This window comes from Amycolatopsis sp. NPDC003865, from assembly GCF_053605345.1.
This window is the reverse complement of record NZ_JBSGJA010000020.1, coordinates 171,356-228,267: the sequence shown is the minus strand read 5'-3', so window position 1 is coordinate 228,267 and position 56,912 is coordinate 171,356. Positions and strand designations below refer to the sequence as shown.

Genomic DNA, 56,912 nt, shown 5'->3' with positions numbered 1-56,912 from the left:
TGCAGGAACCGCTTTCCCGAGGAGGAGAATCGTGAAGAGACCCAGGCTTCTCGCCGCGGCCATGGCCGTCCCGCTGTTCGGGGCGATCTCGGCCGTCGCGGTCCCGGTCGCGTCGGCGCAGCCCGCGCTGTCCGGCCCGGCGACCGAGTTCACCGTGCTCGCCAAGGACACGCAGAGCATCGCCACCGCCCAGCAGGCGATCAAGGCCGCCGGCGGCACCGTGCTGGAGACCAACACCGCCGTCGGCCTCATCAAGGCCAGCGCACCGGCCACCGGGTTCACCGAGCGCGTCTCGGCGAACCGGGCCGTGTTCGGCGCGGCCAAGTCCCAGGTCATCGGCTCGCTGCCGAAGAACGGCAAGAAGGCCAAGAGCGACAACGCGGAGAAGGAAGGCCGCGGCACGGCGTCTTCGTCGAAGAAGGCCGCCGCGAACAAGGCCGTCGGGATGGACCCGCTGGACGACCAGCTCTGGGGCCTCAAGTCCGTCCGCTCGGACCTTTCGCGCACCAAGCAGGCGGGCAGCAAGCAGGTCAAGGTCGGCGTCATCGACACCGGCATCGACGGCACGCACCCGGACATCGCGCCGAACTTCGACGCGGCCGACTCGCGCAACTTCACCAAGGACATCCCGTTCGACGTCAACGGCGTCGAGGTCGACGGGCCCTGTGAGTTCCGCGGCTGCGTCGACCCGGCCAACCACGACGACGGCGGCCACGGCACGCACGTCGCCGGCACCATCGCCGCCGCGGCCAACGGCTTCGGCGTCTCGGGCGTCGCGCCGAACGTGACGCTGGTGAACATCCGCGCCGGCCAGGACTCGGGGTACTTCTTCCTGCAGCCGACCGTCGACGCGCTGACCTACGCCGGCGACGCGGGCATCGACGTGGTCAACATGTCGTTCTACACCGACCCCTGGCTGTACAACTGCACGGCGAACCCGGCGGACTCGCCCGCCGAGCAGGCCGAGCAGCGCACGATCATCGAGGCGACCCAGCGCGCGCTGAACTACGCGCACCGCAAGGGCGTCACGATGGTGGTCGCGCTGGGCAACCAGCACACCGACCTCGGCGCGCCGCAGCCGGACACCACCAGCCCGGACTACCCGGCCAACTCGACGCACCCGCGCACGGTCGACAACAGCTCGTGCCTCAACCTGCCGGTCGAGGGCAACCACACGATCGGCGTCGGCGCGTTCGGCCCGTCGCAGGCGAAGGCGGACTACTCGAACTACGGCACCGAGCAGATCTCGGTTTCCGCGCCGGGCGGCTACTTCCGCGACGGCTTCGGCACGCCGTGGTTCCGCACGGTCGAGAACGAGATCCTCTCGACGTACCCGAAGAACGTGGGTGTGGCCGAGGGCACCATCGACGCCGACGGCAACATCACGCCGGACGGTCTCGCCGCGGGCATCCAGAAGGCGACGGCGGCCGACGGCCGGGTCGGCTACTACCAGTGGCTGCAGGGCACGTCGATGGCGACGCCGCACGCGACCGGCGTCTCGGCGCTGATCATCTCGCAGTACGGCAAGAAGTCCCACGGCGAGTTCGGCATGGACCCGGACAAGGTCCAGCGCGTGCTCGAGGGAACGGCGACCGAGGTCGCCTGCCCGACCCCGCGGACGGTGGACTACCTGAAGGAAGGCCGCGACGCCACGTTCACGGCGACCTGCGTGGGTGACCCGTCGTTCAACGGCTTCTACGGCCACGGCGCGGTCGACGCCTACGCGGCGGTGACGCGCGGAGCGCAGTACCTGAAGTAGGGATTCGGCGTGGACGGCCCACCTCCCGTCGGGGGGTGGGCCGTTCCGCGTTCCGGGGGCAACCTTTTCCGGGGGCCGCGCGTGTCCATCTGGACAAGGGGGAGGTTTCGGGTGGAAGTGCGTGAACCGGCGTTGCCGGTCGGCCCGTGGTTGCCGGGTGAGCCGACGCTCGGGGAGGTGGCTGCCGCCCGGGCGTGGCTGGCCCGGCGCGGTGTCGGCGTGTGGCTGCCGACCCGGCTGCTCTCGCTGCGGCTCGGCTCCCGGGAGTGGGCCGCCCGCACGGTGTCGCCGTGGTTCGGGGCCGTCTACGTGCTCGTGCTCGTCTCGGGAACCTTCCTGGAGGACGTGCCCGGCCGGCTGGGGCTGCTCTTCGTCGTGTTCGCTCTCCTGCTGGTGGTCCGCCCGCGGGAGATCCGCCGCCGCGAAGACGTCGCCGATCGCTGGGCCGGCACCGGCAGCCCACCGGCGCTGCGGGACGCCGCCCGGCAGGTCGGCGGGTGGTACCTGGTCACCACCGCGATCACCTTCACCGGGGGAGCGGCCATGTGCGCGGCGATGATCGTGGTCGATCCGACCTTCGACGCGTTCGCCCAGACCGTCGCGCTGGCCGTGGGTGCCGGGGCGACCGTCGCGGTCGTCGGCCGGATCCTGCGTGCCCCGGTCATCGCGGAGGATGCCACCTCGCGGGCGGTCGACGCCCTGCTCCGGGCCCAGGACGCCTACCGCTACGCACCGTCGGCGGTGTTCGCGCTCGCGGCGCTGCCGGTGACGATGGCCGCCGGGCGGCTGCCCGGCTGGCTGGAGTGGACGGCGGTCGCGTTCGCCGTGGGGGTGGTGGGCGCGCAGCTGACCGGCTTCCTGGTGACCCGCCGCCGCAAGCTGCCGCCGGGCTTCTACGGCCGGTAAACCGTCCCGGCGCTTCGGGCGTGTACGGCGGGACAAGGGGAGGTCCGATGGTCGTGCTGACGGCGGAGGAACGAGCGGCGGCGAAGTGGCTGGGCCGGCACGGCGTGAGCGTGGCCGAGCCGGCGACGCTGCTGACGGCGCGGCTGAGCCCGCGCGGCGGCAAGGGCGTTCCGGAGGCGGTCGCCCCGGTCGCCGCCGTGGCCGCGGTGAGCTGCGGCGCCCTCTTGGGCTACCCGTTGCTGCGGCTCCTTCCCGAAGTGGAGGGAGCCGACCTGCCGGCCGGCTGGGTCACGACGTTCATGGCCGCGCTCGTGCTGACGACCATGTGGCTCCACCGACGCGCCGGCGACCGCCGGGCGGCGGTGCAGTTGGGGACCCGGCGCCTGGACCGGCCGCGGCCGCCGTGGCACGAGGTGGTCGGCGGCTGGTACGTGACGTCGCTGGTGGTCACCTTCGGCGGGGGCGCCGCCCTCGGCGTCGCGCTGGTGGCCGCCGGTGCGCTGTGGGGTGTCTTCTGGCTCGGCCTGCTGGCGGTCGGCGCCGTAGTGGACGCGGTGATCCTGACCGGGGTGATCCGCCGGCCCGTCCTCGCCGAGGACGAAGGTTCGCTGGCGGTCGACGTCGTGACGCGGCTGGAGGACGTCCACCTGGCCATGCCGTCGTTGTTCGCGGTGCCGGTGGTCGTCGACGTCGTCTTCGAGAACCCGCCGGGCAGGCCGTGGCTCGCCGGTTACGTCGTGCTGGCGGTTGCCACGCACGCCGTCGCGTTGTTCGCCCAGCGCCGCCGGGTTCCGGCGTTGCCCGCGGCAGGCCACTACGGAGAGCCGGCATGAGGGCGGCCGAGCGTGCGGCGGCGCTGCGCTGGCCGGCGATCCGGACCCAGCCGTGGCCGGGTGCCGCCGGCCGCCCCGGCGCCGGCCTTCGCGACCGGCCGGCTGATCCTGCTCGGGGTCTACGCGCTCGGCGGCGCGGCGATCGTCACGAGCTTCCTGCGGGCCCCGGTGCTCGCCGTGGACGAGGCGTCGCTCGCGGTGTACCGCGGGCTGCGGGCGGAGAACGTCCACGCGGCGTCCCCGGCCCTGGTGGCGGTGCCGCCGCACTACGGCGACCCGGTGCCGCGGGGGTCCGAGGTCGGCTGGTCGCCGCCGGACCCCCGCTGATCAGCGGTTCGACGCCTTCTTGACGAACTTCGCGAGGTCCTTCGACTGCTGCACCCGCGTCGGCTCGTGGACGTACATCATGTGCCCGGCCGGGTAGTACGCCGTGTCGATGTTGTCGCGCAGCTCCTCCGGGATCTGCAGGTGAGCCAGCACGTGCTCGGCCGCGTAGTAGGCCGTCGCGCCGTCGTAGTGGCCGAACGCCACGTGGACCCGCAGGTGCGGGTTCGCGCGCATCGCCGCGCTCACCGAGTCCACCACCGACACCGAGCGGCCCTCGAAGTCCGAGTACGACCAGGCCTTGAACGTGTCCTCGTGGATGAGCTCGTACGGCAGGTCGCTGGCGTACCCGAGCTCGGCCCGCACGTAGTGGTTGAACGCCGCCGCGTACGCGCCGATCACGCGGGAGATCGACGGGTCGTCGCTCATGTGCTCGCGGCCGCCGTCCGGCTCCCACGTCGTGAAGCGGCCGTCCATCCGGCCGACCGTCAGGCCGCGGTCGCGCAGCAGCTCGGTGAAGAACCGGACGTGCTCGATCCGCAGGTTCACCCGGTCCACATAGGACTCGGTGAGGCCGGTCAGCGACGCCAGCGTGGCCACCGCCTCCGCCCGGTCCTGTGTGGACAGCCGCGCGCCGCGCGAAAGCACGTACGGCAGCTCCTTCGCGGCGAAGTCCTCGGCGTCGGCGAGGACGTCGTCGAGCGGGCGCTCGCCGTGCAGGCCGTGGTAGTGCGCGATCGCCGCGTACGTCGGCACGTACAGCGAGTACGGCAGGTCGTTGCCCTCGGTGAACCGCAGCGTGCCGAGGTCGAGCACCGACGAGATCAGCAGCAGGCCGTTGAGGTAGAGCCCGTGCCGCTCCTGCAGGTGCGCGGCCAGCCCGGCGGCGCGCAGCGTGCCGTAGGACTCGCCGGCCAGGAACTTCGGCGACAGCCAGCGCTGGTGGCGCGACACCCAGAGCCGGATGACCTCGCCGACCGACTCGATGTCGCCCTTGAAGCTGTGGAAGTCCTTCGTCTCCTCGCCACCCGAAACCCGCGAGTAGCCGGTCGACACCGGGTCGATGAACACCAGGTCGCTGTGCGCGAGCAGCGTCTCGGGGTTGTCGGCCAGCCCGTACGGCGGCGGCACCAGGTCGTCGACGTCGCCGGAGAGCACCCGGCGCGGGCCCAGCAGGCCCATGTGGAGCCAGATGCTCGACGAACCGGGGCCACCGTTGAAGGCGAACGTCACCGGCCGCGTGCCCGGGTCGGCGTCGTCGAGCGTGTAGGAGGTGAGGAACACCTCCGCCTTCGCCTTGAACCCCTCGGACTTGCCGTCCTTGACGATCTCCTTGCGGAGCACGATCCGGCCCGCCTTCGCCGTGTACGCGAGCTTCTTGCGCTTCACGGTGAGCGTGTGCTGGGTCGTGACGATGTCGTCGGTCGGCTCGGCCGGGATCTCGGTGGTGTCCGATGGAGATCCAGTCTTCTTCTCGGGGGCCTCTTCGGGGGTCGTGTCCGCCATGGCCCCAACCTAGTTGTGGCAGGGTGACCTGGTGCACACCGGGGACTGGCCGTCGACGGTCGAGGAGGCGCTGGCCGTGCAGGAACGGCTGCGCGGCCTGGTGGACCCGGCCGACGACCTCCCGGAGCTGCCGCCGACGGTGACCGGCCTCGACGTCGCCTACGACGACACCGGCGCGATCGCCGCGGCCGTCGTCACGCTGGAGACGGCCGGGCTGACGGTCGTCGAGGAGCGGACGCACCGCGCCCGCGCCGTCTTCCCGTACGAGCCGGGCCTGTTCGCCTTCCGCGAGTTGCCGCCGCTGCTGGCCGCGCTCGAGCGGCTGGACCACGAGCCGGACGTCCTGGTCTGCGACGGCCACGGCCTCGCCCACCCGCGGCGCTTCGGCCTGGCCTGTCACCTCGGCGTGCTGACCGGGTGGCCCGCGTTCGGCGTCGGCAAGACGCGCTTCATCGGCTCCTACGTCGCCCCGGCGCGGTCGCGCGGCTCGTCGGAGCCGCTGGTCGACGCCGGGGAAGAGGTGGGCGCGGTGCTGCGGACCCAGGACGGCGTCAAACCGGTGTTCGTCTCGGCGGGCCACCGCGTCGACCTCGCGCACGCCTGCCGGCTCACCCTGGCGCTGACCCCGCGCCACCGCCTGCCCGAGACGACGCGGCGGGCCGACCGGCTGTCCCGGGCGGCGCTGCGATGAGGTCGCTTCCCCAGCTGGACGCGGCCGTCGCGGGGTGCCGCGCCTGCCCGCGGCTGGTGACCTGGCGCGAAGGCGTCGCGGGCACCAAAGCGGCGTTCCGCGGTGAGGAGTACTGGGCGCGCCCGGTGCCGGGCTTCGGCCCGCCGGACGCCTCCCTCGCGGTGGTCGGCCTGGCGCCGTCGGCGCACGGCGCGAACCGCACCGGCCGGATGTTCACCGGTGACCCGTCGGGGGACTTCCTCTTCCGGGTGCTGCACGAGGTCGGGCTCGCGTCCCAGCCGACGTCCGAGCGCATCGGCGACGGCCTCGAGCTGTACGGCACGCGGCTCGTCTCGCCGGTGCGCTGCGCCCCGCCGGAGAACAAGCCGACGCCGGCCGAGCGCGACACGTGCCGTCCGTGGCTCGCGGAGGAGCTGAGGCTGTTACGTCCGACACTGCGCTCGATCGTGGTCCTCGGGGCGTTCGGCTGGCAGGCGTTACTGCCCGTGCTCGCCGAGGCGGGCTGGCCGGTGCCGCAGCCGCGGCCGGCGTTCGCGCACGGCGCCGTCGTGGAGCTGGGCGACCTGCGGCTTTTCGGCTGTTATCACGTGTCGCCGCGGAATGTCCAGACTCGCCGCGTGACCCACGCCATGGTGGCGGACGTGTTCCGCGCCGCGACCTCGGTGACAGGGCCGGACTGAATCGTTACGGAAACCACAGCGACGCTGGTCACAGCCGGATGGGGCCCCCGAGCGAGGTCGCGGCGAAGGTGTCACCATGAGGACATGGCTGCTGCGAAGTCGAAGTCGGAACCGACTCGGATCCTCGTCCTCGGTGGTGGGTACGTCGGGCTCTACACGGCGTACGGCCTCCAGAAGATGCTCCGGGCCAACGAGGCCTCCGTGACCGTCGTTGACCCGCAGCCCCACATGACCTACGCGCCGTTCCTCCCGGAGGCCGCGGCCGGCGCGATCGAGCCCCGGCACGTGGTCGTGCCGCTGCGCCGGGTGCTCAAGCGCTGCCACGTGCTGACCGCGCGCGTCACCAAGATCGAGAACGAGAAGAAGTCGGTCACGGTCGAGGCGGCCGACGGCCACATCGAGCAGCTGGGCTACGACATTCTGGTCGTCGCGCTCGGCGCCGTCGCGCGCATCCTGCCGATCCCGGGCCTGGTCGAGGAGGGCATCGCCTTCAAGACCATCGGCGAGGCGATCTACCTGCGCAACCACATCATGACCAAGCTCGACGAGGCGGCCAGCACGCTCGACCCCGAGCTGCGCAAGCGCCTGCTGACGTTCACCGTCGTCGGCGGCGGGTTCGCCGGCATCGAGGCGCTGGCCGAGCTCGAAGACATGACCCGGTTCGCGGTGGAGAACTACTACCCGAACATCAAGACCTCCGACATCCGCTGGGTGCTCGTCGAGGCGGCCGGCCGGATCCTGCCCGAGGTCCGCGAGACCCTCGGGGTGTACACGGTCGAGCAGCTGGAGAAGCGCGGCATCGAGGTGTACCTGTCGACGGCGGCGAAGTCGTTCGAGAACGGCCACGTCGTGCTGTCGGACGGCACGGAGTTCGACACGGACACGATCATCTGGACGGCCGGCGTGAAGGCCAACCCGGTGCTGGCCAACTCGGACCTGCCGCTGGACAAGCGCGGCCGCCTCGAGGCGACGGCCGCGATGCAGGTCGTGGGTCACCCGGAGGTGTGGACCGCGGGCGACAACGCGGCGATCCCGGACCTGTCGCGCACGGAAGAGGACCCGACGGCGACGTGCCCGCCGAACGCGCAGCACGCGGTCCGCCAGGCGACGCTGCTGGCGAAGAACATCATCAAGGTCCTGCGCGGCGGCAAGCCCAAGGACTATTACCACAAGAACCTCGGCGCCGTGGCCAGCCTGGGTCTGCACAAGGGTGTCGCGGACGCGCTGAACCTGAAGATCAAGGGCTTCCCGGCGTGGCTCTTCCACCGCGCGTACCACCTCAAGGCGATGCCGACGTGGAACCGCCGCATCCGGATCCTGTTCGACTGGATCCTCGGCGGGCTGTTCCGGCGTGAGGTGATTTCGCTGGGGCAGATCAACAACCCGAAGGACGAGTTCGCGCGCGTCTCGAAGTCCTGACGCCGCTTTCGAGAGCCCCCGGCCGCTTTGGCGGCTGGGGGTTTTCGTCGTTTTCGGGGCTATTGCAGGGAAATGCCCGGCTGTGTGCCGGTGAGCGACATGGTCTGGACAACTGGGCCGGTGAGCGGGTAAACCCTTTCTTTACAACGCGGAATAAGTCCGCTCCGGCTCCCTCCCCACGGTCCCCTCCTTGGAGCTCGCATGCGCGTTTCCCGTGCCCTCGCCGCGGCTTTGCCCGCGGTCGTGAGTGCCGCCGTCCTCGCCGCCACCCCGTCCACCGCCGCCGCGGCCGGCGGCGCCTTCCCCGCCCACTACGCGGCGCCGTACCTGCAGATCAGCGACGCCGACGCCGGCCAGATGGCCGCCGACATGAACGCGACCGGCACGAAGTTCTACACGCTGGCGTTCCTGACCCCGCAGTCCGGCTGCACGCCGGTGTGGGAGGCGAACGGCACCGGCGTCGGCTCGTTCAAGTCGCAGATCAGCGCGCTGCAGGCGGCGGGCGGCAACGTGATCCCGTCGTTCGGCGGCGCCGAAGGCGGCGAGCTGGCCCAGACGTGCACGAACACGGCCAGCCTGACCGCGGCCTACGCCAACGTCGTCAACACCTACGGCACCCCGCGCCTGGACTTCGACATCGAAGGCGGCACGCTCGGCGACACGGCGTCCAACCAGCGCCGCAATTCGGCGCTGGCGGCGCTGCAGCAGCAGAACAGCGCGGTCCAGGTCGATTACACGCTGGCAGTCGACCCGACGGGCATCCCGTCGAACGAGCTCGACCTCCTGCGCGACGCGAAGAGCAAGGGCGTCAAGGTCAGCGTGGTCAATTTGATGGTGATGGACTTCTACGACGGCCAGCCGGTGCTGGGCGACGCCCTGTCGGCGGCCCGGGCATCGGCAACGCAGCTGGCGAGCCTGTACGGCATTTCGACATCGGCGGCGTACGCGATGATGGGCTTGACGCCGATCGCGGGCCGCAACGACGACGGCGCCCAGTTCAGCCAGTCGGACGCCCAGCAGCTGGAGACGTTCGCGGCCCAGAACGGAGTGGCGGAGCTGTCGTTCTGGGAGCTCCAGGACTACGACCGGGCAACGGGGTATGCGTACTCGAGGATCTTCAACGCGATCACGGGCGGCACGACCACCCCGCCGCCTTCGTCGGCCGGAACGATCACGGGCTACGGCGGAAAGTGCGTGGACGTGGCCGGCGCTTCTTCGGCCAACGGGACAACGGTCGACCTGTACACGTGCAACGGGACGAACGCCCAGCAGTGGACGTCGACGGCGGGAACGTTGCGAGCGCTGGGCAAGTGCCTGGACGTGAACGCGGCGGGCACGGCGAACGGGACGCGGGTACAGCTGTACGACTGCAATGGGACGGGTGCCCAGCAGTGGACCCACTCGTCGTCGAACCAGCTGGTGAACCCGGCATCGGGCAAGTGCCTGGACGCGACGGGCCCGAGCTCGGCGGACGGCACGCCGTTGCAGATCTGGACGTGCACGGGCACGGCGAACCAGTCCTGGACGCTCAACTGAGGCGATCGCCTAGAGTGTGCGGTGCCCCCGTAGCCCAATCGGCAGAGGCAGTCGACTTAAAATCGATTCAGTGCGGGTTCGAGTCCCGTCGGGGGCACGTACGCAATCCGCACGTTCGTCGTCTGTCCTGGCCAGCCCGCCGGCCGCGTCCGCGACGTCGGCCAGCCGGTCGGCAGGCAGGTGGATGCTGATCGTTGCGCGGCCGCCCGCGCCGTGGAGCCGGACCTGCAGCCGGGTGACCTCGAAGAGCGGTCGCAGGAGGTCTTCTGGGGCTTCCAGCAGGTGAGCAGCCAGGTAGGGCAGTGCGTCGAGCAGTTCCAAGTTCTCCGGCGTGGGCCGGTCGGTCTTAGCGGTCTTCGTGTTGGCGGCCAGCGCCGCCTCGGTGGCTGACTTCTCAGCGTCGAGCTCGTTGTAGGTGGCGCGCAGAGCCCTGGTGAAGGGGTCGTCCGGGTCTCCGTCCATGGCTTGGCGCAGGACGGCGGTTTGGCGGCGTTCGATGTTCGCCACGGTCCGCTTCAAGCGATCTTCGTCAGCTTGCTGCTGACGATCGGCAGTATCGTCAACACTGCTGAGCTCGGCAGCCAGGGCCTCGCGACGGTGTTCGCCGAAGATTCGCTCGGCGAAGAAGCTGGTTACCGCGTCCAGGATGCCGTCTTCGCGGACGTAGATGCTGTGGCTGGTCTGCGCCTTGTTGTTCTTGTCCGGTTTGCACTGGTAGTACGAAGTGGTGCCGCGGCGTCGGCAGCCGAACATGCGGCGGCCGCAGCCGCAGACCACCATTCCGCGGAGCAGGTACTTCCTGCGGGTCTGGGGGTGCTTGCTCAGTCGATGGCCGACCTCGATGGCGCGTCGCCGCGGCCGGCGGCCAGCGGCGATCTCGTCGTACATCCACTTCGGGATCAGAGGCTCGTGGACCGGTTCGGGTGACCAGACCCAGAGCATGGGGTCATTGACCTTGCCGTGCCGTGAGCGGCTGGCCCGGCGGTTGAACACTTGGTATCCGGTGTACTTCGGGTTGCACAGGATCTCGTAGACGCTGGTCTTGCCCCAATGCCCCCGGGCGCGGTCTGGGTTCGGTGGTGTCGGTGGCGGGTACTTCTCGAGGTCTTTATTCAGCCGGTCCGCGATGGTGTTGTAGCCGAGGCCCTCGTGGTGGCGCCACGCTGCGATCTGGGTGACGGTCTCGCCGCATCGTCCGTCCGGTTCGAGCCGCGTCTTGGTCTGTCCTTTGGCAGCCTTGGTCGGGTTGGGATGCCGGTAGGTTTTGGCGCGGTAGCCGTAGGGCGGTTTGCCGATGTTCCAGCCGTCGCGGACGTGGGTGCACAATCCGCCCCAGGACTGTTCCAGGGTGTTGAGGACCTCGTACTCGGCGACGGATTGGTTGATGCGCCGCTGCAGGATCCGCTGGGCGCGGCTGCCGGAGAGTGTGATCGGCTCGTTGGAGGCGAAGAGCGGAACGTCTGCTTGTTCGAGGGCTCGTTCGATTGACAGGCCTTCGAAGGCGCGCCGTGCGACGCGGGAGATGCTCTCGCAGATGACCACGTCGAATCGGCGGTCCTGCCTTCTGCTTTCGGTCAGGAGGTCGGCGATGCCGCCGTTGCGGGCGATCGGGATGTCGAAGCGTTCATAGCCGGAGCCGTGACCTCGGCGGTCGAGTTCCATGCGGCCTGACTCGACGTCGTAGAAGTGAGCGACGATGACCCAGGACGGCGGAATGGTGGTTTTGCAGTTACCGAGCTGACGTATCAAGGACTGGCGTGGGTCCTGCTGGTCCTCAGTGGAGGTTCGCCCCAGGAACGCAACTCGTACTTCGCCGCGCAGGAGAGCAGTCGGCATCCCGAGCGGTGATACCGCGTAGTCCGAGAGGCCGGATGGACCTGAAGTGAAAGAAGAGTCCCCGCTTGTCACTATTCCGCCTCTCTGTTGCTGGCCGTACCGTCCCTGGTTTCTCTCGATGCCCAACGTAGTAGACTCCGAACAGTCGAGACCAAATTATTCTGCAGTTCTTCGCCAGCGCCTCCTTCAATAAATTGTACATCGATGCGAAATTCTGGGAAATCGGTTCCTTGTCGCTTTGTAGTGCGAGTGTTCGACATGGCGGTGCTCCTGGCGGGCGAGGCGTGACGCCTCTGACTCCGCGTTCGAGAGCCTGTGGAGACACGCGGCTGCCAGATCGATAGGTCCGAGAGTTCGAAGGCGAAGCACGTCGAAGCAGCTACCCGGAGGGTTCTTGGTTCGAGTCCAAGCGGGGGAGTAAAGCCCAGGTCACAGACCTGGCGGCCACGCGATTCCCAGAACGCTGACGCAACCTTGGCTGCGTGACGTGGGCTGCCTCCGTGCGTCGCTGCCTGCGGCCGGACCTGCCGAGACCGCGGCCAACGCCACGGCGGCCGCCAACGCAGCCGCCGATGCGGCAGTCTTCGCAGGGAACGCGGCGGACGCCGCCCAGAAGGCCACCGAACACGCCAACGCTGCAACGGCGGCGGCGAACACGGCGGTGACGGCGGCGCAGCAGGCGTCGCAGATCGCGCAGGTGGAGCGCAAAGCCGACGACGACCGGATCGCCCTGGCCGGACAGCAGGCCGACGACGCAGCGCAGGCCGCCGCCGCGGTATACGCGAGCCGGGCCGTTCCGCCACGGTGGGATTTGGACCAGGTCAGCACCTGGGACGCGGAGACCAACCGCCTGATCGCCGAGGCGACCACGCCAGGCACCGCACGCGCCACGGTCGTCGCGGACGCGCGCAAGGTCGCGTTGAAGCTGGCGGACGCGGGCGGCCCGTGGGTCAAGGCCGCGGCTGCGGGGCAGGATGACCGTGTCATCCTCATCCAGCTGTCCGACACCGGTACCTCCGGGTTCAAGACGGCCGCAGCATCTGCGTTGGCCGGCACGGACATCGGCGTGCGGAATTTCCTGCGCAGCCGCGACTACCCGGGCCGGTTGCAGGACGACACGCTGCAGGTCAGCCAGATCATGTCCGCCGCTCGGGCAGCCGGTCGCACCGTGGTCGTCGAACACGGGCAGAAAGCGCTGGACGCCGGTACTGACCAGGCACTGCGCGACTTCCTCGACAGCGGTCAGTACCTCGCTCTGCAGATCGATGACCAGGTCAAGGTGGCGCAGGTGCAGTCCGCCGCCCGGGCCGCCGGCACGCGCGAAGTCGTTGCCGGTGCCCAGGCCGCACTGGACGGACCTCCCACGTTGGCGCGCGAGTTCCTAACCGTCGGCCAATTCACCGCCGCTCGGCGTGACCAAAACACCGCCGCACACAACGCCGCCGTCGACAGCCTGCTCGCCCAAGCCGCCAGCGCCGCGGCCAGTGCCACCCACGACGCCAACGAAGCGCAGGCCGCCGCGGCGCGCGCCCGCAACGCCGCCGACGACGCGGCACGTTACGCCGACCAAGCTGCTGCCGCCGCCGCTCAAGCCGCCGACGCCGCCAACCAGGCCCAAGACGCCGCCAACCGCGCCGCAGCCTCGGCGCGGCAAGCGCAAGCTTCGGCGAACACCGCCGCCGCGGCAGCGGCGACCGCGATCGCCGCCGCTGACAAAGCCGGCCGCTCCGCGGTGCTCGAAGAGCAGATCCACAACCACGACGCCGAAGAGGCCGACAAGGCCGACCGGGTTGCCGACCGTCAATACCGCGGGCTGCATAAGCAGCGCTAACCGTAGCGCGTCGTCAAGTCGTGCGCTGGCGCATCGGGAGGCGTGGTGTGGCGGATCGTGTGCGTGCACGGCATCGGTCAGCAGGTCGCCGGGGAGCAGTCAGTGTTGCGTGACTGGACCCCGCTCTACTGGATCGGCTTACCCACGCCGACCATGCGGTGCGGCCATCGCTGAGGACGTGGTGATGGGCTCCTACGGTGACTTGTTCCGGCCGGCCGGGGAACGATTGGCGGCCGGCGACCCGATGTTCACTGCGGACGACGTCGAGCCTGGTCTGGAAGAGGAGCTGCTGTTGGGGTAGTGGTGGGAGGCCGCGCGGGTGGAGCCGAAGGTGGCACCGCCGAACGCGGATGCCGCTTCGCCGCGGTTCACGGGGACTGTCTGTGCAGGAGTCGAACCTGGTGTTCAATTCCCGCTCGACGACGTAGGGGCACGTATTTACGGGCTTGCAGTGCTAGAAGCCGTACCTGACGGTGCTCTGCTGGGCTTGTCACTCTTGATCTATGGGGACCGTCGGTCGATCCCACAACATCCTGATTCCTGAGCGTTCGAGGTACACGACCTCTGGACGGAGGGCAACATCCCAACATCTTGGCCATCCGACCTTGCTAGGCGGTAGTAACGGCGCAACGTGAACTACGACTTAGAAGATACCCCGTAGGGCACCGGAGCAGTAGTGCATCGCGGACGTGAGTCACCAGAGGAGACAAATGGCCGATATTCTCCACGTCGTAGGAGGCTCCGGGGTGACCCTACTTTGGATCTTCTTGCTGGGGGTCGCGCTCGTGGTCGCTGCGGTAAGCGGCGGTCACCTCATCGTCAAGCGATTTATCGAGAAGAGGAACGACGCCACGCTTCCGAAGTTTGCCGCCTGGACGATCGGACTACTCGGTGTCTTGTGCATCGGAGTGTCCTTCTTTGCCGGCCCGGCCGTTGCAGTCGTGGGTTCATGGTTCAGGCCTTCGGAAAATCCGAATAACGGCAGCGCATCTAGTAGCGGTCCGACCACCTTGTCAAATCAGCCAAGCCTTTCGTCGTCCACGATCACTGAGTCGCCTGCGATCGCGACATCAACTGCACCTCGGCTATCGTCCCCCGTTTCATCTGCGGCAATCAGCAGTCCGGCTGGACGCACAGCAAGCTCGCCGCTGTATCTGGACGTCGACGGGTCACTCAGCCAATACAAGGCCGGACCGAATCAGTATCGCGCCGATCATGACATCAAATTCACTGTTCATGTGTCCGATGACGTCGGTGAGGTTAGTTCGGGCTGTTACGCCAAGGTGACTGTGCTTCGAGCGGGTACTGTGATCATGAAGGATGAAGCGGAGTGCTCTCCCGGTTGGGGATGGATCAATCTTCATCAGGGCAGCTATACCCTTCGATTTGATGTCACAACTGATTGGGGTGCGAATGGGTCGAAGTCCATTAGCATTCAAATGGTTCCCTGAAATCTCTTCTATATGCAATCTGTCACTGTGTATTCGCCGGTCAAGTCTGTCGGAGTGGGGATTATCGAGTTGGAGGTTGCAGGTTGAGGCAGGGCGGGGTCTGCTGGTAGTTGGAAGTCCACCGCCTAAGGTCCTGCGAAGCACCATGCCTACGCGCCGTAGGTCGCGCACGGGAAGTAGTCGGTGTTACAGCGTGGGGTGGCTGTGGGGAAGGTCGGGCGTTTGCACTGAAGGATCCGGATCGCCGAGACGGTCAGGACGACGAACGGGAAGCCGAGCAGGGTCAACGGGCATTACGGTGAGACACGAAGACCTCCGTTGTGTTCGGTGATGGCGTTGATCCAGCTCGCACCAGCCCAGAAAGCCGTCGCCAAAAACTGGGTCACCGCGTTCGACACCGTCGGCTTACGCATCGCCAACGTAAAGCGTGTCTGCGCGACAATCCCATCAGTTGCGTGAGCAGCCACCGCGGGGACGAGGACGGCAACTGACCGTCGCCGGCGCCGACGTCGCCGTCCAGCACACGGCGACACCGCCGCGCACCACCGTGTTTAGGTGAAGCCCGACTTCGCGGCCGCGGGAGCGAGTGTCACCGCGAGCTCTGCTCGCGGCCATGTAAAGAGACGTGGCATGACGTGGGCGTCACAGGTATGTGATGCGGCATGATCACCGCGCCCGAGAAGACCTCGGGTTGGGTGGGTACCCCGTCCGGCTGGGGTCGGGCATCACGCGATGCCAGCCGGACGCTGCCGACAAGGCGGCGTGGAAGTTGCGAGCTATGCGGCGCCTTCTTCGGGGAAGACGGTGATTGTCCAATGCCCGAGGCCAGCCGGGTTGGGGTCATCCAGTGGCGGGGTGAAGGTGCCGGGTTTGGTGGTTTCCGGGTGGTACTGGGCGGCGGCGATGTGGTCGACGATGTCGGAGTACTTGGACCGGGCGGCGCCCATGTTGAGGACGGGTGTGCGGGCGGTGAAGACGCAGCCTTGGGTGGCGCCGGGGATGTAGCTGGCGGTGTCGCAGCGGAAGAAGTCGGTGCGGTCGTTGACGGGGCGGGTGTTGGTGACTGGGTCGTAGAAGGTCTGGCCGACTTCGTAGAAGGCTTTGCCGTCGCGGGCGGTGGTGGTGCCGCTGGGGGTGATGGTCTGCCAGAAGCGGTGTTCGCCGGTGATCCATTCGCCCATGGTTTTGAGGGTCATGTTCGAGGTGGAGCAGCTGGTGCTGATGGCGCTGCACATGACCTGGATGCCGACCTGGGTGCCGTACCACTCCGGCGGCGGGTTGCCTTCGACCTGGCCGTCGTGGATGAGGATGTCGGCGCGCACGCCTTGGGTGCCGTCGGTGGCTGCGGTGTAGGCGGTGGTGACCAGGAAGGTCGGCGAGCCGTCCTCGGGTCGGCCGATGCCGAACCCGTAGGTGCGGCAGCTGGAGAACCGGTCTGTGCTGGAAGTTCGGTTCCCCGGTGTCGATCTCGAGGCATTCGTCGGGGCTGACCGCCGCAGTGGCGCGCGGTTGGCCGGGCACGACGGTGGCGGAGCCGTCCTTGTTGAACAGCTGGGTGGTGAAGGTACGTTCCCGGGTGAGGCGCTGCTGCAGGGTGTCCATCGGCGCGCCGAGCTGGTTCTTCGCCTTACCGTCACCGGCCGGCACCGGGGTGACGCGATCCTTCTCCACGATGAAGTCGCGATTCCCGGTGACGGCGCGGGCGACCACCGACTCGATCCCGTCGAACGCGTGCGAGTACTCCGGCGGCGGCCCTTCAACAGGGGCACGGAAGGCCTCGGCGACCGCGACGACTTGGCTTGAGGTCTCGCCCTTGTCTGGCCTGTTCGGTAGTCGCAACTCGCAAGATGAGACATCAAGTCAATCACGACAAGAAGCTTGCCGGTTGAGCTACTGTTCAGTAGTGATCGGTTTGCCTCCTGAGTGCTTCATGTCGGCGTTTGCGGCCGACCTTGTCATCCTGACCATCCGGAAGGGAGAGCTCCACGTCTTGCTGGTCGTCCGCGGTATCGAACCGTTCCAGAACGAGCGAGCGCTGCCCGGGGGGTTCCGGCGCCAGGGGGAGAGTATCGAGGATGCAGCGATACGCGAGCTTGTCGAAGAGACCGGGATGCCGGATGGTCTCGTTGCGTTGGAACAGGTCGGCGTCTACTCCGCCTCTGATCGGGATCCGCGCGGCTCCGTAGTTTCCTGCGCGTTTTTGGCTATAGCGCCGAATCTTCCGATCCCGGTGCCCGCGCAGGGTTCAGACGTAAAAGATGCCGGCTGGGTCCCGCTGTCGAAGCTGGGTGGCGGTGAGGCTCTGGCGTTTGATCACGACAGGATCCTTCGGGATTCCGTAGACCAGGCGCGAGACAAGCTGCAGTACACGACCATCGCAACTGCCTTCTGTGATGAAGAGTTCACTATCGGTGATCTGCGTGAGGTGTACGAAGTCGTATGGGGCGTGCCGCTAGATCGGGCGAACTTTCATCGGAAGGTCAGGAACGCGACCGAGTTCATCGTGCCGACTGGGCGCACTAGAAGCTCAGGTGGAGCGCTTGGCCGCCCGGCAGAGCTCTATCGGGCAGCAGGGAAGGTTTCCGTTCTGGCTAGTCCGATCTTGCGAGGGTCGCTCGTGGCGCGGAGGTAGGGAACACAGCTTATTAGTCATAGTTGACACATAGTCGCTCGGATGCGTACGGTCATGGAGTCATCCGAGCGTGCGTCGTGGCGTACGCATGGTCGCCAGGAGTGTTGGGCTCGGCTTGGTGCGGCGCTCTGCGTTGCAGGCCAGACCCGCTCCGTTCAGCATTTGCGAGTGCACATGCAATCTCGGCAGAGAACTCTCAAGAGATGGCTGATCTGCGCGATCGCCGCGCTGTTCGCCAGCATCAGCCTGATCGCCGTCGCGTGCGGGGACGGGCAGGGGGAGGCGGTGTCCCCGGACTGCGCGAAGGTCGAATCCGTCGCCGTCCCCACTGACCGCGGCTTGACCGCGCTGGTGGTCGACAACAGTGCGTCCACGGCCGCTGGCGACCTCCCACCCCGGACGGTGACTGAACTCCAGCACGCCCAGAGCCGCGGCGATGCGCTGGCGCTCATCGCAGTCGACGGGGCTGGCAAGCAGCCCGCCGTTGTGAAAAAGATCGCGCTGGAACCCCACCCTGGCGTGGACAGCCCCACCGCGGACCGTGCTCGGCCAATCGTTCTGAACTGCGTTGAGCTGTGGGCTCGCGACGAGCAGATGCAGCCGACGGCACCGGGTAGCGCCATCTTGGACGCGATTGCGGTCGCGGCGAGGCAGAACCCGTCGACGCTGCTCGTGGTCTCGGACGGTCTGAACAACGTCGGGCCGTTCGACCTCAACGTGCTCGGCTTTGACACGCCACCCGGGCCCCTAGCAGACGACCTTCTCGCCGGAAAGAACCTGACTCCGGAGCTCAAAGGCCGCAAGATCATCTGGGCCGGGGCTGGTGAATCCGAGCTAGCGTTGCCGCAGCCCGCGCGCACCAACCTCACTGCACTCTGGACGGCGGTGCTGGTCAAGGCAGGGGCAACCGTGGATTTCGACAGCCAGATGGGCAAGCGGGCGCCTGCACCGGAGCACCTCCCGGCCGATCCGCTGGCTGTCCCCGAGGTCGAGACCGTGCCGTCGGCGTGCGGGGCCAGCAAGTCCATCCCCGCTTCGCTGCTCTTCCCCGCCGATAGCGCGAAACTGCTGCCGGGTGCCGACGAGGTGCTTCGCGAGATCGCCGATGACCTGCGGCAGCGCCCGGGCACATCGGCCTTGATCGAAGGGCACACCGCCGCCGTCGGCGACGAGCCGGGGAGACAGCGGCTGTCCGATAACCGGGCCGAGGAAGTGGCCGCGGCGCTTACCGGAATGGGCATCGAGCGGTCGCGGCTCGCGCCCATCGGGCTCGGGTCCAAACGGCTCAAAGACGCTCAAACGCCGGCAGCGGCGGTTAACCGCCGCGTGGAGATCACTGTGAACGCGAAGGAGTGTGGTCGATGAAGACGAGATGGCTGTCCCGGGGGCTCGCCTCGATGCTCGGACGGCGGACCGGGACCGAGGTGGAGAGTGGCCTCGGCAGGCTGCTCGAAGCCGGGCACCGGCGAAGGCGCGACAACGTCCGCAACGCGCACCCGCGCTCCGACGAGTTGTACAGCGACGAGGTGTCCGTCACCGTCGAAGTGATTAACACTTTGGCGAAGGAAGACCAGCGGGCGGGGCGGAAGTTGCGCGGTCTGATGGTCGAACTCGTCAGCGCCGCGCATCGCAGTGCGCGCTACTGGCACGCGCTCGGCATGTTGCGTGACCACCCGCAGTGGCGGGTCCACCGGCTCCCCGGCCGACCCCAGACCGAGCACATGCGGCACGAGGACGAGACTGGCGAAATGTACGACCGCAACCGCGGCCTCGTGTCCGCGCGCGGCCTGCTCGTGTTCGAGATCGTCTTGACCCTGGTCGAAGTTTTCTTCTGGTATCTCGCTTTCACCAGTGACCTGGACCGGAAGGCGGGATGGGCGGACCCCGCACGCCTCGGGGCGGTCGCGGTCGCCCTCTTCCTGCCGGCGGTGACGCTGCTGGGCGCGCGGCTGGCGGGTGCGCTCGCGCACCGGTGGGTGATGGATTACGCGGGCATCAGTCGGCGTAGGCACCGGGGCGCAGTTGTCGGGCCGGCGGTGTTCGGGGTCCTGCTCCTGGCCACCTTCCTGCTGGTACTGCACCGATATGACGACGCTGCGGTGAGCGTCGGGTCCATGTCGATCCCCGCATGGCCCATGGCGACGATCTTCGCCGGTGCCCTGACAGCCGACGTGGTGGTGCGGACCTACCTGGTCTCGGAGGTCCGTGACCAGTACCGTCTGCGCGCCGAGGAGTTCGAGAAGCTGCGTGACAAGCTGGTCAAGGCGAACGAGAAGCACCTGGCGGTGTGGCTCACGCTCCGCTTGCGTATCCAGTACCACCGCGACCAGAACGCCCGCATCGTGGCGCTGGGGGGAGGGCTGTTGGCCAGGAGTGAAGCTGAACACGGCGACCCCCACACGACGCGGACGCTGCCCGACGCCGGTGAGGGCCTGATCGCCGCTCCACGACCGGTTCACGGCGTCCGATTGCGCAGCCTGCTGCGGCTGCCCGACCCGCGAGCACCGCGTCTGCTCGGCACGACGGGCGTGCTCGTGCCCTCACGGTCCTTGGAGGACGCCGCAGATGCTTTGCACACCCACCGCCCGTGGGACGCCGAGATCCTCGCAGCCGAGCTGCAGGACCTGTGGGACGCACTGCACCAGGACGAACCCGGCGGCGGGCAGGGTGGACAGTGGTCCGGTGAACCGGCGCTGAAGGCGAGCTGATCGGTCATGTCCGGATTGCTGGCGCCGACCACGGACCTAGCGCGTTCCCCTCGTTTCGCACGGAGCCCCGGCAGGTGGCGCATGCTTGCCGTACCCCTGATCGTGTTATGCCTGCTGGGGCTCGGCGGGTGGCAGTTGTTTCGCGACCGCGGACCAGCTGCTTCGCCTCCGGACCTGTTGTCCTCTGTCCTTGTAGGCCCACGTGACGCGGCCTGCCTGCGCCTGGCGATCGGCATGGACGTCTCCGGCTCGATGGCGGAATTCGCGACCGCCCGTGACGCCGCCCTGTCTCAACTGCAGCAGTGGGCGGCGAAACCGGACACGCTGCGAGACGACGACCAGATCGCGATCGTGGACTTCGCGTTCGAGGCGAAGACCCGCCTGCCGCCGGTGCCGGTCGCGCACAGCGCCCTGCCCGCCGCAAACGCCGTCCCCGACGGCCAAGCCACACTGCTGCGCCCGCTGCTCGGCCGGATCAAGGAGTTTCCGGCGGTGAAGCAGCCGTGCGACACCGTCCTGATCCTGTTCTCGGACGCGCAACTTTCGGACCTGCCGGCGACGCCGGCCGAGGGCATCTCGCTGCTTCGAGGCGCCGGGGTGCGCGAGGTGCGGTTCCTCGTGCCCGGCACCAAGATCCAGGTGCCGGGCGAATGGTCGCAGGCGTTCCCCAGCGCACGGCCGATCCGCTTCGACGGTCTCAACGCGGGGGAGACGGCTCTGACGATTGGACGGACGATCGCCGACCTGACCCGCCAGGAACTGGTCTCGGCGCTCGCGCCGGCGACCTGACGGACGAGACGTGAGGCCGATCGGATCCTCGGCCTCACCCGGTTCTGCGGGAGTTGCTCACGGCAGATAGATCTCGTGCAGCTCGGGGTGCTTGCCGAGGCAGTAGTCCGACGGATCGGATGCGGGAGCGCCGGTGCGAGTCGTGAGATCCGGCGCTGCGGCCGCGATGCGCGCCAGTCCCACCGCCGAGTCTACCCGTCCGGCCAGGTAGTCGGTGACGACCAAGTGCGCTTCGATGTAGGCCATCGGGTGATCGCAGAGGATGTCACGCACCTCGTCGGCGAGCGCGATGTTGTCCCGTCCGGCCGCCCGCTCGAGTTCGGCGAGCCCCAGCAGCGCGAACGTTCGGTGCACCGGCTCGTCAGGAGACGAGCCGACGATCCCGTGGTAGAGCTCGACGGCTCGTGCTGGCTCGCCGTGCGTGCGAGCCCACTCCGCCAGCTCCAGACCGATCGAGGCTTCGGTGTACGCCGTCCAACCGGTGGTGCCACGCAGGCTCGCGAGTTTGTCCCGGTGCAGCTGCTCGAATTCGCTCGCGTCGCCCAGCATCCGTCGCGCGGTGAGCTGCACGGTGATCGCCGCCGCCTGGCCGGCGGGTATCCCGTCGACCTCGAACAAGCTTTCCGCACGTTGCAACTCCGCGATCGCCTTGTCGGGGCGGTTGTCGTAAAGGTGCAGGCAGGCCTGGTGCCAGCAGGCCCAAGCGATCCAGCGCACGCCGGCCAGGCCGTCGATGCCCGAGTGCAGGTCGCGCACCAGCATGCGGGCTATGGCTAGTTCTCCCGCCCACATGTGGGCGAAGGCTCGTTCGAACAATGCGTGGGCGAGCAGGTCGACGTCTCCGCTCGCGCGAGCCAACTCGGCCGCTTTGGACGCGTCCGCGATCGCTCCCGGCAGATCACCGGTGAACCGCGCGGCCTTCGCTGTTCCGAGCAGGATTGCCGGGTCGTGTTTGTCGAGCGCGCGATGGGCTCGGGCGCGAGCTTCGGCGTGTAGTCCGTGAGAGCTACTGAGGAGAGTGACGTCGACGCGGTCCAGTCGCCTGCGCAGGGCGAAGGGCAAAATCCAGGCGAGCTTGCTGCCCGCGACGGTGAGGAACGGCTTCGTCCATGGAGCTTCGCCGTACAGCTCGATGGTGCGCAGCCGCGCCGCAGCGGCCTTTAGTCGCTGTCGTTGCGCGGTCAGCCGGGGCAGCAGGATCTCGAGCAGACCTGCCCGGGCGCCAGGGCGATCGCCGATGCGTTCCAGCAGCATCGCGCGCGCCAGCCGGGTGTCGCCTTCCAGGTGCGCGGGCTGCCGGTCATCGCGCCGCGTCACGGCCTCTCGCTGGTAAGGCGTGACGTTTCCGGTCAGCCCTTCGGCGTCTGCCCAGTCCAGAAAGGCAGGACTGAGTGAGTCGGGGCTTTTCTCGCCGTGGAAGGTGTTGTCGCGGTCGAGAATCGGAAACCGTCGGATGAGACCTTCGCGGTCACCGGTGGTCGCAAACCAGGTGATCGTGTTCGCACCCGCCAGCGCATCGTCCAAGACGAGCCGGAGGTCGACGTCGAGCCCCGCGTACCCGATCACGACTACGTCGCGGCCTGCGCAGTCGTCGACGAGCCGGTGAGCCCAGCCGGTCGGCAAAGGCCGCACGACCTGGTCGGACCGGAAAATGTACCGCCCGTTGCTGACCGTGCCGTGTGGTTTGAGCAGTGTGGCGTCCACGTCCGGGACCTCGTCGTCGTACGCGGCGACCTTGAGAGCCACTGGCGACGCTGCTTCGATGAGTTCGTCGACGTTTACTGTCCAGACCTGGTCCCCGGATGCTAGCGCGGTCGCCAGGACCGTGTGCACGGCGTTCGGATGCCCTTGGCGCAACGTGCGAGTGAGCCAGAGTTCGAGGGGCAGTCCGCCCTCGTACAGCGCTCGCATGAAGGTTTCCGGTGCCAGTTGCGTCGCGCCGTCCACGGCCTCCGACGGCAGGTTCAGTTGCTCGATCAGGTAGCTGCGCAGCGCGAAGAACAGCGGAAGCCCAGCAGGCGGGACGACACTCGCGCCCGCGCCGACGAGGAACGTCCGTCGCCCGTGCTCACCGGGCAACAGCGCACACCGTCCACACCCCGACCGTGACCGGCCAGAAGAGCGTCTTCACGATCGACACGCCGAACCACTTGATACCGACGCCGTTCGGGCCGAGGATGGGGATCCTTCTTCCATGCCTGATGCCTGCCTTGCGTCGCAGAATCTCCGACACCACGATCATGCCTAGTACGTAGATCACGGGAAACAACCACGACATCGGTGGGCCTTTCCTTGTATCACTGGTAAAGGTGTGTCCGCAGAGTCGATGGGTGGTCGTCGCCTGTTACGTCGTTCTCACTTTTGGTGGCGGGAAGTCAGGTGAGTGCGGCGATGATCCGGGCTTTGTCCCGGATGATCGCAGTGCACTCGGTCCGGTCGATCAGTCGCGCGACCCCGGCTGGACTGCTGCATGGGACACCCACTTCTTTGAGCTGCAGGAGGATCTTGAGTACCAAGGACGGGCAGCCGAGGTGCAGCGCTGTCCGCAGCGCCAGTTTCAGCTGTGTGGCAGCCCCCTCTCGGTGGGCTTGGGCGGTGTCCGGTTCCTGTCGGCTGCGTGCCGCCAGTGACGAGCCGATGTCGCGCCGGGCGAGTGTTTCGCCCAGGAGATCGCCGATCGCGAGGGCTCGGGCCAACGTGCCTTCGGGGCCGCCGACGCCTGTCTGTTGACGGGACAGGTATTTCGACACGTTGAACACGCCGGTCGTGTAGCCGATCCGAACGCAGTTGTGCTGGATTTGCTGCCATCCTGAGTCGAGCAGAGAGCCAGCGGTTGGGAGCTTCCCGCGGAGTCGTTCCAGCAACGCCATCAGCCGAATAAGGTGCTCCAGGTAGTCGGAGGCAAACCGGTATTGAGCGGTGACCGGGATACCCGCGCTCCGCGTGATCCGTATGATCGACCACAGTCCTAACGGTGCATATAGCGCGGTGACGAGGGGCACGTGGGCCAGAGCCAAGACCTTCTTCACTTGGTCCCGCCGCGCGCGCGGGCCCCCCGGCAGCACCGACAGCCAGTGGTTGGCCACGTGGGCGTAGCTGACGGCGATCGCCGCACGCCCCGCGCTGTAGAAGGAGAGCGTGCGCCAAGCCAGTGTCCGGGCTCGCCGGGCGATCACCAGCGCCGTGCCGAACCGGTCGAGGGACGAATTCGCATGCGCACCCCACAGTAGCGTTTGGATCCGGACGCTCCGGCTGGTGATGTCGTCCACGCGGGCAAGGAGTTCGGCGACGTCGCGATGTGCGCCAGTGGATGCGAGGACGCCGGTAAATGCTGCCACAGCTCGGCCATCGCGCCGGGTCAACAGGGTTGCAACGTGTTCGTCTACGGCATCGGTGACCGCTTGCCGGAAGTCACGTGCGATGTCACCGTCGGGGCGGCCTGCCGGGTGGGCGAGGTCCGATGGTTCGGCGATCTCGCGCGCGAGGTCATTCCAGCTGCCGGTCCACGTCAGGACGCCCGGCACAGTTCCGGCGCGATGCGTGTGGCCGTTCGCGCCAGCGAAGCTGCGGTCCACCCAGAGCACTTCACAGTCGGCCATCGTGCCGGTTAACCAGGGGAACAGGTCGAAGTCCCGCCCGCTGTACCCGGCGATCAGGATCCGGCGGGGCTGCGGACGCAGCCGCATGTTCTCGAGGATGATCGAACACCGGGACAGGTCTGCTGCGGTCGCCTTCACTGTCCCGTATTCGGTCGCGGTGCCGTGGAGCTTGACCATGATCGCCCGGCCCGCGGACGATGTGAGGTCGAGTTCGTGATGCCACGGCTGAGGGATGCGAAGGTCGAAATCGATGGTGAGCGCCCTTGCGGCGGTCTCAAGGAAGCAGTCGAAGTTGGTGGTCAGCACGGGCCAGCCATTGCGCTGCGCCAGCCGCATGATCACCCGGTGCCCCACTGCCGGCACCGCTCCCACCTGATCGGCCACTTCGGGCCCTAAAGATTCCCAGATCCTGAGATGAGAGTCGGTGCCGTAAGCCTCCCCGATGGCGCCATAACACGCTTCGGGGAACAGGCGTCGCCGGTATGACCGGTCCCGAGGCACGTATTCTGCCGCCTCTTCGAGCAGTGTCGTGGTTCCAGCCAGGAACGATGCTACACCGGGTGCGTTGGTCGGTGCTCCCATCGATATACCTGCACCGGCGACGATCAGGGTCGGTTCGTCCGACTGCAGCCACCGTACGGCTTCGGTTGTGGTCAGGTCCTTCATCCGACGCTCGCCTCGCTCGTCGCCCTGGCCCTTGCTGGCTGGGGCGACTGGCCAGCCCTACGCAGCCACAGTTCTCGTTTCACGGCGTGGCGCGCGACAATACGGAACCGCTGCCACCAGCCGTATTGCAAATCGAACACCCCGGTCAGGACTTCGGACGTCGGGAACACCCGGTGCGCGCCGGGCAGCAGGTGGGTACGGATCCCGCCCGCCTTCGAGCCGACGGCCTGGTACCACTCGCGCAATACCGAGTACCGGTCGCCGAGTTCCTGCGCGGAGTCTGTGTCACGGTATGAGTCGCGTAGTCGCCGGTGCTGGTAGGTGACCCAGGCTAGGACATTGCCAGCCTGACCGAACCATTCGCTGGACATCATTGCGTGGTGCGGTTCGCGTTCACCGCCCACGGTGCTGCCGAGGCTGCTCGCGAGATCGGTTCGCCGCCGGTACAGGGTGACCCCGATCGTCTGATCGGTCTGTCCGAGTTCGCCGAGGACGCCGTGAACGAAACGACGGGCCAGCCAGCGCAGGTCGGGCGTGCGGAGCATATGTTCGAGCACCCTGCCCTCGGTTTCGGCGAGCACTTGGCGCGCGTCTCCCGAAGCTCGGCGGCGGTGCCAGGTGAGCCAGGCGAAGGCCGGCAGCAGCCGGCCTTGCACCCACAGGCTCGCGCCGATCCGTTCCAGTCGTGTTGTATCCGTCCTCGGTCTGACCCGCCGCCAAAGCCTGCGGACATCGTTCCAGCGGCCCGCTTCCCATAGGGCGGCGCTTGTCGCCGAACGAACTTCGTCGGCTGGCATAAGCGGAGCCGCTTCCTGGCCCAGCGACGACACCTCTCCGAATAGGCCGACATCCAGGTACAGGGCGAACGTCGTGACTGGCAGGAGGTTGTGGTCCACGTCGATGCGCGGATCCTTCGGGCTGCGCCCCAGCGGACTGCCGAGCGGGGTGAACTGCCAACGGCGGGCAAGCTGACCCAGCAGGAAATCCGTGGGCGCGCAGACCACTGACAGGTCGGCTCCTTGCCTCAGCAGGATGTCGAAGATGGACAAGGTCGGTTCGTCCGGGGCCAGCGAGTGAATCGGCAGAAGATGCGGGTCGTGGTCGCTGTGTAGCAGCCAGACCACGCGCAGCCCGCGCAGCGAGCGCGGCGGAAGCCCGGCGATCACTGTGTTGACGTCGAAGAAGTCGCTGCCGCTGTAGCCGGCCACGAGCAGCATCGGTCGCCGGGTGAGCAGTGCGAGAAACTTGTGCGCCAGATCGGGGGAGAAACCTCGTTCGATGCGCTCGAGTGTTGCGCCGAGCGTGCCGGCGCCGCCGACCGATCCATGGAAGTGAAGGAGGTCGCTGTTCGCCCAGTTCGCTCCTGTAGCCGCGGCAGCCCGTTCGATGCACTCGTCGAAGTTCGCGGTCAGGTGACCGCCGCCACGGTCGAGGTGCTGGGCGAAGAAGCGGTGCAGTCGGTTGGGCTCGGCGACGGCCATGTCGGCGGTGCTGCGATCGATCGCCTCCGGGCCGTGGATCCGTGCTGCCACGCCCAGAACGGTCTCGAGCCGGGGCAGTCGAGACTTCCGCTCGGGTGCGAGCGACGGGCACAATGGCTGCTCGAACCAGCCCACGGCGGCGTGCTTGCTGCGGATCGTCTTCAGCGTGCCGGGGAGGAAGAAGGCGTCGAACACGCGCTTCGTCAGTTCCTCGCCGGTGGGCAGCGAGGAGGGGCCCTCCACCGACAGGCCTGCGCCACTGAGCACGGTCACATCCTGCGGGTTCACGCTCGCGAATTCGTCCATCAATTGCTGTACGTTCACGGCACCTCCGTGCGTCTCGGGTGGGCGTTGTCAGGTGAGGTCCGCCCACCCTCGTGCGGTCAGCTCGCCGATCACTTTCTTCACGTCCTGCGCCGCACCTCTGTGCATGATCATGACGACGTCCTCGCAGTCGACGACGACCAGATCGCGCACTCCGACCAAGACGTAACGGCGTGCGTGTCGCCCCTTCGTCTTCGTGACCGAACAGTTGTGTGCTTCGTGGGCGAGGACCAGCCGGTCCTGTTTGCCGCCGGCGGCGTGCATGTCGGCGACGGCGGTCCAGCTGCCGAGGTCGCGCCAGTCCAGCGCAGCCGGTACGGCATTGAGCCGCCCGGACGTGGCTGCCGGTTCGAGCAGGACGGGCTCGATCGGCGCGCGGGGCGCCCGGCGCCACGCACGCAACGCCTGGTCGTCGGCGTGCCCGCGAGCCGCGACTTGGTGCACGGCCTCACTGACAGCGGGGGCGCACCGGGCCACCAGCTCCCCGAATGCCGCGGCCCGCCACGCCATGATCCCGGAATTCCAGAGGTGGCGTTTCCCTTTGAGGTACGACGTAGCGGTCACGGCATCCGGCTTTTCGTGGAATGACGTGACGGCACAGGGGTGGCCCACATTAATATCATCGGCCGCGACATACATGTAGCCGAAGCCAGTGTCGGGTCGGGTCGGTACGATGCCGAGGCAGGCGAGCCGGTCGTCGTCGGCGGCGTTGATCAGCGCCGTGATCGCCCGGCGCCACGGACCGTCATTGGGTACGAACTGGTCTGCAGGCGTCGACACCACGACCGCGTCGGGGTCGCCGAGGGCGATAATGTGCGAGCCCAGCGCGATCGCTGCGCACGTATCCCGGGCCTCCGGCTCACAGATCACGGACACCACGCCGAGCGGCCGGGTGATCTCGCGGGTTTGCTCGACGTAGCCTGCCGATGTCACGATATGAATCCGGTCGGGTGCGGTGACGGCGAGCGCTCGCCGAACCGCGTCCAGCAACAGAGGTTCACCGGTGCCTACATCGAGCAGAAATTTCGGGGTGCCCTCCCTGCTCACCGGCCAGAGCCGGGTGCCGCTACCCCCGGCCGGGATCAACACGTGCAACTGGCCTTCGACTGTAGCGGCTAGCCCCACGGTGTTCTCCTCTCCGGTCACGGGTGCGAGCTGACGATCGCCGCGGCCGGAAGTCCCGTCGAGATCAGCGAGGACAGGCGGGCTTCGGTTGCCTTCACGTTGAGAGAGCCGAGTGCCCACTGGTCGATGGTGGTGATCCCGCAGGCCTGGACGAGGGCGGGGATGTCGGCCGCGGGCAGCGGCTGACCGCCCGTCTTCGCTTGGGTTCCGTTGGCGAGCACGATCACCAGCAGCGGAAGCTGCAGGTGGGCGGTGCTAAGCAGGCCTTCGAGCCCGGTGTGCAGGAGCGCGAAGTCGCCGGTGACGGCGATGGCGCGGCGTCCTGTGCGCGCGGCGCCACCTGCGACCGTGATCGCCGAACCGAGACATAGCGCTACGTCGGCGGCGTTGTAGGGCGGATAGCACAGCCGGACTGACGAACCGACGTCGGCGGCCACGAAGGCGCCCGCCCGGTGCAGGCGAGCCACGGCGTCGAGGAGGGTTTCCCATGGTCCCGGGGTGAGGACCACGTCCGGCTTGCGCTCGATCTGCGTCCACGAGCTGGCCCGGTGTGTGCGCAGGACGTGCTCAACCTCGGGCGCCGAGATCAGTCCTTCCGGTTTGACGTGCCCGGTGGCGCGTCCGAGCAGCACCTCCCGTCGGCTGACTCGCGCCCGCAACCAGTTCTCCAGCACAGGTGCCGGTTCTTCGATCACCAACGTCTGTTCGTGCCGGTCGGCGAAGTCGAGCACAGCCTCGGGGACGGGGACGCTCGCTCGTACCACCATCCGGCAGCAGGCGCCTGTAGGTACGGCTTCAGCCGCGGCACCCGCGGCGATCACAGCGGTTCTACACGGTGAGGTGCAGGTTGCGGAGACAATGCCGGGCTGCGCGAACACCGCCTCGGCGAGAGGCTGTGCGATGAGCCGGTGTCGCTGATGACGTCCCAGTTTGGTGAGGCCGTGCGCGGTGTGCCTGTCGAGGCGGGGCCCCGACAAGTAGTGGATCGTCCGGGTCCGGCGTGTGGGCGAGGGTGGTGCGGCGATAGTGGCGCAGTGCTCGTGCATCCGGGTGGTGATCTTCACTAGGGCCGGGATGCTCGCGCTCTCGGACAGTTCTACGGCGGCGCGGACCAGGTAGTCGACGTCACCGTCCAGGGCCGGCTCGAAGGCTGGGAGCCCGGCCAGCTGTGCGACCAGTCTCGAGTCCTGGACGCAGGTGGAGCCCGCCGCGTCGGGGTCGTCACCGGAGATGATGATCAGTCCCGCGCCTATGGTGTGCACCGCGGCGTTCATCAGCGGATCGAGGGCGAGGTCGAGTCCGTTGTGCTTGGTGATCAGGCACGAACGGCAGCCCGCGGCGGCGAGGCCGATCGCGGTCTCGGCGGCGGCCTTCTCGTTGATCGCCCACTCGAAGCTGGCGGCCTTTCGGGCGGCCAGCAACTCGGCCACATGAGTGACCGGGGATCCTGCCACGGCGACGACCCGGTCGATCTGCTGGTCGAGGACGTATGCCAGGTCGTAACACGTGTCGCGGCTCGTGGAAGCAGGTGCGCGGTGGAGGGCTGGCTCGGTTGCGGTCATGGCGTGCCCCTTCCAGGACTCGACCGGTCGACGATCTTATCGTCAGGCTGACGCTATAGAGCGTCATGCGGAGACGGTAAGCCTAGGGAACGTTTGTGTCAAGCATGACACTAATCTACCGTGGGGTAACCAGCAGTCACGCTGGCGAGGCTTCCTGGGCAAGCCGACGAGGTGCCAGGCTGGTAGTCAACCTGCGTCCATGACTGCCGACGTGAAGTCGGTGACGACCGCGCGACGTCGAGCGCCGCTCGCGCGGACTGTGAGTGCAGGCACAGCTGACCGTCGGCCCGAACCGCGCGGAGTTTGGTGAGGAGCAATCGCGACGTTCCGCCGCACTACGGCCTACAAGGCACCTGCGCCGCCGACAACCCGAGACCGGGTACATCTCACCGACCGAATTACGATGACCGGTTTGAAGGCCCGTGACCGAGGCTCTCACTCTGTGCCGTAACGCGACAGCAGCTTCAGTCCCCCTCAGCTCTCCCCCGGTGACGCGTTCATATGAGGCTGATCTCACCAGCTGTGTAGCGGATAGTAGGTCTTGGCGCGGCTGTGAAGCCGTCGGGTTTCGTTGCCGTACCCGTAGCGACTGCAGCGATCAACTAGTGAGGCGGGCGGGCGAGTGCGGCCCCGAAGCAGCCACAGTGCGACCTCCATGCGCACGGCACTGTGCCGCCAACCTCCTGCTCGGAAAGTTCTTCGCGCGTCCCGGAGTAGGTCTGCGGCGCCGGCGTCACCACGCTCGCGAGCGATTTCGCCTCGGACAGCCACCAGATGGGGTGGCATATACGGCATTGCCATCCCGAGTCCCGGGTCGCGAAGGCGAGAGTCCAGAGCGTCGAGACGATCGAGAGCCTCGCTCCACTCGCCCCGTGCCCGCGCGAGTTCGGCGTACTCCCATTCCAGTCGCACGTCACAGACGGTCAACGGCAGGCCATGCTTCTTGATCGCCGCCCTGCAGGCGGTCAGGTGTTGTTCCGCCAAGGCAACGTTGGATCTTCGGACGTAGCTGGCGATGGCGACCTCGGCCCAGGCCATGGCCTGACGGTTGTCGGTTCGCAGCGCCTCATCGCGGCAGGCATGCAGGTCACCCATTCCGGTTTTGAGTCGACCCATCGAACACAAAGTCAGACCACGGTAGAACAGCGCCCACATCCTGGTCTGCGGACGGCCGTACGTCGCGTTGTCCTCCATCACTTCCGACAACTGGTCAAGGGCTTCTAGATAGCGGCCGCGACTGTGGAGAGCGTCACTGCCGAAGATCTTGGCGGTCACCTTGCCGTCAAGATCATTATTGCGCTCCGCGAGGTCCGCTGCGTGGCGATAGTCGCGGGCCGCCTGCGCCTCGTGGTTTGTCATGGCGTGGATGCGGGCTCGCAGATTCGTGATGCGAGTGAGCAGCCTGCGCCGCACGTGTGGATCGGAGATCCGTTGCGCGGCGTTCATCGCGTGCTTCAGTTCGTCAAGTGCGGTGGCGTGGTCACTGCCATTAGCGTTGACGTGTGCCCGCCCAAGTAGTGCTGAGGCCCGTAACACTGGGTCGACTGTCAACAAAGTGGCGCGCGCATACCGACGTAACGCTTCTGGTCGGCGTTGGACAACCTCTGCGGTGGCGGCCATGCGGAGGACGACCCGGGCGTCTTGTGGCCAGGACCGCACGCATTTGCGCAAGCCGTTGTAGGCGTACTCGGCTTCGTTGCAGTGCACCAGTACCCGAGCAAGTGCCAAGCGGCGATCGCGTAGCGAGACCGCATCGAACGCTGTCCGCGCGGCTGTTGATAGCGCAGCTACGAAGCTGATTGGCAAGGCGGCTGCGCTTAGGTTGTCGACCTCGCGGCGGCGGCCGGCCGGTAGTCGATCGAATAGCCACTCTGCTGGCTCGGGAAGCTCGATCACCCGCATACGGGCTCGCAGCCGATCTTTCAAGAGTTGTGCTTCCGGGAACAGCGGTGCGGGATCCGGCCAGCGTCGGTATTGGAGCCAGGTGATCCGGTGCGCGTGATAGAGGAAGGGCATGATGTCGCGATCTCGGCCGCTGTAGCCGTACACCACCACATGCCGACCTGTCACCAACGTGGCGAATGCATCGGCGATAGGCTGTGGCAGCCCCTCAACGTACTGGCTGAGCATCGTCATCACCGAGTCAAGATCCGAGGCTTGACCGTGTAGATGCAGCACATCGACAACGTGATTGGCTGGTGTAGCGAGTTCGATCAACTCGTCCTGATTGGTTGTCACGATGGGGACTCCGAGCCGCACCAGGATGTTGTGTGGCCGTGTCGGCTTCGCGCCCTTTAGAACCGAGTACACCCCGGCTAGGGTCCGTGCGGGCACCTCACGGGCCATCAGGTCAAGGAGCACTTCAAGGCGTAACTCATCGTTGTCGAGCTGCTGTGCGACCGCATCGATGGCCGCGGGGGGATATACACCGGTTCCGCGCGCAACCTCGTTGAACGCCAACAATGCGAGTTTTGCGCCGCTGGGAAGGCGTGAGTATCCAGACGCGCCAGCGCCGCATAATACGGTCGCTCCGGGCGGGAGGCGTGGCATGAATCCACTATGCACCGCCTTGGCCCAAACCACGATCCTTCTTCGGCTACTCGGCGGAATCGGTGATGGCGCGGCTGAACTGGCAACTCGGATTCCGGCCGACGCGCCGGGATCGCTCGCGCTCACGGTGAGCCGGATGACCGCCTTCGAGCCGGGGGAGCGTCCGGCCGCCGAGGAGATCCGACAGCTGCTGTGCGAGCGCGTCGTCGCCACGACGTCCTGCTCGGTGCTGGTTGCTGCACCGATGCGACGTCGGCGGGCGGCGACCGCAGCCGGTGGCCGCGGCGGCTGTCCTCGCGGTGGCGCTGGCCAGGCCGGACGTTGCCGGGAGCACGCCGTCCGGATCATCCGCGGCGCAACAAATCCGTACCGTCCACCACGGTGCCCGCCGGCTCGACGACGCGGACGGCGGTCGACGTCATGGCGGCCTCGCCGCGGACCGGGGCCCCGGCGGCGCCGAGGGTCGTCGCGTTCGCTTCGCCGGACCGTGGCCGGCCGGGCCCGGACGGTGGTCCGGGTGTCCGGAGCGGCAAGATCGCCGGGAAGGCCAAGGACAAGGACGTCGGCAACGAGAAGCGCCGCAGCGAGCGGTGAACTCACGGGCAGCTAGGTGATCCTGAGGTGTTCGGGGAGCTCGCCCCGGTTCCAGCGCATCGCCGTGTGCAGTGCGGCGATCAGGGCTTCGTCGTCGGTTAGGGTCGGCGTCTCGCCCATCGGCAGCCATACCTCGTGGTCCACGACGCCGTCTTGAAGGTGCGACACGAGGATCCCGGGATAGGACAGCTCGTCGATGCGCTGTCCCGGCTGCGGGTCAGCGGAAGACGCCGAGGTATGGCGGAGGGTGACGGTGCGGTGTTCGACCTGCACCAGCACCCGGCGTGAACGATCGTTCATCACGGTGTGCCTCCCGCGACGTGCCTACGAATGCATTCGGCGGACTGCTTCACCGGTACGTGATTGATCGCTGGAACGCCGAGGCCGGTTACACCTTCCTGCCGTGAGCCGCGCCATGTTGGCGTAGTTCGGGTCACCGTTTTGCTGTCAATCCAGGCAGAACTCGTTGCCTTCGGGGTCGGTCATCACGATGAACCCGGCGCTGAGCGGCGGTTCGGGCTCGAAGCGGCGTACCCGGGTGGCGCCGAGGGCGATCAGCCGTTGGCACTCCGCTTCGAGCGCCGCCATCCGCTCGGCGCCCTGCAGGCCGGGGGCGGCCCGGACGTCGAGGTGGACCCGGTTTTTCGCGGTCTTGTCTTCCGGGACCTGCTGGAAGTACAGGCGGGGGCCCCGGCCGTCGGGGTCTTCGACCGCGGAGCTGCTGGTGCGCTGGTCTTCCGGCACACCGGCCCGCTCGAGGAACTCGTCCCACGCGGCGAACGGGTCGGCGCCCTCGGGCAGTTCGACTCCGGGTGGCGCCGGGTGGACGTAGTCCAGCACCTCGCGCCAGAACGCAGAGAGCGCTCGCGGGTCGTGGGCGTCGAACGTGACCTGGACGTGTCGGCTCATCGGGGTTCTCCGTTGGTCGTCGAGCTGACGTTGCCACCTTGCCACCGGAAGCGGACAGGAACGGTCCTTGATTGCTTCGTGAACTAGAGAAAGTCGATCGCGGACCCCGACCGCCGATGGCTCCCGCGGCGACCAGAGCGTGTGCGCCGACTCGGACCAGCGCTGGGAGTGCCTCCATCGCAGGGTGACCTCGGCCGCTCGGCTTGACAGCGGCCATGCCGTCTCGCAGGATCCGAACAAATGTTCGATTGGTTCGGGTTCGCTCGTGGCTTCCCCTCGTGGGCGTCTCCGGTGCGTGTTCGTGGTGCTGGAGGTGCATGGTGGCGGTACCGGAAGCGATTGCCGGGCTCGCGGCGATCCCCGGCGTCCGCACAGCCGCACAGCTCGGCGAGCCGAGCCCGGATCCCTCGCCGTCCGTCGGGTCGCTGCCGGTAACGCCCGCGCTGGCCAAGCTGGTGCTAGACGGTTCTGCGACGCGGCACAGCCGTGTCGGTTTCGGTTCGACCGCGCTGGTATTGGCGTTGCTCGCCGAGGCGACCCGGGAGGGATCGTGGGCAGCGATCGCCGGTATGCCCGAGGTGGGCGTGGTAGCCGCCGCCGAGCTGGGCGTCGAGCTGGAGTCGCTCGCGCTCATTTCCGACGCCGGGGCTGAGGTCGCCGCCGTGCTGTCGGCGCTGATCGACGGGTTCGACCTGGTCGTGCTCGGCCCGGCGATTGCTCGCGGCATGCAGGCGCCGCTAGCGCGTCGGCTGGCCGGACGGGTCCGCAACCGAGGTGCGGTGCTGCTGGCCGCCGGTGCGTGGCCGGGCGCGGACGTTGAGCTGAGCGTGTCGAACCGCCGGTGGCGCGGTCTCACCGATGACGGCTTCGGCCACCTGGAGTTCCGTGACGTCGTCGCGACTCGCCGTGGCCGCGGCGCCGCGGCGCGCCCGAGCACCCTCGCCCCGCGGCTTCCGGGCCCCGGCGGCGCCGTCGCCGCCGGCGAGGAGTCGGCCGGCCATGGACTGCGTGAGGTCGCTGGATGATGCACCCGTCGAGCGGGGCTGGTCCCGGTCCGGCCAGCGGGCACGGAGGTGAAGAGGTGTTTGCGTGGCCACTGGCTCACCCTGGATCTCTACGACAAGCTCGCGCCGTTCAGTCAGCGCTACCGGCTGCACGGCTGGCTGTGCGAGGTGTGCCGCGGTCAGGAAGCGTGCGAGCCGGAGGCTCGGCGCCTCGCAGAGTGGGCGCTCCTCGACGTCACCGTCCAGCACCCGTCCGACGGGGGCGCCGACCGGCGGGCTCGTCCTGGTCGCTCATCCACCGGCCGCGGGAACGCTGGCCGGTCGAATCGCACTCCACCTGGACGGCACCGAGGTCGGCTCGGTGACGGCGAGCCCGTGCGGGAAGTGCCGGACGGCGACCCTCGACTACGTCCACGTCGCCGCGGAATACCGGCGCCTAGGTTTCGGGTCGCACGTTGGTGGGGACTGCGGTGGCTCGGACGCCGTCGTATCGGTGGACGGCTCCGCTGCCGGATGGCCCGGTGGCGCAGTCTTTCCGTGCCCGGATCGCCATGCGCCGGGCCGGTCCGCCGTGTGCCCACGTCGGAGGCGCGGAATCAGGCGATGAGTGCCAGGGGAGCGAGCGAGAAGCGATCGTCGAGCACAGCCTGCAGAAGATCCGGCAGCTCGGCGGGCAGGAGATTGTCGCGGCAGGTCGAGACCGCAGCGGCCGACCACCAGCGGCGCTCGATCAGGCCGGCGCGTTCGTTGGCGGTGTAGCGGACGGCGACCTGCGGCGCGTCGTCGTCGGTGCGAGCGAGGTAGACGTGGTCGAGGCGGTGATGGTCGCGACCGCGATAGGTAAAGCGGCTCTCGTGGGTCCAGAGCTTGCGGCCGATCTCGTCCAGGACCAGGCCGGTCTCCTCGGCGATCTCGCGCCGAGCGGCGTCCTCGCGCGGAGCGGCGTCCTCGAGCTTCTCTCGCCGGGGTCCTGGCCGCCGCCGGGCAGCTCCCACCAGTGGTGATCGGGGTTGTCCGGGTCGCGGGCGTGGATGAGCAGGACTTCGTCGTCGCGGTTGAGGAGCAGGACGCGGGCGCCGACCCGTAGGGCCGGTTCGCTGGCGACGGTCATCCGGTGGGTCCTCGTGCTCGGCGGCATGGTTCGGCCGGGCACGAGCACCCGTGGGTCAGAACAGCGTTGCCTCGCGGTCCGCGGCCGGGTCGGACGTTATCAGCGGCACTGGTCGGGGCTGAAGCACTTGAGCCTCGGATATGACATGGGTACCGCGAAGCAGACGCCGTCGGTTCTCGGCGCACTACAGGCGTATACCGCCGAGTTGGCGAACATACCCGGCGGTGAGGCGGCGAAGGCCAAGTCGCTCGAGGCGTCGACCTGGAAACCCGGCACGGTTCCCGCCGTGATGCCGGCGATGGTCAAGGCGTTGGAGTCGCTGGTGTAAGACGCTTCGGGTGACCGCGAGGGCTCATCAGGAGAGTGAGGCGCGTCCTCGTGCGAACTAGTCTTCTCTGTCCGCCAGCATCGCCGCGTCCTACGTCACTCCGCGCGGTGTCCCGGCGGCGAGTAGGGCAGTTGCGTGACCGCCATGTTGACACGCGCAGTGCAAGCCTAAGAGCAACGCAGATGGAGGGCTTCCGGGCTGGCCTTTCCGCAAATGCGGTTCCACCACGCTGAACCAACTCAGCGGAGCGGGCTCTGGCGCTTCGCTGTCTGGATGAAGGTGGACCCGTTCCACGCATAGGTCTCGGTCAACATGATGTCCGGGCTGGCTTGGACGCCGGTGTCGCTGACGGCCTCCCCAGAAATGGTGAACGAGCGCGTGCCGAACGTCAGCGTCGTCGTCCGGAAGTCATCGTTTTTCCCCGCAGCGAACAGAAGTTGCGGATGGGGACCCGCGGTAGCTCCGTCGTAAACCAACGCCCAACTGGGATTCGATGACGTGTCGGTTGGGCATGCCGCGTCGACAATCGCGTCCTTCACGCCATCTCCGGTCAGGTCAACGAACTGAATGGCCGGGCGAATTACGTCCCATAGCTCGCCGGTGCTGGGGAGGCAACCCAATGCATCCCGGGTGAGACTTTCCCAGTTTGTCTCTGACCAGGTGATGTGTCTGACATCGACGTCGCTGAAAGCTAACGAATCATGAGTAAGTTCGGCGAGTTGGCCGGTTTCGCGGGCTGCGTTATATAGGTCTGGAATCGCGTTCAATGCGCTGATCGCGGCGCTGAAATTCTCCTTGAGTTGATCGCCGACGGCTTTTAAGCTGGTGTTAAGGCAGTCGCGCGCAGTGGAGTATACCTCTTTTAGTCCTTCTTCCGGATTTTCTTGCAGAACACTGGTCAGCTTCCCTGTGCTGTGCGCACAGGTCAGAATACTCTGGAAGAAGTCGAAGAAATTGATGGGTTCTTCGCCGCGAAGTATGGATCCGGGACCAGCGATGCGCTCTCTTTCGATATACGTTCGCATTGTTGCGATGAGTGTCAACTCGTCTTTTGCGTTGGCGAATATTTCGACTCGCAGCTCCGTGACCTCGTGTTCGAATTTAGCGCCCTCGGGTAGTACGCTGAGTAATGCCAGAATTACGTTCATGGCGATCGCCTCGGCGTCAGGGGTGATCGCCGCGTGCCATTCTGGCTGATTGGTCAAGGTGGTGCTGAGTCCTGTGGACGAAATTCCCAGGGGTGGCAGGTAGGTGTGGCCGACAGCGTATTGAAGCCAAGCTGGAATCACCTGGTCCAGATTTTTGAACGTAGACCACGGCGGTTGCGGAGTCGTTCCGCTTGGGCTGATCACGTCAAACGGGAGGTGGTAGTGATTCTCAAGAAGTAATCTGGTTGAAGATTCGGTTGCTACGCACCCGTGTACCTTAGGTGGTTGCGGCGTTACTTTGTAATCATCATTCTGTTTCGTCTGGCATTCGGCACTCTGCTGGCGCGGAAAGAATGCTTCATTTGCGGCATTCCTTAGTGCATCGAGTTCCAGTTTTCCCAGCGCCAGCAGGCCGGTAATTTCACTGGCTGCTGTCTTGATGCCATTTGCTGCAATGTTCAGAGCCTTCGAAACTATGTCCTTGCGGAAGAGGCTGAAGTGTGGCGCGATCGCGCTGATCGTCCTGGATTCTGGATTGTAGCTTGTATCTAAAGGAATCCACATCTCCAAGGACGGTTCGTACATTGAGATGAAAAGGTTTGTCGTCGATGGCCGATATGTGCCTACCTTATTTAGATCGGCGGCCGCGACAGGAAAAACCACAGAAGTATCCGAGGTGACACGCTTTGGCTTGATATCGTAGACTGGACTCAGTGTCGTGGAGACCGCGGACAAGTTGTCCGGTGGTATGTTGCTCTTTAGTGCGATTATTGAAGCTTCGGCGAATCCCGTCCCTGGCGTATAGACCGTCGGCAGAGTCGACTCTTGTCCTAGAGGCAGGGGGTGATCGGCTGACGACGCGGCTACGGTGATCGCCATGAACGCGCTGACTGCGGTCGCGACCGCGCGTGTGATAGTTCTCATTCGATCGACTCCTCGTCGGCCGCGGGCACGACATGAGTCGTTGGTGCATGGGGCGCCGTTACGGCAATATGCCGAAGGGCATGCTGATGTCTGGTCGCTCCTTGACTTCGCGGGAGTTCAGAGCCGTCCGACGTTAGCGCGAGACGTTCTTGACGCTCGGTCGGGTGAACGGTACGAGCGCCTGATGCCCGGTCGTTGACCTAGGCTGTGACCGGCAGCGAAGGCGGGATCCGCGAAGGTGGTGTGTGGTCATGTCCGGTGCGGAGCGCCGGCGCCACGCCCCGCTGACGTGGACCATCGCCCCGGAGAGCACAGCCGCCGAAACGATGCGCAGTGTGCGCGCCTGGATCGCGGACCATCTCGGCGAGGTCGCCGGAGCCCATCGCCGCGGGGTGATCATCGTGGCTACGGAACTGGTGACCAACGCCTACGGCCACGCTGGTGGTGCCGCTACGTTGCGCATGAGTCACGACGCGGTGGGGTGCCGGGTTCGGATCGAGGTCGATGACCGTTCCGTCGTCCGGCCCGTGATCGTGCCGCCGCAGCTCGGCCAGCGTGGTGGCCGGGGAATGCTGGTCGTTCGGTCGCTGTCGGAGGCGTGGGGTGTTTTCGACGATCCCGTCGCCTGCACGAAGACCGTGTGGGCGGAGGTGTCGTGCGGTGGTGAAGACCGGCTCCCGTGTCCTTCAGGAGTCCGGACGCCTGCAGGAAAACGACATCAGCCGAACAAACCGCATAGCAGTCCGGACAGATGCGTGGGCAGGCACAGGGCGAAGCCTCAGTGAGTGTAGGATCAACGTCCTGCTCGTGAACCACCACCGCTGTGCCGGCAGCGTCCGGTGCCGCTGCCGAGCCGGGATCCAACAGCGAGGATGAGCGCGGTGCACACGGGCGCGGCCAGGTGGTAGCGGTCGGCCAGCTCAGCGGCTTCGTCCACATCGGCTGCCGTGGCATACCCGAACTTCAGGCACGCTCGGCCGCTGGTGTTGGCCGACGTTAAGGAGCCCTTGCCCGGTCCGGGAGATGGGCATTGCGGTGTTCAGCAACCACATGGAGACGAAGACGGTCATCACCGACCTCGGCGGCTGATGGCAGACACCGGCTGTTCCTTTCCGAAATCCCGAGTGTCGACGACCGCGCGAAACCGGCACCCGGCGGGCTACGGTCGTCGTTGCAGGCCGGCGCGCTCCCTCCCCCTCGGCGCGCTGGCCTGCGTCGTCGACCCCTCCGGAACGCCGGGGCTCTGACGAAGTGGCGAAGCGGGGTCCGTCCCCTCAACTTGACAGCGCCCGCCCAGTCTCGCACTATCCGAACAAGTGTTCGATGAGTGTTCGGGTTCGCTCGCGGCTTCCCCACGCGGGTGTCTCCGGTGCGTGTTCGTGGTGCTGGAGGTGCGTGGTGGCGGTACCGGAGGCGGTGGCCGGGCTCGCGGCGATCCCTGGTGTCCGTACGGCTGCCCAGCTGGGTGCCCCCGACTCCGAGGCCGCCTCGGCTCCGGCCGGGATGCTGCCGGTGACGCCCGTCCTGGCCGAGATCCTCCCGGGCGGCGGGCTGCGTCGCGGCACCGCCGTGTCAGTGTCCGGCTCGACGGCCCTGATCCTTGCGCTGCTGGCTGAAGCTACCCGCGAAGGGTCGTGGGCGGCGGTCGCCGGCCTGCCGGAACTCGGGGTGGCCGCAGCCGCCGAACTGGGCGTCGAGCTCGATCGGCTCGCCCTGGTTCCTAATCCTGGCGCCGAGGCCATCGCGGTGGTCTCGGCGCTGATCGACGGCTTCGACCTGGTGGTCCTCGGCCCCGTCCTCGCCCGCGCGACTCAGCCGCAGGTCGCCCGCCGGCTGGCCGGGCGCGTCCGCAACCGGGGCGCCGTCCTGCTCACCGCCGGGCCATGGCCAGGAGCGGACCTCGAACTCGACGTCTCGAGGCGTCGATGGCACGGCATGACCGATGACGGGTTCGGTCATTTGAAGGTCCGCGACGTCGTGGTGACCAGCCGCGGCCGCGGTGCCGCAGCACGGCCACAGGCCCACCCCGTGCAGCTGCCAGGCCCCGGCGGCGCCATCGCGGCCGGCCAGCCCCGCGTCGGCGGACGGCTGACCGAGGTCGCCGGATGAACCGCAGCACGAGGTTGAGGCGCTCACCGTTGTCGCCCAGCCCGTCCCGGTCTCGCTGATGACCAGCGACCAGTCCGCCGGGATCATTCGCTCGGGCGCGCGCGGAGAGTTCGGCGATCTCGTTCCGGTCCGGCCAGGCGCTGGCAGGCGCACGGTGTGCCTGCGTGGTCACCGGCTCGATCTGGACCTTTACGACAAGCTCGCGCCCTACAGCCACCGCTACCAGCTACACGGCACGTTGTGCGAGGTCTGCCGCGCGCAAGAGGGCCTCGATCCGTCCGAGCGCCGCCTCGCCGAATGGGTGCACCTCGATGTCACGACCCAGTACACGCCGGAGACGGCGCCAGGTGCGGGCGTGGTCGTGGTCGTTCACCAGCCGCCGGCCGGGACGCTCAGCGGCCGGCTCGAACTACGCCTCGACGGCCGCGAGGTCGCCACCGCGACCGCCTCGATCTGCGGTTCGTGCCGGGCGGCGACCCTCGACTACGTTCACGTCACCGCCGAGCACCGCCGTCTCGGCTTCGGTCGCACGCTGGTGGCGGCCGCGGTGGCCCGTGCGCCGGGGTACCGGTGGACGGCGCCGGTGCCCAGCGGGCCGGTGGCCTCGTCGTTCCGGGCGCGCATCGCGATGCGCCGCGCCGGTCCACCCTGCGCTCACCACGGTGGCGACGACGTCGGGCGATGAACGCGCAGGAACCGGATCAGCCAGCCACGTCAACCGATGTCCGGGACGGTTTCACCGCGGCTGCATCGAGTCGTAGAGGGCCTGCGCGATGGCCTTGACCCTGTCCTTGCAGCCCTGCGTGTCGTCCGAGGCGGCGTTCGCGTCGTCGATTCCGGCCTTGAACGTCGCGTTGCTGTCCAGGATGACCAGGTCGCACATCTTGCCGTTGGGAGCCGGCCCCCACGCCGCGCGCTCGCCGAGGCGCGTTGCGGGGTCCAGCGCGTAGCCGCCCGATGAGGTGTCGATGTTGAATCCGGTGCGTTGCCGCGCCACGGTGTTCACTTCCACGTCCAGGTGGACGGTCACGGCGTTGGCCGGGTCGGTGAAGGTGCACAGCCAGCCCTTGCTTCCTTGCAGCGGCGTGTCCGAACTCTTCGGGGGCAGGTTCCCGGCCCGGGCGGCGACGTCGTCGCAGCTGGCCAGCGGGGCCGATCCGTACTTGCCGTCGGCCTGGTCGTAGCTGCTGTTGCTGCCACCGCGGTTGAGCACGACGAAGACTCCCACGGCGATGCCGATCACCACGACCACACCGATGGCCACGATCGCGATGATCCATCCGGTGGAGGGTCCTCGCTTCGGGGGTGGGGATGGCGGCCCGCCTTGGTACTGCGGGAAGCCCGGGGGGACCGGTGCGTTCACGGCTGCGCCTTCCGGGTCACAGGTTGACCGCTTGCGGCCACTGGCCACCGGGCAGCCGGGGGTCGTTCATCAGGCCCTTGGCGTCGCGGACGCTGGCCAAGGTACCCATCAGCCTGGTGGCGATCTCGGCTAGCCGGTTGATCCCGTTGGTGACCAGCCCGCCGATCACACCGGCCAAGTCCTTGGCCGCAAAGGGAATCCCGACGACGGAGGCGGTCTCGAGCGCTGCTGTCACCAGTGCCCCGAGGAAGTCGGCGACGATCTTCACCAGGCCGGTCATGAATTCGACGTTGAGCTTGGCGATGTTCATCAGCCAGCTGCTGATCGCATCGGCCTTCCCGCCTTGGCCGCCGATCGCCTCGACGGCGTCCCGCTGGATCTTGGCTCGGTTGCGGTACTCGGTGGCAGCCGCACCCTCCCAGTAGGCCAGGTTGGGGTCGGCAGGGGCTTCCACCGAGCTCACCATGGCGGAGAAGTCCTTCTGCACGTGGTCCTGCCAGTTGAAGCTCTGCACGATCAGCGACACGACCGGCATGTGGTGCTCGACCGCGTACTGCACCAGCTTCACGAGCTTGTCCAGGCCGTCACGGACCTTTTTGAGCGCGTCGGAGACCCAGATCAGCGCCGGGCCGAGGACGTACTTCCAGTCGTTGACGTGGTGGACCGCGGCGTTGAACTTGTCGATGACCTTGTGGATCTCACCCTCGATGGTGTTGAACATGTCGTCGAGGGGACCGGTGTAGGCCTCGGGGCCCGCTGGTGTCGTCATGGCTACTGAGGCGCCGTTCCGTAGATCTTCTTCAGGTCGATTTCGGTGACTTGCTCGGCCAGTTCGTACATCTGGGCCGTCTTCTGCAGCGCGTCGTCGACTTGGTCGAACTCGATAACGGCTCCCGTGATCGCCGTTTCCACGTACGAGCGCAAGGATTCGTAGGTGTCGCTCAGCAGTGACGCGTTGAACGCTTCGGTGGCCAAGGTGAGGGGATCGCCGACGAAGAACGCCATCGGGCCCAGTGTCGCGTTCTGCACGACGGGTTTCACCTTGCTCACGGTGTCGGCGAAGCCACGCCATTTCGTTCCCTCGACGCGCACCGCCGAGGTGATGACCTTGTACCCGACCATCGTCAGTCCCCCTAGTCGTCGTACCGGAACTCGAAGACGTCCTCGTCGTCGTCTGGCGACGGCGGCCGGGTCGAGCGCGGCGCCGTCTCGGCGACGGATGCGGCGAGGCCGGCGGCCGCGAAGAGCTCGAGGACGTCCAGGCGCAGCCGGTCCGAGCCGGCGTTCGCCAGCGCGTTGACCGATCCGCTCAGCCCGGCGGGGCTTCCGCCTCGCAGGTGCAGCACGAAGAACCCGCGCGGGCTCCTGATGTCGCTGGGCGGGGTCGTCGTCCGGCTCGCGTCGAGACGATGGATGTGTTCCAGCTGGTCGTCGATGTCGTTCATCCGTGCACGGATCGCCGCGATCCATTCGTCATACGGCAGGGATTCGTCGAGAACGGGCAGTTCCGCCGGGCGGTCCGCTGCCGCTGGTTCTCCGGTGTTGGCGAGCTCGACGACCATGGCGCGCTGAATGGCGGTGACGTAGGTCTGAAACAGCACCCCGGCCAGTTGCGGGGCCGGTATCCGGGATACCCAGCTGCGTTGGATGCCGACGTCGGTCACCTTGCGGCGAGCGTCGACCGCGATTCTGATGGTGCCGCTGGCGTCCCGCGCTTCATACTCGGCGGCGGGCTCGACTCTCTCGCCGCCCGGCTGCAACAGCTCGTTGAGCTGCGCGTCTACCGCGGCAACGCTGGGCATGTCGAGCTCTGCGAGCACGACGTGGTCAAGATTGAACGCCAACGGTCCTCCCCGTGCGGCCATGACTGGCTCTACCGTCGCGACGACCATACAGGTAGGTAGTTTCTTTCGCGCCGATTCACCCGTACGGGGGACTTAGACGACCTTGTCAGCGGTCACATACGCGGATTCTTGACCCAAGAGGAGCGGGGCCGATGAGGGAATCAAGCAATGAGCGTAAGGGGAGAGACCGGGAAACGTTCGTTGAGGAGTATGTCCACGAGGCCCGGTAGCTCAGCCGGCAGCAGTTTGTCCGCACATTGCGACAGCTCGGCGACTGGCCACCAGCGCCGCTCGATAAGACCGGCGCGCTCGTTCGCGGTGTGCCGGACGGCGACCTGCGGTGCGGTCCGGTCGGTGCGGGCGAGGTACACGTGGTCTAGGCGGTGATGCTCGCGGCCGCGGTACGTGAAACGGCTTTCGCGGGTCCAGAGCTTACGGCCGATCTCGTCCAGGACGAGACCGGTCTCTTCGGCGATCTCGCGGCGCGCGGTGTCCTCAAGCTTCTCGCCGGCGTCCTGGCCGCCGCCGGGCAGTTCCCACCAGTGGTGACCAGTGTCGTCGGGGTCGCGGGCGTGGATGAGCAGAACTTCGTCGTCGCGGTTGAGGAGCAGGACGCGGGCGCCGACTCGCAGGGCCGGTTCGCTGGCGACGGTCATCCGGTGGGTCCTCGTGCTCGGCAGCTGGCGTGGCGGCCGGGCACGAGCACCCCTGGTTCAGAAGAGCGTTGCCTCGCGGTTCGCGGCCGGTTCGGACGTTATCAGCGGCGCGGTCGCGGTCAGCGTCAGCTCGACGGCGAGTCCCGAATGGTCCGTCAGCGGGGGATCGCCGTGACGGGTGTCGTGGACGTACGAGCAGCGCTGCAGGTGCTCGATGAGCGCGGTGGAGGCGTGGGCGTGGTCGTAGCGGTAGCCGAGTTCGGCGCGGCGGGCCCAGCTGTGCTCGAGCGCGGTGGGGTGCAGTGTGCGGAAGGCGTCAGCGAGGCTGTGGCGTTGGGTCAGCTCGGTGTAGAACGCGGTCTCGAAGGGCGCGAACTGCCCGGGGTGCGGTGGCATGTGACCGGGCTCGAGGACGTTGAGGTCACCAAGAAGGAGGACGGGGGAGTCGTCGGCGGTGGCTTCGTAGGCCTGGTGGAAGGCGTCGATCCATGCGCGTTTGCGGGTGGTTTTCGCTTCGGTGGTGTCGCGGGAGGGCACGTAGGCGCCGACGATGCGCAGCGGGCCGCGGTCGGTGTGCACCACGATGCCGGCCAGCCGAGCCGGCAGGTAGGTCATCGCGGCTCCGATGCGGTCCACCGTGGACTTCAGCTTGGACAGCAGCATGACGCCGCGTTCCTTGTCGGCGTGCTCGGGGTAAGTGACCGACCAGCCGGAGTCGGCGAAGGAGTCGGCGATGAGGTGGGTGCCGGGGCCGGAGCCGGTTTCGGTGAGCACGAAGACGTCCTCGTTGCGGCGGGCGAGCCAGTCGCGCTGGCGGCGGGCCCGTTCGAGGGCGGGATTGCCGACGTTGAGGGTGAGGACGGTCAGGGGCATGCCGAGCTCTCCGTGAGAATGCGGTCGATCACATCGACGATGGTGCCAGCCGTGGTCCTGGGGTCCTCGGCGCAGTCGATGACCTGGACGGGCCAGCCCTGGTCGTGCAGGAACGTCGTGGCCGCGAGGTAACCGTAGGTTTCGCGCAAGCTGCTCCCGGGCGTGCGTTCGAAGCGACTGTGCCCGCCGCGCACACGCAAGCGGCTCTCGACGTCGGCCGGGGCGTCGTTGAGCGCGCAGACGAGGTCGGGGCGGTAGGCGCCGTGGTTGAGCGCCCAGACGACGTCGAGCGGGATGTCATCCAGCCCCTGGAGGACCAGCGAGGACGCCACATACCGGTCGCAGAGCACGACTTTGCCCTCCGCGAGGGCCGGAATGATCTCGATAGCCAGCTGGTGGTGGCGGTCTGCCGCGCAGAGGCAGGCCAGAGCCATGCCGCGGTAGGTGTCGGTGCCGTGGCGGGCCAGGTCGCCCAGGGGGGATCGGGACGGCTGGACGGTGGCGTGCACGGGAACACCGTCCGCTTCGAGAAGCTCGGCGACCAGCGCGGTGACCGTCGTCTTTCCGACACCGCCAGGCCCCTCGAAGGTCACCAGCGTCCCTGGCAGCCGCGAGGCGCTCATGCGACGTCCAGCGGCAGCAGCCGGTGTGCCTCGGCGGTGACGGGGCACTGCTCGGTGTCGACGTCGCCGATGCGCCCGCCCGAGGCGACGACGGCGGCCGGGCAGCCCTTGCCGCACTGGGGCTCGAGGCTGCACGACGTGCAGGTCGGGTTCGCGCCGACCTGGTACCGGTCGTGGAAGCGGTAGGCGTCGAGACGGGCGGCGAGGTCCCGGTCGGTGAAGATGTTGCCGACGATGAAATCGGTGTCGGGGTGGCGGGAGACCGGCGTACGGGCGGCGAAGACGAGGTACGGGCAGACGGTGACCTCGCCCGGGGTGAAGACGTAGATGATCGTTCCGGCTTCGCAGCCGGCCAGCGGCTTGCGATCGGTATTGGGGAAGCGGATGTGGGCGACGTCGAGGTCGGGGCCGTCGAACGGGGCGGTCAGCTCGAAGATCTCCTGCATGTGCATGGTGGTCTTCGCGAGTTTGCGCTGGGACTTCACGCCGCGGCCCATGCTGCCGAGCGGGTTGAGCAGGACGTAGCAGGCGCCGTTCTCGCGGGCGAACTCGCACAGCCGGACATATTCTTCGTTGATGGCCAACGAGTTCGGGGTGCACAGCAGCCCTTGCAGGAGGCCGGCCGCGGCGAGCTTGCGGACGTTGGCCACGGTGATGTCGAAGGAGCCACGGTCTCCGCGGAACAGGCCGTGGGACTCAGCGGCGAATCCGTCGAGCGAGACGTTGACGTGGACTCCGGCCGTGGCGAGCTGGCGGATGAGTTTGTCGTCGAGCTCGGTGGCGTTCGTGCAGATGCCGACGTCGATCCCGGCGTTGCGGAAAGCGTGCACGATGCCGAGGAAGTCCGGGTGGATCGTCGGCTCGCCGCCAGTGAGCGTCACCCGCCGGACCCGGGCGTCGGCCAGCCGGGGGACGACCTTCTTCACGACCTCGGTCAGCGGCATGTCCTTGCCGTGCTTAGTTGCGGAGACGAAGCAGTGCGCGCAGCGCAGGTTGCACCGCTCGGTGATCTGGACCAGCGCCTTGCGATACGGGGTGTCGACGGTGGTGCGGAAGTAGCAGCTCGAAGCGTGCTCGTCGGCGGCGATTGGGCGGACGGTCATCGTTTGCTCCTTTGAGGACGAGACGAATGGTTGTCGCTGTACAGCTCAGTTGCGTCCGAGTCGGTTCTCCCTCGGCGGGATACCGCGCTGCTGCCGGACGATCGCATCGCAACGTTCGCACTGGTGGGGAATCGTGCGGTGCCGCCGTTGGCTCAGCGGCAGGAATGCAGTGACTCCCGTGACACCGCAAAGCATGGTGATCTCCTCGCCTGGGTCCGGAATGCCGGTAAGACGTGCGTGGTGCCACACGCCATCCACCACCGGGTGGATCACCAGGGGATCGATGTAGATCACCGCGTCGGTCATGACGCTCGGTCCAGCGTGAAGTCGCGTAGGGCGGCGGCTGTGGCCGACTCGCTGAGTGCCTGGCGCCGAAGCGCCTCCGCGGTGCTCGAGTACGCATCGAGCAGAGGCTTCTCGGTGAGGTACGCGGTGCAATGGATGTTCTTGAACGCCACTGCCATCGAGGTGAGTCGCTGCTCGAAGAGCGTGAACGCGTACGGCGGACTCAGTTCGTTCGCCGTCGCGGGCACGATCCGAACAACGACATGCTGCAGACTCGCCGCGCTTCGGAGGCGGCGGATCTGTTCGTCTGCGTCAGCCTCGTTGCTTGCGGTACGTACGGCCTCCTCGCCGATGAGGAAGAGGTAGCGGCGAGGACCGTCGAGCATCGCTTGCTGGCGAACGGTTCGTTCAAGTGGTTCGAGTTCGGGAAACGCCGCCTTCTCCTCCGCGCAGGGCTCGCGGTCGAAGCGTTGCGGAAGCCGAAGGAGATCGGGAAGGTGGAAAGGAGCCCATTCCACGACTCGGTGCGACATCTGCTCATACGTCCACATCAGACTGAAGGTCTGCATGTCCTCGATCGCGATGAGGTTGTCGTCGTGGACGTGTTTGGCCAGCTTCATGAACTTCTCGTACTCGGCCCCGCTGATTCCGAGGAAGCCGAGGATGTGCGCTACGTCCGGAGAATGCGGGACGTGGGTTCCCAGCTCCCAGCCGGACAGGCGCGCTGGAGACACGCTGAGCTTGTCGGCGAGACGGCGCAGCCCGACTTTTCGCCGTTCGCGTACATCGCGGAGGCTGGAGCTGACGATCAACGCAGCGGGGCGGCGGATGGTTGGCAATGACATGGTCGGTCTCTCTGGTGGTGGTCGTTCTTCGGGGTTGCAGCCGAGGAGCGGCGATCCGCTATCGCCAGCGCTCCGGCAGTGGCCGCGAAGTGCCGAACTTCGGCCAGAAGGCGTCGAGCGCCAGCGTGGCCGCTTGATAGTCCATCTCGGTCAGTTGCTCGCCGTGCTTGCGCGGTCGACGGAGCTGTCGGAAAGCGGCCTCCATGGAGCTGGCGCCCTCCCGTCGGGAAGCCGTGGGCAACGAACTACGACCCGGCGGAGCAACCTGGACGCCGGGCGAAGCATCTGAGTCACCGGGGAACTTGTTGTCACCGAGTGCTACCGCTGTCGCTTGCATGGGTTTCAGCGTGCAGCGGTGGGTTGTGGCTGAAAACGACGTCCACGTATGAGTTTCGGCAGGTAGGAGTCGTATGGCGCCGGATTTCATACATCGGACGGATGGAATCCGGCACTGTGTTGTGTCCGATCGAATACACTGCGTGTCAGGTGGTTAAGGAGGGTCGCCAACGTGCAGATGCCGGTGAGAAGGTGCGAGAAGTGCGGCGCGCGCCTTGCTCGTGACCGCGTGAGCAACCACTGTGGGCCCTGCATCCGCCTGCTGGTCGGGCACGAGGCGCCACCTCAGCCGGACACCTTCTGGGCTGCGGAGAGCATCAGCGCTGCGCTGAAGGATCGGCATTTCGGCCGGCTCTTCGCCGCCTACCGCAAGGAATCCAACCCGCACGTGTCGCAGGCTGCGCTCGGCCGTTGGCTTGGCTTGACGCAGGCGCAGGTAAGCCGCCTGGAAGCGCCGGGCGCCCGCCCTCCGACCAACCTGGTGAACCTCGAACGCTGGGCGAAGGCCCTGCAAGTCCCTCCGGCATTGCTGTGGTTCAGCGTTTCTCATACCGTCGATGAATTGGCCGATTCAGGCGACGACACTAGCCTCGGCCGCGTGCAAAGGCGACAGTTCTTCAAGACCGCAGGTATCGGTGCCACGGCCATCGGAGCGTCCTTGCTTGGCGCTGCGCCGGCGGTCGCGGCCGGCCCGCCCAAGCCCCGCAGCACGGACGTCGAGATCGTGCGCGACATGACGGCGACGTTTCGGCGCCTGGACAATCGCTTCGGGGGCGGCCACAGCCGCGCGACGACGACGATCACGAACTACCTGACATCGACCGTTGCGCCGATGCTCAAGGACACGACACGACCAGCGGCCGCGCGGGCGGAGCTGCTCGGTGCGGCCGCCGAGCTGCACCAGGTTGCCGGGTGGATCGCCTTCGACGTCGGCAACGCCGCTGAGGGGCAGCGGCGCCTGCGCGATGCGTTGAAGTTGTCCCAGGACGCAGGCGACGACGCGCTTGAAGCCGAGATGCTGGCGGCCATGAGCCATCACGCCGCGTTCAACGGCGCCCCCGAGGTCGCCGTCGACATGGCACTCGCAGCACGACGCACCTCGAAGAGGTCGGGTCTGGCCGCTCTGCAGGCGGAGGCCGCGGTGCTCGAAGCACACGGCCATGCCCTTCAGCGAAACACCCCCGCCTGCTTTGCGGCCCTCCACGAAGCCGAACGAGCCTTCGAGCGCTTCTCGCCGGGTGCCGGACCGGCGTGGCTCAACTACTTCGACAGCGCCTACCTGTCGGCGAAGTTCGCTCACGTCTTCCGCGACCTCGGTTCTCCAGCCGAAGCTGAGCAGTTCGCTCGCCGGGCGCTCGGGATGGACGACGGATACGAGCGAGGCAGGTTATTCAACACCGCGTTGCTCGCGTCGACGCTGGCGGATCAGGGACGAGTCGACGAAGCGTGCGTGGAGGCCGCAGCTGCGGTGCGCATGAGCGAACACGTTCGGTCCATCCGTGGCGGCGCATACCTCGCCGACGTGGGCCGCCGGCTTGCTCCTCACCGCACCGATGGCCGGGTGCGGGCGCTGTACGTGCAAATGGACGCAGCCGGCGTGCCGACCCCAGCTCAGCGGTAGAACGCGAGGACGTGGAGCAGCGCGACCTGCGACGCCGCGCCGACGATCTCACCCTTGGCGATGCGCTCACGGACCGTGTCGAGCGGGATCCAGGCGATCCGCTCGGCCTCGTTGATGTCTTCGGGCTCGCCGACGTACTCCGCTCCGCGGGCCACGAAAAGGAGGTTCTCGGCGTCGGCGCTGCCGACGGTAGGCTGCATCGATCCCAGCGGTTCGACGTTCAACGGCCGCCAACCGGTCTCCTCCTCGACCTCGCGGACGGCAGTCGCCGCGGGATCTTCGCCGGGGTCGACGTAGCCGCCGGGCAGCTCCCAGACCCACCGGTCGATGATGAACCGGTGCCGCCACATCATGAGCACGCGGTCCTGGTCGTCGAGGACCGCCATCATCGCGGCCTTGGGCATGCGGAGCACGTACTGCTCGAACTTGACGCCGTCGGGTAACTCCACCGAGGCGATGCTCAACCGCAGGCGGCGAGTGTCGTCGACGATCCGCTCACCGTGGATCTTCCAGCGCGTCTGCTCTTGCCCGTTGGGTTCGATGGCCACGTCAGGAGATGCTACGACGTCGTCCGCGGGGTACGCGCGCTGTTGGACGAGGATCACCCTCTGTGCGTGCCGTTGCGTCGCGAGCGTCCGCGCGGAGTAGGCCGTACGAAAGCGCGAGGAGTTCCTTCAGGTCTGCGTCCATGCCAGGACGCGCCGGTCGGGCAACGACGTGTACGCCGGCCCTCGGCTCGCCTTGGGTGCTTAGGAGAAGACCCTCACGTAGCCGCTCCGCGGACAACGTCGTTGCGCCGCCGGTGACGTCGTCCGGTTCTAGATAGGGACTCAAGCAGACCAAGCCATCCCGGCATTCGATGGCTCGCCGATAGAAGTGCAAGCGCATGTGGCGCACGCGGAAGGCCTCGCGTCCTTGCGACGTCGTCGGTAGCAACGTGATGTTCGGAAAGGCATCGCACAATGCGGCCCACAACGGCCTGAGCTGGCGGTAGTGCTTGCGATCCAGGAACCACAATCGAAGCTTCACGATCCCGGCGCGAACACCGGGGTATGCGACCCCGAAGAAGAAGATGGAGATGCCCAGAGCCAGGAAGGGAGTGGTCCAGAAGCCGGTCCCCGGCACGACGTCCTGCCTAAGCACCAGTCGGCCGGCAGTCGAAGCGATCCGAGGTACATGCGTTCCCAAGCAGCAGACGACAAGGCCCGCGCCGGCCACGCGCAAGCTAAGCCGTACACGAGACTGAGCTTGGTCTCCAGCGCGCCAGGTCAGCGCCGTGCCGCGCGCCGTGGCGTAGGCCATGTAGACGTTGCCAATCAGGTAGAAGAGCAGTTGGTTCGTCGCCGAACCAGCCGCCTCGTAGCTGAAGCTGCCGGAGGTCTTGTCGGCGAGGACGAAGGTGGCCGCCAGGCCGCAGCTGGCGACCACCGCGATCGCGATCTCGATCAGGCCCCGCGTCGCAACGGCACCAGAATCCACTATGGACTCCAGCAACACGATCAGCAGGGCGAAGAAGAACGTCAACACGACGTTCTGAAACAGCTTCGGCAGCTGGCCCGAGGATGTCGGCAGCGCAAAGCCAGGATCCGCCGCGAGCTGCGCGGTCAACGCGAGGAAGACGAGAAAGGTGCATGTGGTGATCACCCGAAGGCCGCGGTCGACTGGCACGCGGACCAGCTGAGAGACCTTCCATCCGGAAGCACCGGCGGCTGCTCCCCACATCGCGAGGTTCGGCAGGTTCATCACAGCCAGCCCTGGTGGTCGTCGAAGGCCCCGTGCAGCCGTCGGCCGGCCTTGCTTGCCTGAACAGGTGAGAACTTCAGCGCTTCCAGCAAAGTCGCCCACTCCTTGATGACCGTGGCCACCATCTCGGCCTCGCGTTCCGCGACGGGGCTGTAGCCGTCGCGGCGCAGGGCGTCCCTGACGACTTCGGCCGGGATGTCGGGGAACAGGGCCGCGAGGCCGGTCGCGCCGCCTTCCGTGCTGTGGCCACTGATCATGTGTCCGACCTCATGCAGGATGATGTGGTCCTGGTGGGCGGCCGTAGTGTGCTGCTGGTACAGGATCCGGTCGGCGTCCGCGAAGGCCATCCAGAGCCCGAAAGCACCTGGGACCGGCAGCGGGTACGGCACGAGCTCTATCGGCCGCCCGCGGTGCTCGGCCAGCTTCAAGCACAGATCGCGGACGTCGAGCGGCGTGTCGACGTCCAGATCTCGAAGAAGCTTCTTCACACCTCGGCGCAGCTGCAGGTCGTTGCCCCAAGCGCCTTCGCGAGGGCTACGACGTGAGCGCAACTCGGTCGAGGATTCTCGTGATCGCCGCCGCTGTCGCCTTCGGGTGGCTGACCAGCCCGTTGTGGCCGCCCGGCAGCTCGGCGAACGGGACGCCCAGATCGCGAGCGAGCTGCTCGGCGCAGCGGTACTCCCATTGACCTCGGGAAAGTTCGCCGCCGGTGAGAACGAGGTTCGTCGACTTCGCGGAGTCGGCGAGGTTCTCGGCGACCAGAGATGAGCTCCGGACGGCGGGGAAGTCGTGGGCGAAGAAGTGCTGAAGGTTCGCCATCAGGTCGCCCGCCGGCGGTGCGGGCCGGGCGCCGTCTTCCATCGACTCACGCGCGCCCGTGAGCGAACCCATCTGGCGGATCGCGGCTCGGACGTCCTCCTGGGCCGTCGCCGCGACCTGGTCCAGCGCGGCCTCTCGCGCCGGGTCGAGGACGACCGCGCTCATCGGCGGCTCGTGAGCCACCAGCGTCGCCACCCGATCCGGCAGCAAGGCGACCAGATGGAGTCCGATCAGCGCTCCGATGCTGGCGCCGACGACGTGCGCAGGCTCCGAGGTGGACGCCGCCAGTACCGCGCCGGCATCAGCGGCGTGACGGCGCATCGTGACGGGCTCCGAGCCGGAAGAAATGGTGCTTCGGGAAAGACCTCGCCGGTCGTAGGAGATAACGCAGAAGCGGTCGGCCAACGCAGCGGCCAGCTGTTCGGTCGCTCCTGCTTCGCCGATGCCACCTTGGATGAGCAAGACGGGTGTGCCCTGCCCTCGGGATTCGACGTAGAGGAGCGCGCCATCGCACTCGACTTCGAGCTGCTCTACCTGCATCGGCCATCCCCGCTCTCATCGGCGGGAGACTTCGCCGTCCTGAAAGCGGCGGCCGCGCTGAAGAGCGAAGCTGTCACGACGGTCCTCCCAGCCCGTTGGTGATCAACTGTGGTCGATGGTGACAGATTGGCTTTGCGTGCCCGAGCCCTCCCGGGGCAAGTCACTCGGACGTGTGACCTTCGGCTGTCTCCCTGCTGGCCTGGAAGTCGATGAACGCGCGCACGCTGGACAAAGCGTCGGGCGAAAGGGTGCTCGCCCGAAGTGCGACATCGCGAACTCCATGAGCCGACAGCTTGGCCAGGAGTGCGTACTGCTCCTGGAGCTCGCGCGCCCGCCGGCTGGTGCCGAAGTACTCGAGGTCGACGCCGAAGTAGGTCGCGAGTTCCTGCACGAGCCTGAGCTTCGGCTCGTTCGCACCGTTGATCAGGTTGTAGAGCTGGCTCTTGGAGATGCCGACGTCCTCGGCCACCTCGGCTACCGAGTAAGACCGGCCGTTCGGGTGCTTCTTCACGTTGATCAGCCGTTCGAGCAGCTTACCGAACGGCTCGGTCTCGGCCGGGTCCAGATCTTTGGCCTCGGACACCTTGCCCCTTTCGATCGAGATTCCAACTTATTGGAATTTTGATCTCGATGCGTCCGGAAAATTTGACTCCGCATCCAGCTTTTCGTACTGTCCTTGTTGATCATTCCAACATATCGGGCAGCACGGCCTTCGGGAACCGCTGGAGACCGCTGTCGCTCGATCGGGTCCCCGCCCAGGTAGACGCCCCAACCGGTGCGTCTGATGCGCGGGGAGGCGCCATGAGGAAGATCGACAGCTTCGCGGCGGCGGTGCATCGCCAAAGGAGGCGGTGCGGGCTTTCCCTCGGCGAGGTTGCTGCGAAGGCCGGGTACAGCGCGAGCTACCTTTCGAAGCTGCTTCACGGCCACCGCCCGCTACTGCCGGCCGTCGTCCATGACCTCGATACGGCCCTCGCGGCCGATGGCGAACTGGACAGGATCGCTGCCGAACAGCGTGGCAACGGAAGTCCGGTCGTGCGCCCCGTCCAGCTGCCGCCGGCCGCGGCCGAACTCGTCGGCCGCGACGAACAGCTGCAGGCGATGGACCACGCGCTGGTGACGCAAGGGCGCCCGGGGGCGACGGTCACCATCGTGATCGAAGGCGGGTTCTGGACCGGCAAGACTGCCCTCGCCGTGCATTGGGCGGCCCGCGTGCAGGCCCGCTTTCCCGGCGGCTGCCTGTTCGCGGACCTCCGGGGTCTCGCGCCCGGTGCACCGGCCGATCCGGCTGAAGTCTTGGACGGATTCCTCCTGGCCCTCGGCGTGAACTCCGCCGAGCTCGGTACCACCACCCTGCAGGCCAGGATCGCGCGCTACCGGTCGCTGCTCGCCGATCGGCCCGCGATCGTGATCCTCGACAACGTGGCCGACTACCGGCAGGCGGAATGGCTCCTCCCCGGCGCGGGCAGCGTCGTGCTGGCGACCAGCCGTGAACGCCAGTCCGGCCTGGTGGCGCGCACTGGCGGTGCGGTCATCGATCTGCCGCCGCTCGCTCCCGAGCAAGCGATCAGCCTGCTCAGCCACCGCGTCGGAGAGGCACGCGTGCGAGCAGACGCGACGGCCGCCGAACTCGTGGTCGACCGCTGCGGCTGCCTGCCGATGACGGTTCTCATCGCGGCCGAGCACCTCCAGCGCCACCGTGACACGTCGCTGACCAGCCTGGCCGAGCGTCTCGACTCCGAAAAGACACGCCTCGACCTGTTCACGTCCAGCGACCCCGCGGTGAACATCCACGGCGTCGTCGACGTCTCGTACCTGGCCTTGCCGCCGATGGTGAGGCGGGTGTTCCGCTACCTCGGCGTCGGCCCGGCGAACAACGTCACGGTCGAGTCCGCCGCGGTGCTGGCCGATCTGGACGTCGAGCGCACTCGTGACGCACTTCGCCAGCTCGCCGAGGCGCATCTGCTGGAGCATCTACCCGACTGCCGTTACCGGCTCAGTTCGCTACTGCGGGCGTACGCCCACCAGCGTGCTGTGGTCGAAGAACCGCTTGCCGAGGTCGAGCGCGCTCACGACCGCGCACTGCGCTGGTACGCGGCGACGGCCTGGGAGGCGAACAACACGCTCATTCCCAGTTGGGCAGACAGCGGCATCACTCCGCAGAACGTCACCGGGACCGAACCGATGTCGTTTCGGGCCGGCGGCTTCGACGCGGCGATGGCCTGGTGCGAACAAGAGGTCGCGACCGCACTGCAGGTGGCGCGGAACGCCCGGACCTACGGAGCCAAGGACGTCTTGTGGATGTTGCCCACCGCGTTCCTCCCGTACTTCGTGCTCACCCGCAACTGGAACACCTGGCTGGTGGCCGCCCACGACGGGCTTGCCGCGGCACGGGCGGCCGGCAGCGACGCCGGCGTCGCCCGCAGCCTGCAAGCCCTCGGCTGGGTCGAACACGAGCTGGGTCGTAGCGACGATGGCATCGCGCACCTCGAAGAGGCACTTCACCGGCATGAACAGCTCGGTGACGATCGATCCCGAGCTTGGACCGCGTACGGCCTCGGACTGGCGTACACGGCCTCCGGCCGGGTCGCAGACGCGCGGCAACTGCACGAACTCGCGGATCGCCTGTTCGCAGCCTCCGGCGTCAAGATCGGACTCGCGGTGAACCGGGCTGCCTTGGCCGAGGTCTGCGATCTGGCGGGCGCGCCGGACAAGGCGATGGAGTACGCGCTCGACGCGCTGAACCGCGCGCAGATGTTCACGTCGAAAGCTGTTCTCGGGATCGCCCACCAACGGATCGGCACACTGCTCGCCCGGCACGGCCACCACCGGATGGCGCTGAAGCACTTCGACGACGCACTGGCCGTGCGCGGCCGGAGCTGGCAACGCTGGGGGGCCGCGGAGACGCTGATCTCGCGTGCCGATGTTCTCCGCGAGCTCGGCGAGGTCGAGCAGGCGCGAAAGGCGTACGTCCGGAGTTTGGAAGTCCTCGAGGCCATCCGTGACGGGCGGGCATCGGAGGTACGTGCACGGTTGGCCTCCATGGAGGCCACGAGCGCTGGCTGGCTACGGAGAACGTCCGCGACCGCCTGACACCCGTCCACGAGTCGGCGTAGTCTCGTTCCTCGTGAGGCGTGCGAGGGTGGGGTTCTTGCCGTGCTGTGCGTAGCGGGATTGGCCGCATGCGCACCGAGAGAATCGCAGACGGACGAGACCGCGCAGCGAATCGCCGATGCGATCGACTCACCGCCGCAGACCACGGCGGCGAACTACGCACGGAATGCCATCGAGGCCGCGCACGGCAGTTCGGAAGCCTTCGCCGTGGTCGAGATGCACGACAGCCCCTCCGACGACCTGGACGCGGTGACCGCGCATCTCGTTTTCGCGTGCACCACCCCGGAACGCAGGACGAGTTCTTCCCTCAGGATCCAGTGACTGCCTGCTACAACGTGGGCTTCAACTTCCGTGGCCTCGTCGAGGCGCCACGACGAACGGACTGCCCCGCCAATGCGAAACCTCTGGATCCACCGCCCATCCCGCTCTGGGAGGTGCCAGAAGGCTTCGATTCGGCCTTGCGGTCGGTCTTGACCGGCCTGCCGGCATCCGTGACCGACCAGGACGTATCGGCTGCTCTGGGGCGCTCGATGCCGCCTGTTCCGCTCGACCCGGAAACGCAAACCCGAGGACGGCCGCCCTTGCGAGACGTTGCCGTGCACGGAAACGACGTCGGCGTCGCGTTTCGGGCGGGCGACCGGCCCACCGGCGGCATCGACTGCCTTCTCGGCTCGCGGATCGGCGGCTCGACGCTGGTCTGGCGTCCATCGTGGACACAAGTTCAGCCGGGCGAACTCACTTGCACGGCGGACACCGCTCTGGGGCGGCAGGGTGTCACGCCTCCGCATTGACGTCTCCCTGTTGACAACGGT

53 protein-coding genes, 1 tRNA gene and 2 pseudogenes are annotated in these 56,912 nt (G+C 67.4%); 26 read left to right on the top strand and 30 right to left on the bottom strand.

The annotated features are described in order from the left end of the window. Positions 1-61: 61 nt before the first annotated feature. From ACWEVP_RS37850 to ACWEVP_RS37835, 4 genes are all read left to right on the top strand, one after another. The gene (locus ACWEVP_RS37850) at positions 62-1,759 is read left to right on the top strand and encodes a S8 family serine peptidase (protein WP_452067389.1); all 1,698 of its coding nucleotides are present in this window, start codon (positions 62-64) and stop codon (positions 1,757-1,759) included. Between the two features lie 111 nt (positions 1,760-1,870). Beyond that, positions 1,871-2,665, top strand: coding sequence for a hypothetical protein (locus ACWEVP_RS37845; protein ID WP_452067380.1), 795 nt, complete (start codon positions 1,871-1,873; stop codon positions 2,663-2,665). Positions 2,666-2,712: 47 nt separating this feature from the next. After that, positions 2,713-3,498: a hypothetical protein gene (locus ACWEVP_RS37840; RefSeq protein WP_452067379.1), complete on the top strand. Its 786-nt coding sequence runs from the start codon at positions 2,713-2,715 to the stop codon at positions 3,496-3,498. 60 nt (positions 3,499-3,558) lie between these two features. Continuing rightward, positions 3,559-3,825, top strand: coding sequence for a hypothetical protein (locus tag ACWEVP_RS37835; RefSeq protein WP_452067378.1), 267 nt, complete (start codon positions 3,559-3,561; stop codon positions 3,823-3,825). Here ACWEVP_RS37835 and ACWEVP_RS37830 read toward each other — a convergent pair whose 3' ends face one another. Next, entirely contained in the window at positions 3,826-5,328 is a 1,503-nt protein-coding gene (locus tag ACWEVP_RS37830; RefSeq protein WP_452067377.1) for a S10 family peptidase, read from the bottom strand. Positions 5,329-5,359: 31 nt separating this feature from the next. Between ACWEVP_RS37830 and ACWEVP_RS37825 the strand changes: the two genes are divergently transcribed. The 5 genes from ACWEVP_RS37825 (at position 5,360) to ACWEVP_RS37805 (ending at position 9,751) form a co-directional block, all read left to right on the top strand. Further along, positions 5,360-6,019: an endonuclease V gene (locus ACWEVP_RS37825; RefSeq protein ID WP_452067376.1), complete on the top strand. Its 660-nt coding sequence runs from the start codon at positions 5,360-5,362 to the stop codon at positions 6,017-6,019. After that, positions 6,016-6,699, top strand: coding sequence for a uracil-DNA glycosylase (locus ACWEVP_RS37820; protein ID WP_452067375.1), 684 nt, complete (start codon positions 6,016-6,018; stop codon positions 6,697-6,699). The genes ACWEVP_RS37825 and ACWEVP_RS37820 overlap by 4 nt, the downstream gene beginning before the upstream one ends. Positions 6,700-6,783: 84 nt before the next feature. Continuing rightward, positions 6,784-8,118: an NAD(P)/FAD-dependent oxidoreductase gene (locus tag ACWEVP_RS37815; RefSeq protein WP_452067374.1), complete on the top strand. Its 1,335-nt coding sequence runs from the start codon at positions 6,784-6,786 to the stop codon at positions 8,116-8,118. Positions 8,119-8,319: 201 nt separating this feature from the next. Further along, positions 8,320-9,654: a ricin-type beta-trefoil lectin domain protein gene (locus ACWEVP_RS37810; RefSeq protein WP_452067373.1), complete on the top strand. Its 1,335-nt coding sequence runs from the start codon at positions 8,320-8,322 to the stop codon at positions 9,652-9,654. Positions 9,655-9,677: 23 nt separating this feature from the next. Further along, a tRNA-Leu gene (locus ACWEVP_RS37805) sits at positions 9,678-9,751 on the top strand. Positions 9,752-10,344: 593 nt separating this feature from the next. On the opposite strand, the pseudogene ACWEVP_RS37800 reads toward ACWEVP_RS37805, so the two are convergent. Next, positions 10,345-11,316, bottom strand: a pseudogene (locus ACWEVP_RS37800) (recombinase family protein); the annotation flags it as partial. Positions 11,317-11,977: 661 nt separating this feature from the next. Here ACWEVP_RS37800 and ACWEVP_RS37795 point away from each other — a divergent pair. Continuing rightward, complete coding sequence (locus ACWEVP_RS37795; protein WP_452067372.1) at positions 11,978-13,321, top strand: hypothetical protein; 1,344 nt, start codon at positions 11,978-11,980, stop codon at positions 13,319-13,321. A gap of 710 nt (positions 13,322-14,031) precedes the next feature. Next, positions 14,032-14,772: a hypothetical protein gene (locus ACWEVP_RS37790; protein WP_452067371.1), complete on the top strand. Its 741-nt coding sequence runs from the start codon at positions 14,032-14,034 to the stop codon at positions 14,770-14,772. A 776-nt stretch (positions 14,773-15,548) separates the two neighbouring features. On the opposite strand, the gene ACWEVP_RS37785 is transcribed toward ACWEVP_RS37790, so the two are convergent. Further along, entirely contained in the window at positions 15,549-16,094 is a 546-nt protein-coding gene (locus tag ACWEVP_RS37785; protein ID WP_452067370.1) for a hypothetical protein, read from the bottom strand. A 91-nt stretch (positions 16,095-16,185) separates the two neighbouring features. Here ACWEVP_RS37785 and ACWEVP_RS37780 point away from each other — a divergent pair, with 91 nt between their 5' ends. The 5 genes from ACWEVP_RS37780 (at position 16,186) to ACWEVP_RS37760 (ending at position 20,901) form a co-directional block, all read left to right on the top strand. Next, complete coding sequence (locus ACWEVP_RS37780; RefSeq protein WP_452067369.1) at positions 16,186-16,575, top strand: hypothetical protein; 390 nt, start codon at positions 16,186-16,188, stop codon at positions 16,573-16,575. Between the two features lie 100 nt (positions 16,576-16,675). Beyond that, entirely contained in the window at positions 16,676-17,404 is a 729-nt protein-coding gene (locus tag ACWEVP_RS37775) for an NUDIX hydrolase (RefSeq protein ID WP_452067368.1), read from the top strand. Between the two features lie 174 nt (positions 17,405-17,578). Continuing rightward, entirely contained in the window at positions 17,579-18,769 is a 1,191-nt protein-coding gene (locus ACWEVP_RS37770) for an OmpA family protein (RefSeq protein WP_452067388.1), read from the top strand. Next, the gene (locus ACWEVP_RS37765) at positions 18,766-20,112 is read left to right on the top strand and encodes a hypothetical protein (protein ID WP_452067367.1); all 1,347 of its coding nucleotides are present in this window, start codon (positions 18,766-18,768) and stop codon (positions 20,110-20,112) included. Before ACWEVP_RS37770 ends, ACWEVP_RS37765 begins: the two co-directional genes overlap by 4 nt. Positions 20,113-20,118: 6 nt before the next feature. After that, the gene (locus ACWEVP_RS37760) at positions 20,119-20,901 is read left to right on the top strand and encodes a hypothetical protein (protein WP_452067366.1); all 783 of its coding nucleotides are present in this window, start codon (positions 20,119-20,121) and stop codon (positions 20,899-20,901) included. A gap of 57 nt (positions 20,902-20,958) precedes the next feature. Here ACWEVP_RS37760 and ACWEVP_RS37755 read toward each other — a convergent pair whose 3' ends face one another. The 7 genes from ACWEVP_RS37755 to ACWEVP_RS37725 form a co-directional block, all read right to left on the bottom strand. Next, positions 20,959-22,980 carry an SIR2 family protein gene (locus tag ACWEVP_RS37755; RefSeq protein WP_452067365.1) on the bottom strand — a complete coding sequence of 674 codons (2,022 nt, stop codon included), beginning with the start codon at positions 22,978-22,980 and terminating at the stop codon, positions 20,959-20,961. Continuing rightward, positions 22,970-23,143 carry a hypothetical protein gene (locus ACWEVP_RS37750; RefSeq protein WP_452067364.1) on the bottom strand — a complete coding sequence of 58 codons (174 nt, stop codon included), beginning with the start codon at positions 23,141-23,143 and terminating at the stop codon, positions 22,970-22,972. The genes ACWEVP_RS37755 and ACWEVP_RS37750 overlap by 11 nt, the downstream gene beginning before the upstream one ends. A 133-nt stretch (positions 23,144-23,276) precedes the next feature. Beyond that, positions 23,277-25,166, bottom strand: a complete 1,890-nt coding sequence (locus ACWEVP_RS37745; protein ID WP_452067363.1) for an SIR2 family protein — start codon at positions 25,164-25,166, stop codon at positions 23,277-23,279. Beyond that, positions 25,163-26,971, bottom strand: coding sequence for a hypothetical protein (locus ACWEVP_RS37740; protein WP_452067362.1), 1,809 nt, complete (start codon positions 26,969-26,971; stop codon positions 25,163-25,165). Before ACWEVP_RS37740 ends, ACWEVP_RS37745 begins: the two co-directional genes overlap by 4 nt. A 30-nt stretch (positions 26,972-27,001) precedes the next feature. Continuing rightward, positions 27,002-28,117: a mannose-1-phosphate guanylyltransferase gene (locus ACWEVP_RS37735; protein ID WP_452067361.1), complete on the bottom strand. Its 1,116-nt coding sequence runs from the start codon at positions 28,115-28,117 to the stop codon at positions 27,002-27,004. Continuing rightward, positions 28,114-29,658 (bottom strand): thiamine pyrophosphate-dependent enzyme, encoded by a 1,545-nt coding sequence (locus ACWEVP_RS37730; protein WP_452067360.1) that lies wholly within the window; start codon positions 29,656-29,658, stop codon positions 28,114-28,116. Before ACWEVP_RS37730 ends, ACWEVP_RS37735 begins: the two co-directional genes overlap by 4 nt. A gap of 513 nt (positions 29,659-30,171) precedes the next feature. After that, positions 30,172-32,118, bottom strand: a complete 1,947-nt coding sequence (locus ACWEVP_RS37725) for an SIR2 family protein (RefSeq protein WP_452067359.1) — start codon at positions 32,116-32,118, stop codon at positions 30,172-30,174. A 471-nt stretch (positions 32,119-32,589) separates the two neighbouring features. Between ACWEVP_RS37725 and ACWEVP_RS37720 the strand changes: the two genes are divergently transcribed. Then, a complete protein-coding gene (locus tag ACWEVP_RS37720; RefSeq protein ID WP_452067358.1) occupies positions 32,590-32,802 on the top strand; it encodes a hypothetical protein in 213 nt (70 codons plus the stop codon). 12 nt (positions 32,803-32,814) lie between these two features. Here ACWEVP_RS37720 and ACWEVP_RS37715 read toward each other — a convergent pair whose 3' ends face one another. Both ACWEVP_RS37715 and ACWEVP_RS37710 read right to left on the bottom strand, forming a co-directional pair. Beyond that, positions 32,815-33,102, bottom strand: a complete 288-nt coding sequence (locus tag ACWEVP_RS37715) for a hypothetical protein (RefSeq protein ID WP_452067357.1) — start codon at positions 33,100-33,102, stop codon at positions 32,815-32,817. Positions 33,103-33,249: 147 nt separating this feature from the next. Continuing rightward, a complete protein-coding gene (locus tag ACWEVP_RS37710) occupies positions 33,250-33,711 on the bottom strand; it encodes a VOC family protein (protein WP_452067356.1) in 462 nt (153 codons plus the stop codon). 317 nt (positions 33,712-34,028) lie between these two features. On the opposite strand from ACWEVP_RS37710, the gene ACWEVP_RS37705 reads away from it, so the two are divergent. Continuing rightward, on the top strand, positions 34,029-34,736 hold the full coding sequence (locus ACWEVP_RS37705; RefSeq protein WP_452067355.1) for a hypothetical protein: 708 nt from the start codon (positions 34,029-34,031) through the stop codon (positions 34,734-34,736). Between the two features lie 575 nt (positions 34,737-35,311). Here ACWEVP_RS37705 and ACWEVP_RS37700 read toward each other — a convergent pair. Continuing rightward, positions 35,312-35,710 carry an NUDIX domain-containing protein gene (locus ACWEVP_RS37700; RefSeq protein ID WP_452067354.1) on the bottom strand — a complete coding sequence of 133 codons (399 nt, stop codon included), beginning with the start codon at positions 35,708-35,710 and terminating at the stop codon, positions 35,312-35,314. Between the two features lie 17 nt (positions 35,711-35,727). After that, positions 35,728-35,826 (bottom strand): annotated as a pseudogene (locus ACWEVP_RS37695) (NUDIX hydrolase); the annotation flags it as partial. Positions 35,827-35,971: 145 nt separating this feature from the next. On the opposite strand from ACWEVP_RS37695, the gene ACWEVP_RS37690 reads away from it, so the two are divergent. Further along, entirely contained in the window at positions 35,972-36,154 is a 183-nt protein-coding gene (locus ACWEVP_RS37690) for a hypothetical protein (RefSeq protein ID WP_452067353.1), read from the top strand. Positions 36,155-36,393: 239 nt separating this feature from the next. Here ACWEVP_RS37690 and ACWEVP_RS37685 read toward each other — a convergent pair whose 3' ends face one another. Continuing rightward, on the bottom strand, positions 36,394-38,226 hold the full coding sequence (locus ACWEVP_RS37685; protein ID WP_452067352.1) for a hypothetical protein: 1,833 nt from the start codon (positions 38,224-38,226) through the stop codon (positions 36,394-36,396). Positions 38,227-38,477: 251 nt separating this feature from the next. Between ACWEVP_RS37685 and ACWEVP_RS37680 the strand changes: the two genes are divergently transcribed. The 3 genes from ACWEVP_RS37680 (at position 38,478) to ACWEVP_RS37670 (ending at position 41,020) form a co-directional block, all read left to right on the top strand. After that, positions 38,478-39,011 (top strand): ATP-binding protein, encoded by a 534-nt coding sequence (locus tag ACWEVP_RS37680; protein WP_452067351.1) that lies wholly within the window; start codon positions 38,478-38,480, stop codon positions 39,009-39,011. A gap of 613 nt (positions 39,012-39,624) precedes the next feature. Beyond that, positions 39,625-40,335 (top strand): hypothetical protein, encoded by a 711-nt coding sequence (locus tag ACWEVP_RS37675; RefSeq protein WP_452067350.1) that lies wholly within the window; start codon positions 39,625-39,627, stop codon positions 40,333-40,335. 58 nt (positions 40,336-40,393) lie between these two features. After that, positions 40,394-41,020 (top strand): GNAT family N-acetyltransferase, encoded by a 627-nt coding sequence (locus ACWEVP_RS37670; RefSeq protein ID WP_452067349.1) that lies wholly within the window; start codon positions 40,394-40,396, stop codon positions 41,018-41,020. Between the two features lie 51 nt (positions 41,021-41,071). Here the strand turns inward: ACWEVP_RS37670 and ACWEVP_RS37665 are convergent, their stop codons facing one another. From ACWEVP_RS37665 to ACWEVP_RS37620, 10 genes are all read right to left on the bottom strand, one after another. Next, the gene (locus tag ACWEVP_RS37665) at positions 41,072-41,599 is read right to left on the bottom strand and encodes a hypothetical protein (RefSeq protein WP_452067348.1); all 528 of its coding nucleotides are present in this window, start codon (positions 41,597-41,599) and stop codon (positions 41,072-41,074) included. A 115-nt stretch (positions 41,600-41,714) separates the two neighbouring features. After that, positions 41,715-42,467 (bottom strand): hypothetical protein, encoded by a 753-nt coding sequence (locus ACWEVP_RS37660; RefSeq protein ID WP_452067347.1) that lies wholly within the window; start codon positions 42,465-42,467, stop codon positions 41,715-41,717. Positions 42,468-42,469: 2 nt separating this feature from the next. Beyond that, on the bottom strand, positions 42,470-42,820 hold the full coding sequence (locus ACWEVP_RS37655) for a hypothetical protein (RefSeq protein ID WP_452067346.1): 351 nt from the start codon (positions 42,818-42,820) through the stop codon (positions 42,470-42,472). Between the two features lie 11 nt (positions 42,821-42,831). Beyond that, a complete protein-coding gene (locus ACWEVP_RS37650; RefSeq protein ID WP_452067345.1) occupies positions 42,832-43,542 on the bottom strand; it encodes a hypothetical protein in 711 nt (236 codons plus the stop codon). Positions 43,543-43,703: 161 nt separating this feature from the next. Next, on the bottom strand, positions 43,704-44,198 hold the full coding sequence (locus ACWEVP_RS37645) for an NUDIX hydrolase (RefSeq protein ID WP_452067344.1): 495 nt from the start codon (positions 44,196-44,198) through the stop codon (positions 43,704-43,706). A 57-nt stretch (positions 44,199-44,255) separates the two neighbouring features. After that, complete coding sequence (locus ACWEVP_RS37640; protein ID WP_452067343.1) at positions 44,256-45,071, bottom strand: endonuclease/exonuclease/phosphatase family protein; 816 nt, start codon at positions 45,069-45,071, stop codon at positions 44,256-44,258. Next, positions 45,062-45,694 (bottom strand): dTMP kinase, encoded by a 633-nt coding sequence (tmk, locus tag ACWEVP_RS37635; RefSeq protein ID WP_452067342.1) that lies wholly within the window; start codon positions 45,692-45,694, stop codon positions 45,062-45,064. The genes ACWEVP_RS37640 and tmk overlap by 10 nt, the downstream gene beginning before the upstream one ends. Then, positions 45,691-46,797, bottom strand: a complete 1,107-nt coding sequence (locus tag ACWEVP_RS37630) for a radical SAM protein (protein ID WP_452067341.1) — start codon at positions 46,795-46,797, stop codon at positions 45,691-45,693. The genes tmk and ACWEVP_RS37630 overlap by 4 nt, the downstream gene beginning before the upstream one ends. A 45-nt stretch (positions 46,798-46,842) precedes the next feature. Continuing rightward, positions 46,843-47,103 (bottom strand): hypothetical protein, encoded by a 261-nt coding sequence (locus ACWEVP_RS37625; protein ID WP_452067340.1) that lies wholly within the window; start codon positions 47,101-47,103, stop codon positions 46,843-46,845. After that, positions 47,100-47,927, bottom strand: coding sequence for a Scr1 family TA system antitoxin-like transcriptional regulator (locus ACWEVP_RS37620; RefSeq protein WP_452067339.1), 828 nt, complete (start codon positions 47,925-47,927; stop codon positions 47,100-47,102). The genes ACWEVP_RS37625 and ACWEVP_RS37620 overlap by 4 nt, the downstream gene beginning before the upstream one ends. Positions 47,928-48,441: 514 nt before the next feature. Between ACWEVP_RS37620 and ACWEVP_RS37615 the strand changes: the two genes are divergently transcribed. Next, entirely contained in the window at positions 48,442-49,884 is a 1,443-nt protein-coding gene (locus tag ACWEVP_RS37615) for a helix-turn-helix domain-containing protein (RefSeq protein WP_452067387.1), read from the top strand. On the opposite strand, the gene ACWEVP_RS37610 is transcribed toward ACWEVP_RS37615, so the two are convergent. The 5 genes from ACWEVP_RS37610 to ACWEVP_RS37590 all read right to left on the bottom strand — a co-directional run bounded on the left by ACWEVP_RS37610 (position 49,875) and on the right by ACWEVP_RS37590 (position 53,569). Then, positions 49,875-50,432, bottom strand: a complete 558-nt coding sequence (locus tag ACWEVP_RS37610) for an NUDIX hydrolase (protein WP_452067338.1) — start codon at positions 50,430-50,432, stop codon at positions 49,875-49,877. The two genes, ACWEVP_RS37615 and ACWEVP_RS37610, sit on opposite strands and share 10 nt — an antisense overlap. A 1-nt stretch (position 50,433) precedes the next feature. Beyond that, positions 50,434-51,627 (bottom strand): MAB_1171c family putative transporter, encoded by a 1,194-nt coding sequence (locus ACWEVP_RS37605; protein ID WP_452067337.1) that lies wholly within the window; start codon positions 51,625-51,627, stop codon positions 50,434-50,436. Further along, a complete protein-coding gene (locus ACWEVP_RS37600) occupies positions 51,627-52,115 on the bottom strand; it encodes a hypothetical protein (RefSeq protein ID WP_452067336.1) in 489 nt (162 codons plus the stop codon). Before ACWEVP_RS37600 ends, ACWEVP_RS37605 begins: the two co-directional genes overlap by 1 nt. A 46-nt stretch (positions 52,116-52,161) precedes the next feature. After that, the gene (locus ACWEVP_RS37595; protein ID WP_452067335.1) at positions 52,162-52,986 is read right to left on the bottom strand and encodes an alpha/beta fold hydrolase; all 825 of its coding nucleotides are present in this window, start codon (positions 52,984-52,986) and stop codon (positions 52,162-52,164) included. A gap of 160 nt (positions 52,987-53,146) precedes the next feature. Beyond that, a complete protein-coding gene (locus tag ACWEVP_RS37590) occupies positions 53,147-53,569 on the bottom strand; it encodes a helix-turn-helix domain-containing protein (RefSeq protein WP_452067334.1) in 423 nt (140 codons plus the stop codon). 218 nt (positions 53,570-53,787) lie between these two features. Here ACWEVP_RS37590 and ACWEVP_RS37585 point away from each other — a divergent pair, with 218 nt between their 5' ends. The 3 genes from ACWEVP_RS37585 (at position 53,788) to ACWEVP_RS37575 (ending at position 56,891) form a co-directional block, all read left to right on the top strand. Further along, the gene (locus ACWEVP_RS37585) at positions 53,788-56,079 is read left to right on the top strand and encodes a tetratricopeptide repeat protein (RefSeq protein WP_452067333.1); all 2,292 of its coding nucleotides are present in this window, start codon (positions 53,788-53,790) and stop codon (positions 56,077-56,079) included. 63 nt (positions 56,080-56,142) lie between these two features. Then, entirely contained in the window at positions 56,143-56,421 is a 279-nt protein-coding gene (locus ACWEVP_RS37580) for a hypothetical protein (protein WP_452067332.1), read from the top strand. A gap of 14 nt (positions 56,422-56,435) precedes the next feature. After that, a complete protein-coding gene (locus ACWEVP_RS37575) occupies positions 56,436-56,891 on the top strand; it encodes a hypothetical protein (protein WP_452067331.1) in 456 nt (151 codons plus the stop codon). The last annotated feature ends 21 nt before the right edge of the window (positions 56,892-56,912 follow it).

Coding starts and splice junctions, on each gene's coding strand:
- ACWEVP_RS37690 (WP_452067353.1), top strand. CDS start 35,972: ATGGGTACCGCGAAGCAGACGCCGTCGGTTCTCGGCGCACTACAGGCG.
- ACWEVP_RS37630 (WP_452067341.1), bottom strand. CDS start 46,797: ATGACCGTCCGCCCAATCGCCGCCGACGAGCACGCTTCGAGCTGCTAC.
- ACWEVP_RS37585 (WP_452067333.1), top strand. CDS start 53,788: ATGAGGAAGATCGACAGCTTCGCGGCGGCGGTGCATCGCCAAAGGAGG.
- ACWEVP_RS37595 (WP_452067335.1), bottom strand. CDS start 52,986: ATGCAGGTAGAGCAGCTCGAAGTCGAGTGCGATGGCGCGCTCCTCTAC.
- tmk (WP_452067342.1), bottom strand. CDS start 45,694: ATGAGCGCCTCGCGGCTGCCAGGGACGCTGGTGACCTTCGAGGGGCCT.
- ACWEVP_RS37680 (WP_452067351.1), top strand. CDS start 38,478: ATGTCCGGTGCGGAGCGCCGGCGCCACGCCCCGCTGACGTGGACCATC.
- ACWEVP_RS37840 (WP_452067379.1), top strand. CDS start 2,713: ATGGTCGTGCTGACGGCGGAGGAACGAGCGGCGGCGAAGTGGCTGGGC.
- ACWEVP_RS37620 (WP_452067339.1), bottom strand. CDS start 47,927: ATGTCATTGCCAACCATCCGCCGCCCCGCTGCGTTGATCGTCAGCTCC.
- ACWEVP_RS37645 (WP_452067344.1), bottom strand. CDS start 44,198: ATGACCGTCGCCAGCGAACCGGCCCTGCGAGTCGGCGCCCGCGTCCTG.
- ACWEVP_RS37765 (WP_452067367.1), top strand. CDS start 18,766: ATGAAGACGAGATGGCTGTCCCGGGGGCTCGCCTCGATGCTCGGACGG.
- ACWEVP_RS37745 (WP_452067363.1), bottom strand. CDS start 25,166: ATGAAGGACCTGACCACAACCGAAGCCGTACGGTGGCTGCAGTCGGAC.
- ACWEVP_RS37660 (WP_452067347.1), bottom strand. CDS start 42,467: ATGACGACACCAGCGGGCCCCGAGGCCTACACCGGTCCCCTCGACGAC.
- ACWEVP_RS37605 (WP_452067337.1), bottom strand. CDS start 51,627: ATGAACCTGCCGAACCTCGCGATGTGGGGAGCAGCCGCCGGTGCTTCC.
- ACWEVP_RS37820 (WP_452067375.1), top strand. CDS start 6,016: ATGAGGTCGCTTCCCCAGCTGGACGCGGCCGTCGCGGGGTGCCGCGCC.
- ACWEVP_RS37830 (WP_452067377.1), bottom strand. CDS start 5,328: ATGGCGGACACGACCCCCGAAGAGGCCCCCGAGAAGAAGACTGGATCT.
- ACWEVP_RS37615 (WP_452067387.1), top strand. CDS start 48,442: ATGCCGGTGAGAAGGTGCGAGAAGTGCGGCGCGCGCCTTGCTCGTGAC.
- ACWEVP_RS37730 (WP_452067360.1), bottom strand. CDS start 29,658: ATGACCGCAACCGAGCCAGCCCTCCACCGCGCACCTGCTTCCACGAGC.
- ACWEVP_RS37625 (WP_452067340.1), bottom strand. CDS start 47,103: ATGACCGACGCGGTGATCTACATCGATCCCCTGGTGATCCACCCGGTG.
- ACWEVP_RS37790 (WP_452067371.1), top strand. CDS start 14,032: ATGGCCGATATTCTCCACGTCGTAGGAGGCTCCGGGGTGACCCTACTT.
- ACWEVP_RS37640 (WP_452067343.1), bottom strand. CDS start 45,071: ATGCCCCTGACCGTCCTCACCCTCAACGTCGGCAATCCCGCCCTCGAA.
- ACWEVP_RS37750 (WP_452067364.1), bottom strand. CDS start 23,143: ATGATCGTGGTGTCGGAGATTCTGCGACGCAAGGCAGGCATCAGGCAT.
- ACWEVP_RS37770 (WP_452067388.1), top strand. CDS start 17,579: ATGCAATCTCGGCAGAGAACTCTCAAGAGATGGCTGATCTGCGCGATC.
- ACWEVP_RS37685 (WP_452067352.1), bottom strand. CDS start 38,226: ATGAGAACTATCACACGCGCGGTCGCGACCGCAGTCAGCGCGTTCATG.
- ACWEVP_RS37670 (WP_452067349.1), top strand. CDS start 40,394: ATGACCAGCGACCAGTCCGCCGGGATCATTCGCTCGGGCGCGCGCGGA.
- ACWEVP_RS37815 (WP_452067374.1), top strand. CDS start 6,784: ATGGCTGCTGCGAAGTCGAAGTCGGAACCGACTCGGATCCTCGTCCTC.
- ACWEVP_RS37715 (WP_452067357.1), bottom strand. CDS start 33,102: ATGAACGATCGTTCACGCCGGGTGCTGGTGCAGGTCGAACACCGCACC.
- ACWEVP_RS37705 (WP_452067355.1), top strand. CDS start 34,029: ATGGTGGCGGTACCGGAAGCGATTGCCGGGCTCGCGGCGATCCCCGGC.
- ACWEVP_RS37760 (WP_452067366.1), top strand. CDS start 20,119: ATGTCCGGATTGCTGGCGCCGACCACGGACCTAGCGCGTTCCCCTCGT.
- ACWEVP_RS37655 (WP_452067346.1), bottom strand. CDS start 42,820: ATGGTCGGGTACAAGGTCATCACCTCGGCGGTGCGCGTCGAGGGAACG.
- ACWEVP_RS37850 (WP_452067389.1), top strand. CDS start 62: ATGGCCGTCCCGCTGTTCGGGGCGATCTCGGCCGTCGCGGTCCCGGTC.
- ACWEVP_RS37710 (WP_452067356.1), bottom strand. CDS start 33,711: ATGAGCCGACACGTCCAGGTCACGTTCGACGCCCACGACCCGCGAGCG.
- ACWEVP_RS37810 (WP_452067373.1), top strand. CDS start 8,320: ATGCGCGTTTCCCGTGCCCTCGCCGCGGCTTTGCCCGCGGTCGTGAGT.